The 57671-nt window shown below is 64.1% G+C and carries 44 protein-coding genes (2 of these 44 cut by a window edge); 22 read left to right on the top strand and 22 right to left on the bottom strand.

The features are described 5' to 3' along the window. The 3 genes from U0004_RS22255 to U0004_RS22245 form a co-directional block, all read left to right on the top strand. Positions 1-1788 carry the 3' portion of a S9 family peptidase gene (locus U0004_RS22255; protein ID WP_070260283.1) on the top strand. 225 nt of this gene lie to the left of the window's left edge, so the window shows 1788 of its 2013 coding nt (coding positions 226-2013); its start codon lies beyond the left edge, outside the window; the stop codon is at positions 1786-1788. A gap of 608 nt (positions 1789-2396) precedes the next feature. Further along, entirely contained in the window at positions 2397-10268 is a 7872-nt protein-coding gene (locus tag U0004_RS22250; protein ID WP_147284985.1) for a putative Ig domain-containing protein, read from the top strand. 166 nt (positions 10269-10434) lie between these two features. Continuing rightward, positions 10435-10728 (top strand): DUF6916 family protein, encoded by a 294-nt coding sequence (locus U0004_RS22245; RefSeq protein WP_230520887.1) that lies wholly within the window; start codon positions 10435-10437, stop codon positions 10726-10728. A gap of 65 nt (positions 10729-10793) precedes the next feature. Here the strand turns inward: U0004_RS22245 and U0004_RS22240 are convergent, their stop codons facing one another. Genes U0004_RS22240 through U0004_RS22230 form a run of 3 tightly spaced genes read right to left on the bottom strand, consistent with a single transcriptional unit; the run spans position 10794 to position 12536 of the window. Further along, positions 10794-11327, bottom strand: coding sequence for a phage tail protein (locus U0004_RS22240; protein WP_115057554.1), 534 nt, complete (start codon positions 11325-11327; stop codon positions 10794-10796). 48 nt (positions 11328-11375) lie between these two features. Then, positions 11376-11909 (bottom strand): phage tail protein, encoded by a 534-nt coding sequence (locus tag U0004_RS22235; RefSeq protein ID WP_070253778.1) that lies wholly within the window; start codon positions 11907-11909, stop codon positions 11376-11378. A gap of 30 nt (positions 11910-11939) precedes the next feature. Further along, on the bottom strand, positions 11940-12536 hold the full coding sequence (locus tag U0004_RS22230; RefSeq protein WP_231958696.1) for a phage tail protein: 597 nt from the start codon (positions 12534-12536) through the stop codon (positions 11940-11942). Positions 12537-12841: 305 nt separating this feature from the next. On the opposite strand from U0004_RS22230, the gene U0004_RS22225 reads away from it, so the two are divergent. Further along, a complete protein-coding gene (locus tag U0004_RS22225) occupies positions 12842-20542 on the top strand; it encodes a putative Ig domain-containing protein (RefSeq protein WP_167468688.1) in 7701 nt (2566 codons plus the stop codon). A gap of 67 nt (positions 20543-20609) precedes the next feature. Here U0004_RS22225 and U0004_RS22220 read toward each other — a convergent pair whose 3' ends face one another. The 9 genes from U0004_RS22220 to U0004_RS22180 form a co-directional block, all read right to left on the bottom strand. Next, entirely contained in the window at positions 20610-21326 is a 717-nt protein-coding gene (locus U0004_RS22220) for a glycosyltransferase family 2 protein (RefSeq protein WP_034789143.1), read from the bottom strand. Beyond that, on the bottom strand, positions 21323-21952 hold the full coding sequence (locus U0004_RS22215; protein ID WP_070254110.1) for a class I SAM-dependent DNA methyltransferase: 630 nt from the start codon (positions 21950-21952) through the stop codon (positions 21323-21325). Before U0004_RS22215 ends, U0004_RS22220 begins: the two co-directional genes overlap by 4 nt. Positions 21953-21963: 11 nt before the next feature. Then, the gene (locus U0004_RS22210; RefSeq protein WP_070254103.1) at positions 21964-22734 is read right to left on the bottom strand and encodes a PIG-L deacetylase family protein; all 771 of its coding nucleotides are present in this window, start codon (positions 22732-22734) and stop codon (positions 21964-21966) included. 1 nt (position 22735) lies between these two features. Continuing rightward, positions 22736-23764, bottom strand: a complete 1029-nt coding sequence (locus tag U0004_RS22205) for an acyl-CoA dehydrogenase family protein (protein ID WP_070254102.1) — start codon at positions 23762-23764, stop codon at positions 22736-22738. 130 nt (positions 23765-23894) lie between these two features. Continuing rightward, positions 23895-24587: a hypothetical protein gene (locus U0004_RS22200; RefSeq protein ID WP_139144071.1), complete on the bottom strand. Its 693-nt coding sequence runs from the start codon at positions 24585-24587 to the stop codon at positions 23895-23897. Between the two features lie 61 nt (positions 24588-24648). Then, the gene (locus tag U0004_RS22195) at positions 24649-26733 is read right to left on the bottom strand and encodes a methyl-accepting chemotaxis protein (protein WP_070254100.1); all 2085 of its coding nucleotides are present in this window, start codon (positions 26731-26733) and stop codon (positions 24649-24651) included. Between the two features lie 57 nt (positions 26734-26790). Then, a complete protein-coding gene (locus tag U0004_RS22190) occupies positions 26791-27582 on the bottom strand; it encodes a TorF family putative porin (protein ID WP_070254099.1) in 792 nt (263 codons plus the stop codon). Between the two features lie 228 nt (positions 27583-27810). Further along, a complete protein-coding gene (locus tag U0004_RS22185) occupies positions 27811-28293 on the bottom strand; it encodes a hypothetical protein (RefSeq protein ID WP_070254098.1) in 483 nt (160 codons plus the stop codon). A 21-nt stretch (positions 28294-28314) separates the two neighbouring features. Beyond that, positions 28315-29016: a FadR/GntR family transcriptional regulator gene (locus U0004_RS22180; protein WP_231958002.1), complete on the bottom strand. Its 702-nt coding sequence runs from the start codon at positions 29014-29016 to the stop codon at positions 28315-28317. 152 nt (positions 29017-29168) lie between these two features. Here U0004_RS22180 and U0004_RS22175 point away from each other — a divergent pair, with 152 nt between their 5' ends. The 4 genes from U0004_RS22175 (at position 29169) to U0004_RS22160 (ending at position 33924) form a co-directional block, all read left to right on the top strand. Continuing rightward, positions 29169-29978, top strand: coding sequence for a (Fe-S)-binding protein (locus tag U0004_RS22175; RefSeq protein ID WP_034789131.1), 810 nt, complete (start codon positions 29169-29171; stop codon positions 29976-29978). Beyond that, positions 29975-30691, top strand: coding sequence for a LutC/YkgG family protein (locus tag U0004_RS22170; protein WP_070254097.1), 717 nt, complete (start codon positions 29975-29977; stop codon positions 30689-30691). The genes U0004_RS22175 and U0004_RS22170 overlap by 4 nt, the downstream gene beginning before the upstream one ends. Then, positions 30688-32133, top strand: a complete 1446-nt coding sequence (locus U0004_RS22165; protein WP_070254096.1) for a LutB/LldF family L-lactate oxidation iron-sulfur protein — start codon at positions 30688-30690, stop codon at positions 32131-32133. The genes U0004_RS22170 and U0004_RS22165 overlap by 4 nt, the downstream gene beginning before the upstream one ends. 87 nt (positions 32134-32220) lie before the next feature. Then, complete coding sequence (locus U0004_RS22160; protein WP_115057552.1) at positions 32221-33924, top strand: lactate permease LctP family transporter; 1704 nt, start codon at positions 32221-32223, stop codon at positions 33922-33924. Positions 33925-33982: 58 nt separating this feature from the next. Here the strand turns inward: U0004_RS22160 and U0004_RS22155 are convergent, their stop codons facing one another. Then, entirely contained in the window at positions 33983-34510 is a 528-nt protein-coding gene (locus tag U0004_RS22155) for an NADPH-dependent FMN reductase (protein WP_081345456.1), read from the bottom strand. 99 nt (positions 34511-34609) lie between these two features. Further along, positions 34610-34843, bottom strand: a complete 234-nt coding sequence (locus U0004_RS22150) for a DUF3563 family protein (RefSeq protein ID WP_080698581.1) — start codon at positions 34841-34843, stop codon at positions 34610-34612. Between the two features lie 436 nt (positions 34844-35279). Here U0004_RS22150 and fucP point away from each other — a divergent pair, with 436 nt between their 5' ends. After that, positions 35280-36584 (top strand): L-fucose:H+ symporter permease, encoded by a 1305-nt coding sequence (gene fucP / locus U0004_RS22145; protein WP_034789196.1) that lies wholly within the window; start codon positions 35280-35282, stop codon positions 36582-36584. 51 nt (positions 36585-36635) lie between these two features. Here the strand turns inward: fucP and U0004_RS22140 are convergent, their stop codons facing one another. Beyond that, the gene (locus U0004_RS22140; protein ID WP_070254093.1) at positions 36636-37529 is read right to left on the bottom strand and encodes a LysR substrate-binding domain-containing protein; all 894 of its coding nucleotides are present in this window, start codon (positions 37527-37529) and stop codon (positions 36636-36638) included. A gap of 160 nt (positions 37530-37689) precedes the next feature. Here U0004_RS22140 and U0004_RS22135 point away from each other — a divergent pair, with 160 nt between their 5' ends. Then, entirely contained in the window at positions 37690-39186 is a 1497-nt protein-coding gene (locus U0004_RS22135) for an acetyl-CoA hydrolase/transferase family protein (protein ID WP_070254109.1), read from the top strand. An 87-nt stretch (positions 39187-39273) separates the two neighbouring features. Here the strand turns inward: U0004_RS22135 and U0004_RS22130 are convergent, their stop codons facing one another. Beyond that, on the bottom strand, positions 39274-39936 hold the full coding sequence (locus U0004_RS22130) for a TetR/AcrR family transcriptional regulator (protein WP_070254092.1): 663 nt from the start codon (positions 39934-39936) through the stop codon (positions 39274-39276). Positions 39937-40235: 299 nt separating this feature from the next. On the opposite strand from U0004_RS22130, the gene U0004_RS22125 reads away from it, so the two are divergent. Next, positions 40236-41357 (top strand): M14 family metallopeptidase, encoded by a 1122-nt coding sequence (locus U0004_RS22125; protein WP_034789119.1) that lies wholly within the window; start codon positions 40236-40238, stop codon positions 41355-41357. Positions 41358-41369: 12 nt separating this feature from the next. After that, positions 41370-41834, top strand: coding sequence for a CYTH domain-containing protein (locus U0004_RS22120; RefSeq protein ID WP_070254108.1), 465 nt, complete (start codon positions 41370-41372; stop codon positions 41832-41834). Positions 41835-42006: 172 nt separating this feature from the next. Here U0004_RS22120 and U0004_RS22115 read toward each other — a convergent pair whose 3' ends face one another. From U0004_RS22115 to U0004_RS22095, 5 genes are all read right to left on the bottom strand, one after another. Continuing rightward, positions 42007-43260 carry a DUF2863 family protein gene (locus U0004_RS22115; RefSeq protein WP_070254091.1) on the bottom strand — a complete coding sequence of 418 codons (1254 nt, stop codon included), beginning with the start codon at positions 43258-43260 and terminating at the stop codon, positions 42007-42009. A gap of 213 nt (positions 43261-43473) precedes the next feature. Further along, positions 43474-46194, bottom strand: coding sequence for an aconitate hydratase AcnA (acnA, locus tag U0004_RS22110; protein WP_070254090.1), 2721 nt, complete (start codon positions 46192-46194; stop codon positions 43474-43476). 88 nt (positions 46195-46282) lie between these two features. Then, a complete protein-coding gene (locus tag U0004_RS22105; RefSeq protein WP_070254089.1) occupies positions 46283-46843 on the bottom strand; it encodes a hypothetical protein in 561 nt (186 codons plus the stop codon). A gap of 13 nt (positions 46844-46856) precedes the next feature. After that, positions 46857-47855 (bottom strand): HpcH/HpaI aldolase/citrate lyase family protein, encoded by a 999-nt coding sequence (locus U0004_RS22100; RefSeq protein ID WP_034789112.1) that lies wholly within the window; start codon positions 47853-47855, stop codon positions 46857-46859. Positions 47856-47966: 111 nt separating this feature from the next. Further along, positions 47967-48956, bottom strand: coding sequence for a malate dehydrogenase (locus tag U0004_RS22095; protein ID WP_034789110.1), 990 nt, complete (start codon positions 48954-48956; stop codon positions 47967-47969). 305 nt (positions 48957-49261) lie between these two features. Between U0004_RS22095 and U0004_RS22090 the strand changes: the two genes are divergently transcribed. From U0004_RS22090 to U0004_RS22050, 9 genes are all read left to right on the top strand, one after another. Continuing rightward, on the top strand, positions 49262-50149 hold the full coding sequence (locus U0004_RS22090; protein WP_081345455.1) for a GntR family transcriptional regulator: 888 nt from the start codon (positions 49262-49264) through the stop codon (positions 50147-50149). Positions 50150-50455: 306 nt separating this feature from the next. Continuing rightward, positions 50456-50878, top strand: coding sequence for a succinate dehydrogenase, cytochrome b556 subunit (sdhC, locus tag U0004_RS22085; protein WP_034789105.1), 423 nt, complete (start codon positions 50456-50458; stop codon positions 50876-50878). After that, positions 50878-51243 (top strand): succinate dehydrogenase, hydrophobic membrane anchor protein, encoded by a 366-nt coding sequence (gene sdhD / locus U0004_RS22080; protein ID WP_034789102.1) that lies wholly within the window; start codon positions 50878-50880, stop codon positions 51241-51243. The genes sdhC and sdhD overlap by 1 nt, the downstream gene beginning before the upstream one ends. Positions 51244-51245: 2 nt before the next feature. Then, a complete protein-coding gene (gene sdhA / locus U0004_RS22075; protein WP_034789101.1) occupies positions 51246-53027 on the top strand; it encodes a succinate dehydrogenase flavoprotein subunit in 1782 nt (593 codons plus the stop codon). 10 nt (positions 53028-53037) lie between these two features. Beyond that, positions 53038-53748: a succinate dehydrogenase iron-sulfur subunit gene (locus tag U0004_RS22070; protein ID WP_034789099.1), complete on the top strand. Its 711-nt coding sequence runs from the start codon at positions 53038-53040 to the stop codon at positions 53746-53748. Between the two features lie 116 nt (positions 53749-53864). Beyond that, entirely contained in the window at positions 53865-54146 is a 282-nt protein-coding gene (locus U0004_RS22065) for an FAD assembly factor SdhE (protein WP_034752073.1), read from the top strand. Positions 54147-54268: 122 nt separating this feature from the next. After that, complete coding sequence (gltA, locus tag U0004_RS22060) at positions 54269-55570, top strand: citrate synthase (protein ID WP_070254088.1); 1302 nt, start codon at positions 54269-54271, stop codon at positions 55568-55570. 124 nt (positions 55571-55694) lie between these two features. After that, positions 55695-56036 carry a winged helix-turn-helix transcriptional regulator gene (locus tag U0004_RS22055; RefSeq protein WP_070254087.1) on the top strand — a complete coding sequence of 114 codons (342 nt, stop codon included), beginning with the start codon at positions 55695-55697 and terminating at the stop codon, positions 56034-56036. 224 nt (positions 56037-56260) lie between these two features. Then, positions 56261-56803 (top strand): NAD(P)H-dependent oxidoreductase, encoded by a 543-nt coding sequence (locus tag U0004_RS22050; protein ID WP_070254086.1) that lies wholly within the window; start codon positions 56261-56263, stop codon positions 56801-56803. A 17-nt stretch (positions 56804-56820) separates the two neighbouring features. On the opposite strand, the gene U0004_RS22045 is transcribed toward U0004_RS22050, so the two are convergent. After that, on the bottom strand, positions 56821-57276 hold the full coding sequence (locus U0004_RS22045; protein ID WP_070254085.1) for an MBL fold metallo-hydrolase: 456 nt from the start codon (positions 57274-57276) through the stop codon (positions 56821-56823). Between the two features lie 116 nt (positions 57277-57392). On the opposite strand from U0004_RS22045, the gene U0004_RS22040 reads away from it, so the two are divergent. Then, a protein-coding gene (locus U0004_RS22040) for a LysR family transcriptional regulator (RefSeq protein ID WP_070254084.1) crosses the window boundary here: on the top strand, positions 57393-57671 show its 5' end (the start). 696 nt of this gene lie beyond the right edge of the window; the window shows 279 of its 975 coding nt (coding positions 1-279); the start codon lies at positions 57393-57395; the stop codon falls past the right edge of the window.

The following is a 57671-nucleotide window of genomic DNA, read 5'->3' as shown; positions in this document are numbered from 1 at the left end:
CGCCCGCTGACGGAAGAAAAGGTGCGGCCCATCCGCAGCAGCTTCTGGTCGCCCGATTCGAAAACCCTGCTGTTCATCCAGGACAAGGGCGGCGATGAAAACTTCCTGCTGTACGGCGTGAACGTGGCGAGCGGCAAGCAGATCAACTACACGCCGTTCGAGAAGACCCGCGTGCGGATAGTCCAGATCAGCAGCAAGGTGAAGGACCGCATCCTCGTCGGCATCAATAACCGCGATGCGCGCTGGCACGACGTGTACAGCCTGGACCTGGCCAGCGGCAAGCTGACCCTGGTGCAGCAGAATGATGGCTATGGCGGCTATGTCGCCGATGAACTGCTCAACTTGCGCATTGCCAGCAAGGCGCGCGCCGATGGCGGCATGACGTATTTCCGCCTGGCCGATGGCAAGGTCGAGAGCACGCCGCTGGCCGAAGTGGGCCTGGAAGATGCGCAGACCACGTCGCCGCTGGCGTTCACGGTCGATGGCAAGACCCTGTACTGGAACGATTCGCGCGGCCGCAATACCTCGGCGCTGCTGGCGCAGGACGTGGCCAGCGGCAAGAGCACGGTGGTGGCGCAAGACCCGCGCACGGATATTGCCGATGCGCTGTACGACACGCGCACGGGCCGCGTGCAGGCCTACACGGTCAATTTTCTGCAGCAGGAATATCTGCCGCTGACGAACGACCTGAAAGCCGACCTGGCCTTCCTGAAAAAAAATACCCAGGGCCAGTTCACGGTAACGTCGCGCACGGATGCCGACGATAAATGGCTGGTGGCCGTCGATGCCGTCACGGCGCCGCCATCGAGCTGGCTGTACGAACGCAAGACCAGGAAGCTCACGCGGCTGTACGTGACGCGTCCGGAACTGGAAGGCGCACCGCTGGTGCCCATGTATCCGCAGCAAATCAAGGCGCGCGACGGCCTGAACCTGGTGTCGTATCTGACCCTGCCGCAAGCATCGAAGGCGAACGCCGGCGGCACGCCATCGCAGGCGGTGCCGATGGTGCTGCTGGTGCACGGCGGCCCGTGGGCGCGCGATACGTATGGCTACAACGGCTATCACCAGTGGCTGGCCAACCGCGGCTACGCCGTGCTGTCGGTGAACTTCCGCGGCTCGACGGGCTTCGGCAAGCAATTCATCTCGGCTGGCGACCTGCAGTGGGGCCGCAAGATGCATGACGACTTGCTCGACGCGGTGCAATGGGCGGTGAAAAGCGGTGTGACCACGGCCGACAAGGTGGCCATCATGGGCGGCTCGTATGGCGGTTATGCCACCCTGGCCGGCATGGCGTTCACGCCGACGACGTTTGCCTGCGGCGTCGACATCGTCGGCCCGTCGAACCTGTTTACCTTGCTGCAAACCATACCGCCGTATTGGGAAGCGGGCAAGCAGCAGTTCTACAAGCGCATGGGGGACCCGACCACGGAAGAGGGCAAGGCGCTGCTGAAGGAGCGTTCGCCGCTGAACTTTGCGCAGAATATCCAGCGCCCGCTGCTGATCGGCCAGGGCGCGAACGACCCGCGCGTCAACGTGGCTGAATCGGACCAGATCGTGGCGGCCATGGCGGCCAAGAACATCCCCGTCACGTATGTGCTGTTCCCCGACGAGGGTCATGGCTTTGCCCGGCCCGTGAACAACATCGCCTTCAATGCGGTGACGGAAAACTTCCTGGGGCAATGCCTGGCTGGGCGCGCCGAGCCCATCGGCGCCACCCTGAAGGCGTCCACCGCGCAGGTCAAGCATGGCGCGGAGTTTGCGCCGGGCTTGAAGCAAGCACTGCAGTAAAGCTGACGACAGGTGGCATGGCCTGCCGGGCAACATGCCGGGCAGGCCATGCTGCCCGCTGGCAAGAATTTCTGCGCGGGTGGCTTGCAAGGTGACAGCCTCGGGCGTGGCGTGCGTGCAACTGAGGGCAGGGTACGCGAGGCCGTATTCGATGCGGTCGCTGCTGCTGCAGCGGCAGGCATGCGCCGCCAGAATTTCCCCATGCAAAGCCGTCTTCCTGTTGGCGCACCGAGCGTACTCGACAGGGAAAATGGGCGGCAAGCCCTTGCTGTTGCCCATGCAGACTAGCCTGATGCCACGTCCGCATGGCTTACGGCGAGCAGGTCAATAGAGCCTCCCACGCGGGTTTCTTTTCCATAATTGTTGTTGAATAAATACACTATTTTAATAGCAATTGATTTTTATTAAAAAACTTCCCTATTTGATAATATTTTATAGTTGCTTTCTTTGTAAGCCGTAGTAGCATAGATTGACTTAAAGCAAGGTTTAATCATGCTGGGAAGCCACCTTGAGTCCTGTTGACGGTAGTTGTCATCGGCGTGCAGGTTTGCCTTGACCGTTATCTGCAATAGCTCCAGCGCCAAGATAAATGTATTGAGGGAAGACAAATGTTTCTAAATTTCACGAAATTTGGATGGCTATCCACGCCTGTCCGGAGTGTTGATGGCTTCATTGCCAGGGCCCATGGCGCGCCGCCTGTCCAAGGCTTGCTGCCATCGTGGCTGATGCGCCTGGCGGGAACCCTGCTGTTTGTCTTGCTATCCCTCTTTTCCAGCCAGGCTTCCGCCGCCAGTGCCTGCCCGAGTCCGCGCAACATCAGCGTGGTGGCGGGGCAAGAGTATTACGAGGATTATTCCAATTCGGCTTGTTCCCCCTTCGGCCTGACGGGCACCCTGGTGCCGCCGCAACACGGCACGCTGGAGGATTCGAACCAGACGAATGCCGTGCGCTACAGGAATACGAATCTCAGCGCGACCTCCGATACCTTCACCGTCAAGGACGATGTGGCGCAGCCCATCGTGTACAACGTCACGATCACTTCCGCCATCGTGCTGTCGCCTGCCACCGTGCCGACTGCGACGGTGGCCCAGGCTTATCCTGTGACGGCCTTGAGCGCGACGGGCGGCGCGGCGCCCTACACCTACGCGGTGACGGCTGGCAGCTTGCCTGCAGGCATGAGCCTGTCCGGCGCCGGTAGTCTGTCTGGCACGCCGACGGCGGGAGGCACGTTCAATTTCACCGTGCGGGCCACGGACTCGCTGGCTGCCAATGGCACGCGCGCTTATGCGCTGACGGTCAATGCGCCAACCATCACCGTCGCGCCGACGGTCATGCCGGCAATGACAGTCGGTCTTGCCTATAGCCAGGGCATCACTGCGGCGAACGGCACGGCCACCTATACCTATGCCATCACTGGCGGCAGCCTGCCCACGGGCTTGAGCCTGGCCGCGAACGGCACCCTGTCCGGCACGCCCACGGCAGCGGGGCCGTATAACTTCACCGTCACCGCGACCGACAGCAGCAGCGGCAGCGGCCCCTATACGGGGTCGCGCGCGTATTCCGTCACCGTCGCGGCCGGCGCCCCCGTGGCCGGTGCCGTCAGCGCCACCGTGGCCTATGGCAGCAGCGCCAACCCGATCACCCTGAACCTGAGCGGCGGCGCGGCGACGTCGGTGGCCGTGGCCTCCGCTGCCTCGCACGGCACGGCGACGGCCAGCGGCACCAGCATCACCTACACGCCGACGGCCGGTTACGGCGGACCGGATAGCTTCACCTACACGGCATCCAACGGCGTGGGCACCTCGGCGCCCGCCACCGTGACGATCACGGTCGGCGGCCCCACCATCACGATTGCGCCAAGCACCGTGCCTGCGGCAGCCGTGGGTAGCGCATACAGCCAGAGCGTGACGGCCGCGAACGGTGGCGCGCCATACACCTACGCCATCAGCGCCGGCGCCTTGCCGGCCGGCCTGACCTTGAATGCCTCCACTGGCGTGCTGTCGGGCACGCCGACGGCGGGCGGCGTCTTCAACTTTACCGTGCGCGCCACGGACAGTTCGACGGGCAGCGGCCCATACTCTGGCGCGCGCGCCTACTCGATGACGGTGGCAGCACCAACGATCAGCATCACGCCGACGGTCATGCCGGCCATGACGGCCGGCGTCGCCTACAGCCAGTCCATCAGCGCCGCCGGCGGCACGGCCACGTATAGCTATGCCATCACCGGCGGCAGCTTGCCGACGGGCCTGAGCCTGGCTCCGGATGGCACTCTGTCGGGCACGCCCACGGCAGCGGGGCCGTATAACTTCACCGTCACCGCGACCGACAGCAGCACCGGCAGCGGCCCCTACACGGGTTCGCGCGCGTATTCCGTCACCGTAGCGGCCGGCGCTCCCGTGGCCGGCAATGTCAGCACCAGCGTGGCCTATGGCAGCAGCGCCAACCCGATCACGCTGAACCTGAGCGGCGGCGCGGCGACGTCGGTGGCCGTGGCCTCCGCTGCCTCGCACGGCACGGCGACGGCCAGCGGCACCAGCATCACCTACACGCCGACGGCCGGTTACGGCGGACCGGATAGCTTCACCTACACGGCATCCAACGGCGTGGGCACCTCGGCGCCCGCCACCGTGACGATCACGGTCGGCGGCCCCACCATCACGATTGCGCCAAGCACCGTGCCTGCGGCAGCCGTGGGTAGCGCATACAGCCAGAGCGTGACGGCCGCGAACGGTGGCGCGCCATACACCTACGCCATCAGCGCCGGCGCCTTGCCGGCCGGCCTGACCTTGAATGCCTCCACTGGCGTGCTGTCGGGCACGCCGACGGCGGGCGGCGTCTTCAACTTTACCGTGCGCGCCACGGACAGTTCGACGGGCAGCGGCCCATACTCTGGCGCGCGCGCCTACTCGATGACGGTGGCAGCACCAACGATCAGCATCACGCCGACGGTCATGCCGGCCATGACGGCCGGCGTCGCCTACAGCCAGTCCATCAGCGCCGCCGGCGGCACGGCCACGTATAGCTATGCCATCACCGGCGGCAGCTTGCCGACGGGCCTGAGCCTGGCTCCGGATGGCACTCTGTCGGGCACACCAACGGCGGCGGGACCATTCAATTTCACCGTCACGGGCACCGACAGCAGCACCGGCAGCGGCCCCTACACGGGTTCGCGCGCGTATTCCGTCACCGTAGCGGCCGGCGCGCCCGTGGCCGGCGCCGTCAGCGCCAGCCTGGCCTATGGCAGCAGCGCCAACCCGATCACGCTGAACCTGAGCGGCGGCGCGGCGACGTCGGTGGCTGTGGCCTCCGCTGCCTCGCACGGCATGGCGACGGCCAGCGGTACCAGCATCACCTACACGCCGACGGCCGGCTACGGCGGGCCGGATAGCTTCACTTACACGGCTACGAACGGCATCGGCACCTCGGCGCCCGCCACCGTGACGATCACGGTCGGCGGTCCCACCATCACGATTGCGCCAAGCACCGTGCCTGCGGCAGCCGTGGGTAGCGCATACAGCCAGAGCGTGACGGCCGCGAACGGCACCGGGCCGTACACCTACGCCATCAGCGCCGGCACCTTGCCGGCCGGCCTGACCTTGAATGCTGCCACCGGCGTATTGTCGGGCACGCCGACGGCGGGCGGCGTCTTCAACTTTACCGTGCGGGCCACGGACAGTTCGACGGGCAGCGGCCCGTATTCCGGCGCGCGCGCCTACTCGATGACTGTCACTGCGCCGACGATCACGGTGGCACCAACGGTGATGCCGGCGATGACAGCCGGCGTCGCCTACAGCCAGGGCATTGCCGCCGGCGGCGGCACGGCCCCGTATAGCTATGCCATCACCGGCGGCAGCGTGCCGACGGGCCTGAGCCTGGCGGCGGACGGCACCTTGTCCGGCACGCCGACGGCAGCGGGGCCATATAACTTCACCGTCACCGCGACCGACAGCAGCAGTGGCAGCGGACCTTACACGGGGTCGCGCGCCTACTCCGTCACGGTGGTGGTGGCGCCCCCAGTGGCCGGCGCCGTCAGTGCGACGGTGGCGTATGGCAGCAGCGCCAATCCGATCACCCTGAACCTGAGCGGCGGCGCGGCGACGTCGGTGGCGGTGGCTTCCGCTGCCGGCCACGGCACGGCGACGGTCAGCGGCACCAGCATCACTTACACGCCGGCGGCAGGTTATTCCGGGCCGGACAGCTTCTCCTACACGGCCAGCAATGGTGGCGGCACGTCGGCGGAAGCCATCGTGACGATCACGGTAACGCCCAGCGTACCCGTTGCCGGCGCCGTCAGCGCGACGGTGGCGTATGGCAGCAGCGCCAATCCGATCACCCTGAACCTGAGCGGCGGCGCGGCGACATCGGTGGCCGTGGCCTCCGCCGCCGGCCACGGCACGGCGACGGTCAGCGGTACCAGCATCACTTACACGCCGGCGGCAGGTTATTCCGGGCCGGACAGCTTCTCTTACACGGCCAGCAATGGTGGCGGCACGTCGGCGGCTGCCGTCGTGACGATCACGGTGACGCCTAGCGTGCCCATTGCCGGCGCCGTCAGCGCGACGGTGGCGTATGGCAGCAGCGCCAATCCGATCACCCTGAACCTGAGCGGCGGTACGGCGACGTCGGTGGCGGTGGCCTCCGCCGCCGGCCACGGCACGGCGACGGTCAGCGGTACCAGCATCACTTACACGCCGACGGCAGGCTATGCCGGGCCAGACAGTTTTACCTATACGGCCAGCAATGCCGGCGGCACGTCTGCGTCAGCCACAGTGACGGTCACAGTAGGCAATCCTAGCGTCAGCCTGACCCCGGCCACCTTGCCCAATCCGACGGCGGAGGCAGCCTACACTGCAACCCTGGCGGCGACGGGCGGCACGGCGCCGTATACCTACAGCGTGACCAGCGGCACCTTGCCTGTCGGCCTGAGCCTGAATGCGGCCACCGGCGTGTTGTCCGGTACGACCAATGTGGCCGGCAGCTTCCCTGTCAGCATCAAGGTCGCGGACAGCAGCACCGGCGCGGGGGCACCGTTCAGCGCCAGCAACAGCTATACCTTGATAGTGGTTGCCCCCGTAATCTCGGTGACGCCAGGTTCGCTGGCGGCGCCGAAAGTGGCCACGGCGTATAGCCAGCAATTGTCGGCCAGCGGCGGCGTCGCTCCCTATGCCTACACGGTGTCGGCCGGCAGCCTGCCTGCGGGCCTGACGCTGAGCAGCAGTGGTCTGCTCAGCGGTACCCCAACGGCGGGCGGCAATTTCACCGCGACCGTGCAGGCGGCCGATGCGCACCAGTTCACAGGCACGCAAAGCTATACCCTGGTGGTGTCCTCGGCCACGGTCAGCCTGACGCCGACCACCTTGCCGAATCCAACGGCGGAAGCGGTCTACACTACGACGCTGACGGCAGCGGGCGGCACGGCGCCGTACACCTTCAGCGTCAGCAGCGGTACCTTGCCCGCTGGCCTGAGCCTGAATGCGGCCACGGGCGTACTGTCCGGCACGACGAATGTGGCGGGCAGTTTCCCGTTCAGTATCAAGGTCACGGACAGCAGCACGGGCACGGGTGCGCCGTTCAGCGCCACCAGTAGTTATACCGTGACCGTCGGCGCGCCGACGATCACGCTCACGCCAGCCACCTTGCCGGCGGCGACAGTGGCCACGGCGTACAGCCAGCCACTGTCGGCCAGCGGCGGCATCGCTCCCTATGCCTACACGGTGTCGGGCGGCAGCCTGCCAGCGGGCCTCGCCTTGAGCAGCAGCGGCTTGCTGAGCGGCACGCCAACGGCAGCCGGCAGTTTTACCGTGACCGTGCAGGCGGCCGATGCGCATCTGTTTACCGGCACGCAAAGCTATACGCTGGTGGTGTCTTCGGCGACGGTCAGCCTGACGCCAGCCACCTTGTCCAATCCAACGGCGGAAGCGGCCTACAGCGCGACCCTCTCGGCGACGGGCGGCACGGCGCCGTACACCTTCAGCGTCAGCAGCGGTACCTTGCCCGCTGGCCTGAGCCTGAACGGGGCCACGGGCGTACTGTCCGGCACGACGAATGTGGCGGGCAGTTTCCCGTTCAGCATCAAGGTCACCGATAGCAGCACAGGCGTGGGTGCGCCATTCAGCGCGAGCAACAGCTATACCCTGGCAGTGGCGGCACCGGTCCTGACACTGACGCCGGCCAGCCTGGCGCCAATCCGTGCCGGCGACGCGTACAGCCAGACATTCACGGCGGCCGGCGGCATCGCGCCGTATGCGTACTCCGTGAGCGGCGGCGCCTTGCCAACGGGCCTGGTGCTCAATGCGGCGACCGGCATCGTCAGCGGCACGCCGACGGTGGCGGGCAGCTACAACTTCACCTTGCAAGCGAAGGACGCGCACCAGTTCACGGTGCAGCAAGCGTTGACCCTGCAAGTGAACCAGGCGCCGCCGCCGGTGCCGAATGAAACGGCGACGACCTCGGCCAACCAGGAAGTGAGCCTGACCATCGCTTCCACGGATGGCAGCCCGATCACCGATGTGACCATCGTCACGCCGCCGCAGCATGGGCGCGTCACGGTGGTGACGAGCGGTGCGGCGGGCGGTGGCAGCGGCCGCTCCTTCAAGGTGACGTATGTGCCGAATGCGAACTACTTCGGTCCTGACGCCTTCAGCTACACGGCGACTGGGCCGGGCGGCACGTCCGCGCCCGCGACGGTCAGTGTTACGGTGGCGCCGCAGCCGGTGCCGGTACCTGTCGCCAAGACGGTCACGGTATTGGCCGGCACGCCGGTGACCCTGCCCGTGACGCAAGGCGCCACGGGCGGGCCGTTCACGGCAGTGGCGATTACCACGCAGCCGGCCAGCGGCACGGCAGCGGTGAATGGCATGGACATCGTCTATACGCCAGGCATCAATACCAGCGGCCAGATCAGCATCGGCTACACCGTGTCGAACGTGTTCGGCACCTCGGCGCCGGTGACGTCGACGATTTCCGTCAATCCGATGCCGCAGGTGGCCAGCCAGAGCGCCACGGTGGTGGCCGGCCTGACGGTCAATGTGGACCTGACGGCGGGCGCCACGGGCGGTCCGTTCACGGCGGCGAATGTGCTGAGCGTGGCGCCGGCGGAGGCGGGCAAGGCGGTGGTGCGCGACGTGGGCACGGCCGGCAAGCCGTCGTACCAGCTGAGCTTTGCGGCCTCGGGCAAGTTTGCCGGCGCAGCGGTGGTCAGCTATACCCTGAGCAATGCCTTTGCCACCTCGAAGCCGGGCGTGGTCAACGTGACCGTGACGGCGCGCCGCGACCCGTCGGTCGATCCGGAAGTGATCGGCCTGCAGGCGGCGCAAGCCGATGCGGCGCGGCGTTTCGCCAGCGCGCAGCTGTCGAACTTCACGCAGCGCCTGGAAAGCCTGCATGGCGACGGCTGGGGACGTTCCAGCTTTGGCCTGAGCCTGACGCCGCCGAACGACAGCGGCAACCCGACGGCGGCGCTGGCGCGCTGGCAGGAGCAGGAAGCGGACCGCGTGTTCGGCACGGCCGTGAAACCGTTCATGCGCAAGGCTTCCCTGCGCCAGCCCGATGCCGGTTTCAGCAGCGAGCGGCAACAGGTGGATGTCAGCGGCGCCACGAACGGCTTGCCGGACATGCCGCAGCGCCCGGACACGCAGAAGCAGGCCTTGGCATTGTGGCTGGGCGGTGCGGTGGACTTCGGCCAGCACGATGTGAATGGCCGCGACACGGGCTTCCGTTTCCGCACCAACGGCGTGAGCGTGGGTGGCGATTACCGCCTCAGCGACCTGGCGACCCTGGGCGTGGGCGCCGGCTTCAGCCATGACCGCAGCGACGTGGGCCAGAACGGCAGCCGCAGCACGGCCGACAGCGCCGTGGCGGCCGTGTATGGCAGCCTGCGTCCGAGCAAGGGCGTCTTCCTTGACGGCGTGCTCGGCTACGGTACCCTGCAATACGATGCGTCGCGCTACCTTACCGATGGCAGCGGTTTCGCCACGGGTGAACGCGACGGCAAGCAGGTGTTCGGCGCGCTGGTGGGCGGCATCGAGATGCGCCAGGAAATGTGGATGTGGTCGCCGTATGGCCGGGTGGAACTGATGTCGGCCAAGCTCGATCCGTACACGGAGAAAGCGGCGGGCATCAACGCGCTGAGCTACTTCAAGCAGACGGTGCGTTCGCGCATCGGCGCGCTGGGCGTGCGGGCCGAGGGCATCTATGTGGGCGGCCTGGGCACGTGGTTCCCGCGTGCGCGGCTCGAGTACCGGCACCAGTTCCAGGGCGCCGATGATGCGCGCCTGGCCTATGCCGACCTGGCGGCCGACGGCCCCGTGTACGTGATCCGCACGGTGCCGCAGCAGACGGGCAACTGGACGGCGGGACTGGGCGTCAAACTGCTGCTGTCGAACGGCATGACCATTACCCTGGACTACAACAGCAATCTGAACATGGATAGCGGACGTAGCCAGTCGGTGATGTTCGGTATTGCCATGCCGCTCAAGTAGCGCTACGGCTCAAGGAGGTGACGCCGCGGGGCGGGAGCAGCTTGCTCCCGCCCCGCGGTGCATATGACGTCTGGTTTTTCATGTCATTGCCGTGCCAGGGCGGCAATGATTCCATTAGAATCAGGCATCGTCTTTACCACACTGCTTACGGAATGGAATATCTGGAATGATGAATGTCCTGACCATCGAACATTTTGCCGCGCGCGTCAACGAGACGTTTATTGCGGCCGGTGACGGGAATGCCGCCTTTGTCCTGAAGGAAGTGCGCCCGCTGCCGTCAGCAACTCTGGAGGGCTTGATGCGCAAGCCGTTCAGCCTGCTGTTTCACAATAGCTCTCCCATCCTGTTCAGCCAGAAAATCTTCCAGATGCAGCATGATGCGTTTGGCGAAGTGGGTATCTTTTTGGTGCCGGTGGCGCGTGACAGCCACGGCTTCCTGTACCAGGCAGTGTTTAACTGAGGCCGGTACGGGGAGAGGGGCAAGGCGGGCGCCGCGATGGCGCCGCCTGCCTGGATGCATCAAACTTAATCAAACGACGGGAATTCCCCTTGCAGGGCGATGCAGAAATTGACCGCCAGCATCGGCTGGCGGTTTTCGTGCGGCTGGCCGCCACCGGCAGTACCGATCGCGGCCGGGGACAGCGTGACATTGGGTGGCGTCGTCGGCACGAATGCGGACGTGCCGCCCAGCGCAATCAAGCCATCGCCAGCGAGCGGGGTGTTGTGCTGCAGGGCGGCCGTGGGCTGGCGGTACACATTGAGTTGATGGGTGTGATTCGGGATCTCCGTGACGTTCAACGAGACACTGTTGCTGCCGAAGGTCTCGCCCATCACGCGCGGTGTCAGGCCCGGTCCTTGTCCCTGGCTGCAGGGCGCGCGTCCCGTGAAGTTGGGCAGCTGGAAGGTGGTGGTCCCGTTCCCCCCATACTGCGTGCCGATCAAGGAAAACAGGGCGCTATATTGCTGGATTTGCAGGGTGGCGCCATTGCAGCTGGCCCACCCGTAGGGTGTGAAATTGAAGCCGAAGACTTGTATCTCGCCAAGGTATGGTGTTGTCACGGTAGGTTCTCCTGATCGATTTTATGGGCTGCGCTGGCTTGCCGGCTGCTATTGCTGCGATGGGAAAATGCCTGCCCATGCGATGCAAAATGACGCTGTCAGGGTGGGCATGGTGTTCTCGTGCGGCAGGGTGCCGCCTGTCGCGCCCGTGGCGGTGGTTGCCAGTGCATAGGCGGTCAGGCCGGTCAGGTCGCTGGTGTACATCTTGTCGTTATTCGACGGGGCCGTCAGCAGCAGGTTGGCCGCTGGCACATTCGCCGTCGCCAGGGTGCTGTTCACATTGAACGGGTGCGTATGCGAAGGAAGCTGGGTTGCCAGCAAGGTCACCGATTCGCTGCCGCTTCGTTGCCCGATGGGCCGGTTGGTCAGGCCGGGACCGGTGCCCATATGCAGGGGAACCTGGCCGCGCAGGTCGGGCACGGCGAAAGTGTTGACGCCGTCGCCGCCGTAGGTGGTGCCCAGCAGGGTATACAGTACTTCATTATTGGCGATCGGTTTCAGGCTGCCGTCGCAGGCGAACCAGCCGCTGGGAATGCGGGGAAAGGCAAACAGGCGAATTTCGCCGACATAGGGTGTGGTCATGACTATGCTCCGTAAGAATTGGCTGATTCGTTAGTTGCGCGACGGGAAGATACCGCTCAAGGCGATATTGAAGTTGATGACCGAGAACGGCTGCATATTGTTATGCGCCTGGTTGCCGCCGGTCAACGCCAGGGTTTGGTTGGAGAGGGTAACTTGCGGCCCGGCCGAACCATAGATGGATTCCGCGCCGCTGCCGCCAAACAGGGTATTCGTGGGATTTTTCGACGTGCCGGGCGTCGTTACCGTATTGGCCGCATGCGTGTGCGGGGGCATCTGTGTCGATATCAAGGTGACAGCCTCGGTCCCCGCTCGGGTGCCGATCGGGTAGGGGGAAGGTTGCCAGGCGCCATCGACAGAACTACCCGCACCGACAGGGGTACTGCCTTGCAAGTTAGGCAAGGCAAAGGTCGTACTGCCATTGCCGCCGTAATAGGTACCCAGCAGTGCAAACAGCGCCTGATTTTGCGCAACGGGCAGCAATTGCCCGTTACATGCCGCAAATCCACGCGGCGCAAAATTGAAGCCGCCCATCATGATTTGTCCTAGATACACATCAGCCATCATCGTTCTCCCACGGTTGGAATGCAATTGAATTTCAAATTGGAAATATTTTCCATTTGCAACCAATATTGCGTTTTAAAAAACCCTTTTTGTTATAGTTACTTTATTGAAATCTCGGGTTAGCATACGTTGTCATATGGCAAGCGTCAACATCTGTTGGCACTGTAGAAGAGCCTGGATAGGCATCGCTTGCAGCCTGAATTCATGTGCATTTTTTATTTAAAAAACACTGTATTGGAGAAATTATGTTGCGTATTTGCAACGATATTGGCGCCCGTCCGGCACTTTCTTTCCTGCTTGCCTTTTTTGCCGGAAACAAGGGGCGAATGCCAAACAGTGCCGCTGAGAGGCTGCCAGTATCCGGCCGTTTCGTGCACTGGCTTGCTTCGTTGTGCCTGCTGATGCTGGCGTTCGGCGCCACGCCCGCGCAGGCGGCAGGCCCGAGCCTTATCTGCCCTCCGAATCAGAGTTTTACAGTTGCCTCGGGTGCCTCGTACATCATCGATCTGTCGAGCTGCAATACTTTTGGCCTGAACGATAATGCCGCCACGGCATTGCACGGCACGATTACCGGCCTCACCAACAATCAGGACAACAAGGCGACCTATACCAATAATGGAGATGGCGCGCTGTCCGATACGTTTGTGCTGCTCGATGAGTCGCAAGGAGAGATCACTTTCACGGTGACCGTCTTGCCCGCGGCGGCTGCCTTCACCGTGGCGCCCGGCAGTTTGACGGCACCCGTGATTGGCGTGCCCTACAGCCAGGGCATGTCGGCGAGCGGCGGCGTGGCCCCCTATGCCTACGCGTTTGATTCAGGCACCTTGCCACCTGGCATCACCGTGTCGTCGAGCGGCGTGATTTCCGGCACCGTGACGGCTACCGGCTCCTTTGCATTTGGCGTCAAGGTCACCGATTCGACGGCAGGCACGCCGCAGGTAGTCATCAAGAATTATTCCGTGACGGTCGCCATCCCTACCTTGTCCATCACGCCCACCACCCTGGCGGCCGGCGGGCTGTCGGCGCCCTACAGCCAGCAGATGTCCACTTTGAATGGCACTGCGCCCTTTACCTATGTGGTGGAGTCGGGCAGTTTGCCGCCTGGCCTGAGCCTGTCCTCCAGCGGCTTGTTATCGGGTACGCCGAGCGCCCTGGGCACCTATAACTTTGTGATCAAGTCGACGGATGTCACGGGCGGCAATGGACCGTACAACACGTCCAGAAGCTATTCCCTGGTGATCAACGCCCAGCCGCCGCCGACCATCACCGGCGTGTCGCCTGCATCCGGCCCTGCGACCGGCGGCACGGCCGTCACCATTACTGGTACCGGCTTTACGGGCGTTACGGCGCTGAAGTTTGGCGCCAATAATGGCGTCTCCGTCACCGTCGTCAATGCCACGACCATAACCGCCACGTCGCCTTCCGGTAGTGCTGGCACCGTGAACGTGACCGTCACCGCGACTGGCGGCACCAGCGCCACCGGCGCTGCCAACCAGTTCACGTATATTCCTGCGCCAACGGTCACCAGCATTTCGCCCACGGCAGGTCCTGCCGCTGGTGGCACGAGCGTCACCATTACGGGCACGGGGTTTACCGGCGCTACAGCGGTGACCTTCGGCGCCACGGCAGCCACCGGCTTCACGGTCAACAGCGCCACGCAGATCACGGCCACGGCGCCTGCCGGTACCGGTACGGTGGACGTGCGCGTCACCACGACGGGCGGTACCAGCGCCACCAGCGGGGCGGACCAGTACACCTTTGTGGCGGTACCGACGGTGACGAGCATTTCGCCCACGGCCGGCCCGGCCACCGGCGGCACCACCGTCACCATCACCGGCACGGGTTTTGGCAGCACCACGGCGGTGACCTTCGGCGCCACGGCGGCCACCGGCTACACGGTCAACAGCGCCACGCAGATCACGGCCACGGCGCCAGCCGGCAGCGCTGGCACGGTCGACGTGCGCGTCACTACGGCGGGCGGCACCAGCGCCACCAGCGCCGCCGATCAATTTACCTATGTGGCACGGCCGGTGGTGAGCAGCATTTCGCCCACTTCAGGACCTACGACCGGTGGCGCCACGGTCATCATCACCGGCTCGAATTTTAGCGGCACGACAGCCGTGACGTTCGGCGCCACGGCGGCCACCGGCTACACCGTCAACAGCGCCACGCAGATCACGGCCACGGCGCCGGCCGGCAGCGCTGGCACGGTGGACGTGCGCGTCACTTCGGTGGGCGGCACCAGCAACACCAGTGCCAACGATCAATTTACCTACGTGACGCTGCCTGCGGTCAGCAGCATTTCGCCGACAGCCGGTCCGGCCACCGGCGGCACGAGCGTCATCATCACGGGTACGGGCTTCAGCAGCACCACGGCGGTGACGTTTGGCGCCACGGCGGCGAGCGGCTTTACGGTCAACAGCGCCACGCAGATCACGGCGACGGCGCCAAGCGGCACGGGCACGGTGGACGTGCGCGTCACCACGACGGGCGGCACCAGCGCCACCAGCGCGGCCGATCAATATACCTATGTGGCGGCACCGGTGGTCAGCAGCATTTCGCCGACGGCCGGTCCGGCTACCGGCGGCACCACGGTCACCATCAGCGGTTCGAATTTCAGCGGCGCGACAGCCGTGACCTTCGGCGCCACGGCGGCCACCGGCTTTACCGTCAACAGCGCCACGCAGATCACGGCGACGGCGCCCGCAGGCACGGGTACCGTGGACGTGCGCATCACCACCGCTGGCGGCACCAGCGCCACCAGTGCAGCGGACCAGTTTACGTATGTGGCCGCACCGGCGGTGAGCGGTATTTCGCCTGCCACGGGCCCTGCTACCGGCGGCACCACGGTCACCATCACGGGCTCGAATTTGGGCGGTGCGACTGCCGTGACGTTCGGCGCCACGGCGGCCACTGGCTTCACCGTCAACGGCGCCACGCAGATCACGGCGACGGCGCCAAGCGGCACGGGCACGGTGGATGTGCGCGTGACCACGGCGGGTGGTACCAGCGCCACCGGCGCGGCGGACCAGTTCACCTATTTCGGTGCGCCAGTTGCGGGTGGTTCCAGCGCCACGGTGGTGTACGGCAGCAGCGCCACCCCGATCACCTTGTCACTTGGCGGCGGCACGGCGACCTCGGTGGCCATCGCCTCCGGCGCTTCGCACGGCACGGCGACGGCCAGCGGCACCAGCATCACCTACACGCCGACGGCCGGCTATGGCGGCCCTGACAGCTTCACCTACACGGCCACCAATATCGTCGGTACTTCGGCGCCGGCCACCGTGACCATTACGGTGGGCGTGGCAACGGTAACTGTCGTGGAAACCAGCGTGTCGGGCGCAACAGTCGGCACGGCATACAGCCAGACCCTGACGGCCGCGGGCGGCACGTCGCCTTACACCTACACGATCAGCGCAGGCGCCTTGCCGGCAGGCCTCAGCCTGTCCAGCGGCGGGATACTGTCAGGCACGCCGACGGCTGCCGGCACTTTCAATTTCACCGTGCGCGCCCAGGATAGTTCGACGGGCAGCGGCCCGTATGCCGGCACGCAGGCCTACTCGCTGACGGTGGCGGCGCCAACGATCTCGGTAGCGCCGCCTGCCTTGCCTGCAATGACGGCCGGCGTCGCTTTCAGCCAGGCCATTACCGCCACCGGCGGGACGGCAGCATATAACTATGCCGTCACGGCGGGCAGTTTGCCGACGGGTCTGAGCCTGGCGGCGGACGGCACCTTGTCCGGCACGCCGGCAGCAGCGGGCGCGTACAGCTTTACCGTCACCGCGACCGACAGCAGCACCGGCGCAGGCGCTCCCTTCTCGGGCTCACGCGCCTATTCCGGCAGCGTGGCACCGGGTGCGCCCATTGCCGGCAATGTCAGCGCCACGGTGGCCTACGGCAGCAGCGCCACCCCGATCGCCTTGAGCCTGAGCGGCGGTGTGGCGACCTCGGTAAGCGTGTCCTCCGGCGCCTCGCATGGCACGGCGACGGCCAGCGGCACCAGCATTGCATATACGCCGACGGCCGGTTATGGCGGGCCAGACAGCTTTACCTACACGGCCACCAACGGCATCGGCACCTCGGCGGTGGCCACCGTGAGCATCACGGTGGGCACGCCGACCGTGACGATTGTGCAAACCAGCGTAGCTGGTGCAACAGTCGGCACGGCCTACAGCCAGACCCTGACGGCCGCGAACGGCCTGGCACCGTACGCCTACGCGATCAGCGCCGGTGCCTTGCCGGCCGGCGTGAGCCTGTCGAATGCCGGTCTGCTGGCTGGCACGCCAACGGCGGGCGGCACCTTCAACTTCACCGTGCGGGCCACGGACAGTTCGACGGGCAGCGGTCCATATGCGGGCGTGCGCGCCTATTCGCTGACGGTGGCGGTACCGGCGATCAGCATCGCGCCGGCGGCCTTGCCAGCCATGACGGCCGGCGTCGCCTTCAGCCAGGGCGTCACCGCCACGGGCGGCACGGCGCCGTATGGCTATGCCGTGACGGCTGGCAGCCTGCCGACAGGCCTGAGCCTGGCGGCGGACGGTACCGTGTCCGGCACGCCGACGGTGGCGGGCGCCTACAGCTTCAGCATCACCGCCACGGACAGCAGCACCGGCAGCGGACCGTATACAGGCGTGCATGCCTATTCCGGCACGGTGGCGATCGCCGTGCCCGTGGCCGGCGCCGTCACCACGACGGTGGCCTACGGCAGCAGCGCCAACCCGGTTCCATTGAACCTGGGCGGCGGCGCGGCGGCCTCCGTGGCAGTGGCATCGCTACCCGCTCACGGCACGGCGACGGCCAGCGGTACCGGCATCACGTATACGCCGACGACCGGCTACGGCGGCAGCGACAGCTTTACCTATACGGCCACGAATGCCAGCGGCACCTCGGCGCCGGCCACCGTGACAGTCACCGTGGGCGCGCCGACGGTCAGCTTGACGCCGGCCACCTTGCCCAATCCCGTGGCGGAAACCCCCTACAGCGTCAGCGTCATGGCGACGGGCGGCATGGCGCCGTACACCTACAGCGTGACCAGCGGCAGCCTGCCTGCCGGCTTGAGCCTGAACACTGCCACGGGTGTGCTGTCCGGCACGACGAATGTGGCCGGCAGCTTTACTTTCAGCCTGCGCGCCAGCGACAGCAGCACGGGCGCGGGTGCGCCGTTCAGCGCGAGCAAGAGTTATACGGTGGCCGTTTCCGCGCCGACGATCACGCTCACGCCGGCCACCTTGCCGGCGGCGACAGTGGCCACGGCGTACAGCCAGCCACTGTCGGCCAGCGGCGGCGTCGCTCCCTATGCCTACACGGTGTCGGGCGGCAGCCTGCCAGCGGGCCTCGCCTTGAGCAGCAGCGGCTTGCTGAGCGGCACGCCAACGGCAGCCGGCAGTTTTACCTTGACCGTGCAGGCGGCCGATGCGCATCTGTTTACCGGCACGCAAAGCTATACCCTGGTGGTGTCTTCGGCGACGGTCAGCCTGACGCCAGCCACCTTGTCCAATCCAACGGCGGAAGAGGCCTACAGCGCGACCCTCTCGGCGACGGGCGGCACGGCGCCGTACACCTTCAGCGTCAGCAGCGGTACCTTGCCCGCTGGCCTGAGCCTGAACGGGGCCACGGGCGTACTGTCCGGCACGACGAATGTGGCGGGCAGCTTCCCGTTCAGCATCAAGGTCACCGATAGCAGCACAGGCGTGGGCGCGCCATTCAGCGCGAGCAACAGCTATACCCTGGCAGTGGCGGCACCGGTCCTGACACTGACGCCGGCCAGCCTGGCGCCAATCCGTGCCGGCGATGCCTACAGCCAGACATTCACGGCGGCCGGCGGCATCGCGCCGTATGCGTACTCCGTGAGCGGCGGCGCCTTGCCAACGGGCCTGGTGCTCAATGCGGCGACCGGCATCGTCAGCGGCACGCCGACGGTGGCGGGCAGCTACAACTTCACCTTGCAAGCGAAGGACGCGCACCAGTTCACGGTGCAGCAAGCGTTGACCCTGCAAGTGAACCAGGCGCCGCCGCCGGTGCCGAATGAAACGGCGACGACCTCGGCCAACCAGGAAGTGAGCCTGACCATCGCTTCCACGGATGGCAGCCCGATCACCGATGTGACCATCGTCACGCCGCCGCAGCATGGGCGCGTCACGGTGGTGGCGAGCGGCGCGGCAGGGGGCGGCAGCGGCCGCTCCTTCAAGGTGACGTATGTGCCGAATGCGAACTACTTCGGTCCTGACGCCTTCAGCTACACGGCGACTGGGCCGGGCGGCACGTCCGCGCCCGCGACGGTCAGTGTGACGGTGGCGCCGCAGCCGGTGCCGGTACCTGTCGCCAAGACGGTCACGGTATTGGCCGGCACGCCGGTGACCCTGCCCGTGACGCAAGGCGCCACGGGTGGCCCGTTCACGGCCGTGGCCATCACGACGCAGCCGGCCAGCGGCACGGCAGTGGTCAATGGCATGGACATCGTCTACACGCCAGGCATCAATACCAGCGGCCAGATCAGCATCGGCTACACCGTGTCGAACGTGTTCGGCACCTCGGCGCCGGTGACGTCGACGATTTCCGTCAATCCGATGCCGCAGGTGGCCAGCCAGAGCGCCACGGTGGTGGCCGGTCTGACGGTCAATGTGGACCTGACGGCGGGCGCCACGGGCGGTCCGTTCACGGCGGCGAATGTACTGAGCGTGGCGCCGGCGGAGGCGGGCAAGGCGGTGGTACGCGACGTGGGCACGGCCGGCAAGCCGTCGTACCAGCTGAGCTTTGCGGCCTCGGGCAAGTTTGCCGGCGCAGCGGTGGTCAGCTATACCCTGAGCAATGCCTTTGCCACCTCGAAGCCGGGCGTGGTCAACGTGACGGTGACGGCGCGCCGCGATCCGTCGGTCGATCCGGAAGTGATCGGCTTGCAGGCGGCGCAAGCCGATGCGGCGCGGCGTTTCGCCAGTGCGCAGCTGTCGAACTTCACGCAGCGCCTGGAAAGCCTGCATGGCGACGGCTGGGGACGTTCCAGCTTTGGCCTGAGCCTGACGCCGCCGAACGACAGCGGCAACCCGACGGCGGCGCTGGCGCGCTGGCAGGAGCAGGAAGCGGACCGCGTGTTCGGCACGGCCGTGAAACCGTTCATGCGCAAGGCTTCCCTGCGCCAGCCCGATGCCGGTTTCAGCAGCGAGCGGCAACAGGTGGATGTTAGCGGCGCCACGAACGGCTTGCCGGACATGCCGCAGCGTCCGGACACGCAGAAGCAGGCCTTGGCGCTGTGGCTGGGCGGCGCGGTGGACTTTGGCCAGCACTATGTGAATGGCCGCGACACGGGCTTCCGTTTCCGCACCAACGGCGTGAGCGTGGGTGGCGATTACCGCCTCAGCGACCTGGCGACCCTGGGCGTGGGCGCCGGCTTCAGCCATGACCGCAGCGACGTGGGCCAGAACGGCAGCCGCAGCACGGCCGACAGCGCCGTGGCGGCCGTGTATGGCAGCCTGCGTCCGAGCAAGGGCGTCTTCCTCGACGGCGTGCTCGGCTACGGTACCCTGCAATATGATGCATCGCGCTACCTTACCGATGGCAGCGGTTTCGCCACCGGTGAACGCGACGGCAAGCAAGTGTTCGGCGCGCTGGTGGGGGGCATCGAGATGCGCCAGGAAACGTGGATGTGGTCGCCGTATGGCCGGGTGGAACTGATGTCGGCCAAGCTCGATCCGTACACGGAGAAAGCGGCGGGCATCAACGCGCTGAGCTACTTCAAGCAGACGGTGCGTTCGCGCATCGGCGCGCTGGGCGTGCGGGCCGAGGGCATCTATGTGGGCGGCCTGGGCACGTGGTTCCCGCGTGCGCGGCTCGAGTACCGGCACCAGTTCCAGGGCGCCGATGATGCGCGCCTGGCCTATGCCGACCTGGCGGCCGACGGCCCCGTGTACGTGATCCGCACGGTGCCGCAGCAGACGGGCAACTGGACGGCGGGACTGGGCGTGAAGCTGCTGCTGTCGAACGGCATGACCATCACGCTGGACTACAACAGCAATCTGAACATGGATAGCGGGCGTAGCCAGTCGGTGATGTTCGGCATTGCCATGCCGCTCAAGTAATCAGTTAGCTTTCAGGCCAGCCCTGATCGCCGGCCCGGAGTCCATCCGGTCCGGCGATTTTTTTTGGCTATGTCAGCGTGAGGAGCGGGGACTGTTCCATCGCCGCCACCACCTGCAGCAAGGTGTCGCCAAAGCCGCCGCGTGCCCTGGCATGGCGGCGGGCACTGGTCGTGACGCGCGGCGCGGCGCTCCAGGCGATGTGCGCACCGGATTCTTGCAGGGCCGCCACCATGGCCACGTCTTCGCTGCAAGCCAATGGCGCGAAGCCGCCGGCGCGCAGGTAGGCACTGGCGCGTACGCCGAAGTTGGCACCATGGATGTGGCGGTGGCCGTCGGCATCGGTGTAGGTGCGGGCGTAGTGTTCACGCAGCGCATCGGCGTTTGCCCCGTGCGGCGACCAGTCGTCCACGGCCACCGTGCCGCAGACGGCATCGGCGTTCAAGCCCAGCTGGGTACTCAGCCAGGAGGGCGAGACGCGCGTGTCCGCATCCGTAAATGCCAGCCAGCGTGCGCCTTGCTGCAGCAGCAGCTGCGCGCCGGCGGCGCGTGCGGCGCCCACGTTATGGGCATTGACGGCGATGCAGTCGAGGCGCCAGCGCAGGTCTGCCTGCATGGCGTGCGCCAGCACGATGCGCTGCGACTGGTCGCTGCAGGCGTCGAGCACGATGACGATGCTGACGGCTTCGCCAGACAGCAGCGGGCAGGTGGCGGCAAAGCGCAGCGCCGCCAGGCAGTCGCCCAGGCACGCTTCCTCGTCATGTACGGGAACGACCACGCCTATCATGCGAAGCCCTCGCGTTGCGCCACCGAGCGCGCATCGTTCGACCAGATCTCCAGCAGGAAGTCGGTTTCTTCGTGGCGCAGCACCCGGTGCAGACCGTGCGCGTCCTGGAAGACCGCATGCACGCGCACGGTCGAGATGATGCGCTGCGCAAACGGCGCGCGCCAGTGGCAGGCGACGATGCTGCCGCCGGGCGCCAGGCTGGCGATGCTGTGTTCGACCACGCGCGCCAGTTCTTCCGGCGACAGGTAATAGGCGATCTCGCTGAAGACGATCAGGTCGAATTTCCCGGCACCGGGCGGGATGCGCGGCCAGTCCTGCGGCAGCCGGTGCTGTGCCAGGGTGACATGCGCATCCTGTTCCGCGTCCTGCAGGCGCTGGCGGGCCAGGCGCAACGCTTCGGCCGAGAGATCGGCCGCCAGCAGGCGCTCGCAGCGCCGTGCCAGTTCGACCGTCAATTCGCCGTTGCCGCAGCCCGGTTCATACGCGTGGCGGTAGCGCTGCTGCGGCAGGCTGGCCAGCAGCAGGGCCCGCTTGCGCTCCTCGTACCAGCGCTGGCGCACCAGCCACGGGTCGGCATCCTGGCGGTACAGCTGCTCGAAATAGCTGCCGCGCTGGTCGTCTGGCATGGACGAGGCATTCATAGAAAATACACTTCGCAGGCGTGCAGCAGGCGCTGCAAGGCATCGCCAGCCACGATGGCGGGACGGCCGGTAGACGGATCGGCATCCATCTGGCTGGCGAAGCAGCGCAGGGCGGCGCGCTTGCGCTGCAGGATCGGGTCCGGCAATGGCAGGCGATGCGCGCGGTGCCATGGTACGCGCGCATCGCCGGGCGCGGCCCAGTGCCAGCCCCAGACGGGCATTTCCACCAGGGTGGCGCCGCTGGCCGAGCATGCCGCAGCGCAGGACCAGCCACAGGCTTCATGGTCCGGGTGGCCATCCAGGCGCCAGGTGGTAAACACCGTGTCGCCGGGACGCAGCTGCGTGGCCAGGGTCGTGCTCAGCTGCGGCATCATGGCTTCTCCACTGCCATCGGGCAGGTGCAGGCGCAGCCACGCGGGCGACGCCAGCCCCAGTACCTGCAGCGCCTGCGCGGATTCCTGCGGACGCACGCGGCGCAGGCGTTCCTGCGGCCAGAGTGGGGAGCCCGGGTGGCTGGCGTCGCCATCGGTGACGGCGACGAACAGCAGTTCGCTGCCCTGCGCCGCCAGCAGCTGCAGCAAGCCGCCGCAGGCGAGGATTTCATCGTCGGGATGGGGTGCGACGATGACGGCGCGCGATCCCGGCGGCACCAGTGTGTGGGCGCCGATGGCGGGGATGTCGCTCAGCCCCGGCCAGGATAGCCAGACGTCGTCCGGCGTGCCGCGGCCTTCGATGCGGCGCGCATGCGTATCGGGATGGGCGGGCATGTCAGAGCGCCCAGGGATGGTCTTCGGCACCGGCGACGATGCCGCCCAGCACGGCCTGATCGCGTTCCGCATGGCTTTGGCGCAGGAAGACGGGCAAGTCGGCCACCAGGCGGGCGAAGCGGGCATCGCGGCACAGGGGGCCGGCGCCGAGGGCGCGCGTGGCCAGGTGCAGGACCAGGGTGGCGGCATCTTCCACCGCCAGGCGCAGGCGCAGCGCCAGGCCCATGACGTCGCGCTGCGGCTGTGCGTCGATTTCGGCGGCGCCTTCGCGCAGCAGGGCGCCGGCGGCGCGCAGCGCGCAATCGATTTTCCCTAGTTGCGCCAGGCGGACGGGATCGGGGGCGGCGTGCTGCGCGCGCGCATGCAGGTGGCTGGCGACGGCGCAGGCCGCGCCATACCAGGCGGCCGCGATGCCGGCGCCGCCATGCCAGAAACCGGGGCGCTGCAGATACGCGCCCGGCGCACCCACGGGAAAGGCGCGCGCGGCGGAAAAGGTCACGTCGACGCTGGCGCAGGCGAGCATGCCGACGGCTTGCCAGCCTTCGTCCGTGACGTGCACACCCGGCTGCGACAGGGCCACGGAGGCCAGGCAAGCCTGGCCGTCCTCATTCCAGCAGCTGATCAAGGCATGGCTGAGGCCATTCGCGCCGGAACACCATGCCTTGCGTCCATCGAGCACATAGCGGCCATCGGCTGCCTGCTGCAAGCGGACGCGCGCGCCCGGCATTTCCGCACACCAGACACCCCAGCAGCTGCCGGCCGGCACGCCGGGGCCATCGATTTCCGCCAGGATGGCGAGCGCATCGGTATGGCCTTCATACAGCTTGAGCAGGGAGAGGTCGATGGCGGCGATGGCGGCCAGCATTTGCCAGCGCTGCAGAGTGGCGCCGTGGCCGGGCAGGGGCAGCTGGTCCAGTCCCGCCTCGCGCAAGCGGCGCAAGCCTTCGACGGGGGAGAAAGTGCTATCGTGTGGCCGCAGCAAGGCGGTCAGCTCGGCGTGGGATGGCAGCGTAAAGGCGGTGGGCGACATGGCAAGCTCCTGTTTTTCAACAGAATAGCTTTCTATTTTCGCAATGTATGTTCGGTTCTACACATATGTTCGCTAACGGCCCCGAGGCGCTGAAGCTGCGGGGCCACGGGCTCCGCAGCAAGTTACGCGCTTATTTTTTTACATATAGCATGTCGGGTTCATAAGCGGTGCCGTTATGCGAGAAGGTGTAGAGGTTGTTGTCGCGCAAGACGATGCCACCTTTGATGGTTTGCGCCGGGCGCATGCCTTCGTCGAGCAGGCAGGTGGAGCCGCCTTCATATTCGATGCACCATTGCTGTTTGCCATCTTTCTTCACGTATTGCACGCCAGGGCCCGTGACGTTGAATGCATAGGCGGGAATGGACAGGTTCAGCTTGTCGATGCGCACGTTGCTCGCGGCACCATTTTCCGTCAGTTTGACCAAAACGTCGACCACGCCATCCGGTGTCGCGCTGATCTTTGCCGTCATGGTTTCCGTCCCCAGCAAGGTGCCGCCGCAGCCGGTCTTGAGATAGATTTCGGTGGTGGAACTGAGTTCCATGGCGCCGCTGCCATCGGCTTTGGCTGCGACGACCATGATCTCGCGCTCGTGTCCATCGCATGGCGCTTGCCAGGTACCGACATAGGGAGTCAGCGCCGATCCAGCATTGGAATTGCCTGCATCGCCGCTGCCGCCGCCACCGCCGCAACCTGCCAGCAATGCGGTGCTTGATGCCAATAAGACTGCCACTATTTTTTTCATGCCCCATCCTTTTATTCCGGCAAGCATGCGTGCCGTGAGCGCGGCAACAGTATAAAAGGATGGATGAGGGGCAATTCTCACCGAATGTATTCGTGACTTGATTTAAATCAAGAGTAACTCGCTGCCGGCAGGAAAGGCCGGTTTAAAACCCTTCCCAGTCATCGCCTGCCGGGGTCTTGGCTTGCGTTCTTTCCGCTGGCGCCGGCTTGATCGAGGCGAGGCGCTTGCCTGGCGGCGGCGCCTTGACGGCTGGCGGCGTGCGCGGCGCAGCCACTGTCTTCACTGCCGGCAGCGCCGCCTGTTGCTGCGCGCCCAGCTTGAACACGCTGACCACCTCGGCCAGATGGCTGGCCTGGTCTTGCAGGCTTTCGGCGGCCGCTGCCGCTTCCTCGACGAGGGCCGCGTTTTGCTGCGTCACGCCATCCATCTGCGCCAGCGCCTGGTTCACTTGCGCGATACCGTCGCTTTGCTCGGTGGTGGCGACGCTGATGTCGGCCATGATGGCGGTCACCTTGCGTACGCTGTCGACCACCTGTTCCATGGTGGCGCCCGCCTCATCGACAAGCTTGCTGCCGACGGCCACCTTGCCCACGGAATCGTCGATCAGCAGCTTGATTTCCTTCGCTGCCGCCGCGGAGCGCTGCGCCAGGTTGCGCACTTCCGTGGCGACGACGGCGAAACCGCGCCCCTGTTCGCCCGCGCGCGCCGCTTCCACGGCCGCGTTCAGGGCCAGGATATTCGTCTGGAAGGCGATGCCGTCGATGACGCTGATGATATCGACGATCTTGTTCGACGAATCATTGATCGAGGTCATCGTTTCGATCACCTTGCCGACCACTTCGCCGCTCTTTTGCGCCACGTCCGACGCCGAGGCGGCCAGCTGATTCGCCTGGCGCGCATGGTCGGCGTTTTCCTTGACGGTGCCCGTCAGCTCTTCCACCGAGGCGGCCGTCTCTTCCAGCGAACTGGCTTGCTGTTCCGTGCGGGCCGACAGGTCGTTATTGCCTTGCGCAATTTCAGCGCTGGCACGGGCCACGTTGTCGGCGCTGGCTTGCACTTGCAGCAACACGGCATGGATCTTTTCCACGAAGGCGTTGAAACCCTTGCCGATGACGGCCAGCTCGTCGGTGCCCTTGACTTCCAGCTTGACGCGCAGGTCGGCGTCTCCGCTCGACAAATCCGTCATGGTGCGGCCCAGGGTGCGCAATGGACGCGTCAGCTGGTTGACGACGAGGATCAAAATGCCGGCCGTGGCCGCCGCGCACAGCAGGGCGACGATCAGGGTATAGATCATCAGGTCGCGCGCCGAGGCCGTGGCCACGCTTTTCGGGAAGTTCAGTTCCACGCTCCACGGGGCGATATCGGGGTGGATCTGCAGCGGCTGCAGCAAGTGGATGTAGCCCTTGTCGTCCTCGTATTCATACGGCTGGCCCTGGCGCACTTTCTCCAGGCCGGCAGCCGGCACGTCGTCCGCCTTCTTGCCCAGCCGCTCAGGCACGGGGTGGCTCGCGTACAGGCCGCCGTTCGAGATCAGGGCCAGCTTGCCGCCCTCGATCACTTTCAGGTCGGCAAGGATTTTCGCCAGGCGCGTGAGCATGAAGTCGGCACTGGCCACGCCCTTGAAGCTGCCGTCGATCATGATGGGCGCCACCAGCGAAGCCATCAGCACATTCTTGCCATCGACGGGGTAGATATACGGTTCCGTGAAAAACGTCTTGCCGGTGCGCTTGGGCACGTCGTACCAGTCGTTGGCGCCCGGTTTCGGGTCGAAGACGATGGGTTCGACTTGCAGCTTGCCGCCGGCACCGCGCGTCCAGTAGGGCATGAAGCGGCCGCTGGCGTCGTAGTACGGTTTCTGGTTGGCGAAATCCGCATCCTTGCCGTCGAGCGCGTTCGGCTCCCACGTCACGGCCGAACCCAGCAAGTCTTCCGAGCTGGTCAGCGTCGCCTTGGTCAATTCATTGATCTGTTCGCGCTGCAGGGGCAGATTTGCGCTTTTGGTGCCGCGCATGGCGCCGGCCAGGCTGGATACGCTGGACAGGTTGCTGGCGATGCGCGCCTGCAGCGCGCCGGCCACTTCGCGCGCCGACGTGCGCGCCAGGTCCAGCGCGGCCGCTTCGGCGCTGGCGCTGCTCTTGTAGCCGATCACGGCCGCCGTGACGCCCAGGCTGAGGACGGCGAGCGCAGTGGCGGCGACGCAGATTTTACTGTTCAGTGAGAGTTGCATGAGGCTGTTCCTTGATGGGGAGGGATATCGGTGTCATGGGCGTCGCGGGTAGCGTGCCTAGAAGGTCTTGCTGACGGCCAGCACGACGGTGGCCGCGGCGGGATTCGACGTGTCGAACTGGCCCGCCGCATTCGGGATGCCCAGGGTGTAATGGTCGTAGGCATCGGTGGCGCCCCAGGCGCGCGTGATGGCGGCGCTGGCGTTCCAGCCGCCGTCGAAGGCCCTGGTGGCGCCGATCTTGGCGTCGCGCCAGTTCCAGATGGCATTGCCCGTGCCCGCCACCCGGCCATTGCCGGCGTGCAGGTTCAAGGTCCAGGCATTGCCCAGGTCGACATTCGCGCCCACGTCGAGATACCCCGTGCCGCGCGCATGCGTGATGCCAAAGAAGTCGCGCGTGACGGTATGGTTGTATTTGGCATACAGCATCTTGTAGCTGAGGCCCAGCGACAGTTCGCCATAGTCATACCTGACACCCGTGGCGCGGTAGACGGCGCCCGGATACTTGTAGTAATACGCGAGCAGGCTGTAGCCCAGTTCTCCCACCGTGCCGCTGTAGCCGCCGTACAGGTCCCATTCGATGGTCGCATCCTCGATATAGCGGTCGCTGACGGTGGAAGCCCAGGTGCCCAGCGACCAGCCGCTCGGGTGCGCGTAGTCGGCGCCCGCCTGCAGTGCCGGCTTGCCCCAGGTCTGGCGAAAGCCGCGCGAAATGTACTGCGAAGTGAGGCTGGCATTGGCGCTGAAGGTGGCGGCAGGATTGTCCGTCGTCTGCGCCTGCACGGGCAGGGCGGCCAGCAGGAGAAGGCAGCCGAGCAAGGGTGTTGCAGGAAAATGGTGGTGCGATGGCATGGCAGTCAGCTCCGTATTTGCTGGCAGCGGCCGTCCAGGCGCGTTGCCCTGATGGTTGCAATAAAAATGCGGAATGGACTTTTGTGGGGGCAAGGCGGCTTGCGGGCATGCTCGCATGAACATGCACACATTCTCACCAAACGTAACTGAAAGGATAGGGGCTGGGGCTAGTGGAAGTCAACAAAGTTGCGCTGCGGAAAGCGTAAGTTGTTGTTTCCTGGCACTTTTTCACGCGCTTGTCACACTCGGCCCGCCACGGCTGGCTGCCTGTCGCAGGCTGGCCAGCAGGCCGGGCAGGGCCGCATGCAAGGCTGGCATGTCGCCGGCCTGCAGTTCGGCCTGCATTTCCACCAGGCCCGATGGCTGGCCCCAGACAACCTGTGCGCCCAGCCGGGCGCCGGCGCCGAGGCCCGTGACGCTGACCAGCAGGGCGACTTCCTCGGGGGCATCGTCGGGCATGTCCTCGAGCAGGCAGGAAATGCCGAAGTGATAATCCTGGAAAGCGCTGGCCGTACCGCTGGAAAAGGCGAAGACGGAGGCGAGCGCCCGGGGCACGGCGGCCGCGAGTGGCGGCAGGGCGGCGCGGAACAGGGGCAGCAAGTCGTTTTCCAGCTGGAGCACCAGCGGGTGGGTGTGGACGAGGACGGTCATGGCAGGATGGATCAGGTGGCGGCGCGCGATAGTAGCAGTTTTTGCGGCCACTGTGCTCATCTACTGGTCCTACCAGTGGCCTCAATCGTCGTCGCTGGTGACGCGCGTGCGCACGAAATCGATGTGGCTTTGCATGGCCGTGCGCGCTTCCTCGGGCTGGCTGGCGCAGATGGCCTCGCACAGGGTGCGGTGCTGCGACAGCAGGTGCAGCGACGTGGCGTCATCCTGCTGGCGCAAGCCCGTGCCATTGATGGTGATGTGTTCGCGCAGCATGCCGATGATGCTGGTGTGCAGGTGCAAAAACATGGTGTTGTGCGACGCTTGCGCGATGACTTCATGCAGCCGTGCATCGGCCTGCGCCTCGCCGTGCTTGTCGTCGCTGGCGCGCGCCTGTTCCAGCTCGGCCAGCAGCGCCATGATCTGCGCGCGCTCGTCCCCGCTGGCCCGCTGCGCCGCAAAGTAGGCCGTCGCCCCTTCCAGCACGCGGCGAAATTCCAGGATGTCGTCGCGCAGGGCAGGGTGGTCGGCCACCAGCTGGCTCCACGGCGAAGCCATGCCCGTGCGCAATTGATCCGTCACGAACACGCCCGCGCCGCGCCGGCTGCGCACCAGTCCCCGCGCCGCCAGCCGCTGCACCGCTTCGCGCACGGTATTGCGCGAGACCCCATATTGCAGCGCCAGCAGGCGTTCTGCCGGCAACTGTGCACCCGCCGGCAAGCTGCCGTCCAGCAGGGCCGTCTCCAGCCTGCGCATCACCATCTCGACCCTGCCCCGCGTTTGCATGCCTGTCGCCATCGCTGTCTTCCGGTGTTGTTTTAAAGTGGTCCGAGCAATTTGAAGTGGCTTGCGGAAGCTGGAATTATGCGTGAACCGGTCATTCTTAACAACACACAGCGGCGCCGCAGCAACACACAGAGCGCCGGGGAGACACACTCATGCAGCCAGACCCGCGCCAGCCGCGCCACGCTCCACGCCACTACCCACATGCGCCGCTCCAGGTGTACCTGTTCGCCACCTGCCTGGTCGACCTGTTCGTGCCGCAGGCGGGCCTCGACGCGGTGCGCCTGCTGGAGCGGGAGGGCTTGCTGGTGCATTATCCGCGCGGCCAGAGCTGCTGTGGCCAGCCCGCCTACAGCAGCGGCAATCCGGAGCAGGCGCGCGCCGTGGCCCGCGCCCAGCTGGACCTGTTTGCGCAGCCATGGCCCGTGATCGTGCCATCCGGCTCCTGCGCCGGCATGATGCGCCACCACTGGCCGCAGCTGTTCCAGGACGACCCGGTGGCCGGTCCCAAGGCTGCCGAACTGGCCGAGCGCGTGTATGAACTGAGCGAATTTCTCGTCTGCGTGCTGCAGCTCGACCTGGCCGGCCTGGCCCTGGCCGCCCCCGGGCAAGCGGAGGAAAACGTGGTGCTGCATACCTCGTGCGGGGCGCGCCGCGAAATGGGCACGCGGGTGCACGGCGTGGCCTTGCTTGACGCCTTGCCCGGCGTGACGCGCATCGAACACCAGCGTGAATCGGAATGCTGCGGCTTCGGCGGCACGTTTTCATTGAAACACCCGGATATTTCCGGCGCCATGGTCAGCGACAAGATCGCCTCGGCCTGCGCCACGGGCTGCGACCGGCTCGTCTCGGCCGACTGCGGCTGCCTGCTCAACATCGGCCACGCCGCGCAGCATCAGGGCGCGCCGCTGCCCGTCGAACACCTGGCCAGCTTCTTGTGGCGCCGCACGGGAGGCGCGGCATGAGCGCGATCTTGACCGCCCGCGAGCGCATGCTGGGACGCCTGCGCGCCGCCGCGCCTTCCGCGCCCGAATCGATGGAGGCAATCGATGCCGCCATCGACAGGCACTATCTGGCGCGCCGCGCGCAAGCGCCGCTGTCGCCACGGGGCCGGATCGCCGCCATGCAGGCAGCCTTGCGCGCCGCGCATGCGGAAGTCGACTGCGTGAGCAGCGATGCCTGGCCAGCCCTGCTGACACAGCGCCTGGAAGCGCACGGCGTATGCCGTTTGCTGCTCGATGCCGGCAGCGCCGAAGGGCGGGCCTTACGCGCCGCCTTGCCAGCTGGCGTGGAAGCACTGTCTTTCGAGCGTCCGCTGGCGCAATGGAAGGGCGAATTGTTCGATACCGTCGATGCCGGTTTTACCGTCGCCCGTTCCGGCATTGCCGCCACGGGTACCCTGGTCATCGCGCCCGACGCGGCCACGCCGCGCACGGTATCGCTGGCGCCGCCCCTGCATGTCTGCCTCGTGTATGCCAGCACCCTGCACGTGGACTTGCATGCGGCGGCGCGCGCCGAGCGCTGGGCCGACGGCATGCCGGCCAACCTGGTGCTCGTGTCGGGTCCCTCGAAAACGTCCGACATCCAGCAAACCCTCGCCTATGGCGCGCACGGTCCGCGCTGGCTGTGGGTGCTGATCATCGATGACTTGCCAGCCCAGGAAGGAGGCCAGCCATGAACGCCAAGCCACTGCAATTCGTCAAGCCGGCCGACTTCCATGCGCGCGCCCGCGCCGCGCTGGACGACCCGAAGCTGCGCCAGAGCTTTCGCGGCGCCATGGATTTTTTACAGGACAAGCGCAGCGCCCAGTTCCCCGACGGCGACGAACTGGAACGCCTGCGCGACATCGGCGAAGCCGTGCGCCAGCACGCGCTGGCGCGCCTGCCCGATTTGCTGGTGCAGCTGGAAGACAAGCTGACGGCGGCCGGCGTCCAGGTGCACTGGGCCGAGGATGGCGAACAGGCCAATGCCATCATCCACGCCATCGCGGAAAGGAACCGGGCGACGCGCTTCATCAAGGGCAAGTCGATGGCCAGCGAGGAAATCGAGCTCAATCACTACCTGGAAGCGCGCGGCATGACGTGCCTGGAGTCGGACATGGGCGAGTATATCGTGCAGCTGGCCGGCGAAAAGCCGTCGCACATCGTCATGCCGGCGATTCACAAGACGAAAGCCGATATCGCCGGCCTGTTCGCCGAGCATATTCCCGACGCGCCCTACACGGAAGACGTCGACAGCCTGATCCAGACGGGGCGGCGCGCCCTGCGCCAGGCGTTTGTCGAGGCGGACATCGGCCTGTCCGGCGTGAACTTCGCGGCAGCCGACACGGGCACCCTGTGGCTGGTGGAAAACGAGGGCAATGGCCGGCTGACGACGTCCGTGCCGGAGATCCACATCGCCATCATGGGCATGGAAAAAGTGGTGGCCAAGCTGGAACATATCGTGCCGCTGGCCAGCTTGCTGACGCGTTCGGCCACGGGCCAGGCCGTCACCACGTATTTCAACCTGATTTCCGGCCCGCGCCGCGCCGGTGAACAGGATGGGCCGCGCGAAGTGCACCTGGTCTTGCTCGATAACGGCCGCAGCCAGGCTTACGCGGACGAGCAACTGCGCGCCACCCTGCAATGCATCCGCTGCGGCGCCTGCATGAACCACTGTCCCGTCTACACGCGCATCGGCGGCCATGCCTACGGCACCACGTATCCGGGGCCGATCGGCAAGATCATTTCGCCCCACTTGCTGGGCCTAGCTGCGACGGCCGACCTGGCCACCGCATCGAGCCTGTGCGGCGCCTGCGGCGAAGTGTGCCCCGTGCGCATCCCGATCCCGCAGCTGCTGGTGCGCCTGCGCACGGAGGCCAATCGCAATCCCGGCGAGCAGGTGGCGCATCCGCTGCGCGGGCAGGGCGCCAAGTTCAGCCGCGGCGAAAGCCTGATCTGGCGCTTCTGGAGCGGCGCCTTTGCGCGCCCAATCAGTTATCGCCTGTTCCGCTGGGCCGCCACGCGCCTGCGCGCACTGACGCCGCGCGCGCAACTGGGCTGGACGCAGCACCGCAAGCCCTTGACGCCGGCGCCGCGCAGCCTGGCCGACCTGCTCAATGCGCGGGGCCAGGAAGAGTAGCGCCGGCTTCCACAGAAAAATACGCCGCAAAAAAATACAGCAAAGCCGTTTTTTCACTTAACCCGCATCCACCGGAGGAGACCCGACATGCAAACCTGGACCCAACTTTATACACCGCTCGGCAGCCTGTGGCTGTCGTCGCTGGCGGCAGCCGTTCCCATCATTTTCTTCTTCATCGCCCTGGCGGCGCTGCGCATCAAGGGACACGTGGCGGCCGCCGTCACCCTGGCGCTGGCGCTGGCCGTCGCCATCTTCGCGTATGGCATGCCCGTGCCGCAGGCGCTGGCGGCGGCCGGCTACGGCTTCGCGTATGGCTTGTGGCCCATCGCCTGGATCATCGTCACGGCCGTCTTCCTGTACAAGATCGTCGTCAAGACGGGGCAGATCGAGATCATCCGCGCCTCCGTGCTGTCGGTGACGGATGACCAGCGCTTGCAGGTGCTGCTGATCGGCTTTGCCTTCGGCGCCTTCCTGGAAGGGGCGGCCGGTTTCGGCGCGCCCGTGGCCATCACCTCGGCGTTGCTGGTGGGCCTGGGCTTCAACCCGCTGTATGCGGCGGGCCTGTGCCTGATCGCCAATACGGCGCCCGTGGCCTTTGGCGCCATGGGCATCCCCATCATCGTGGCGGGCCAGGTGACGGGCATCGACCCCTTCCTGATCGGAGCCATGGCGGGCCGCCAGTTGCCGCTGCTGTCGCTGGCCGTGCCCTTCTGGCTGGTGTTCATGATGGATGGTGCGCGCGGCGTGCGCGAGGTGTGGCCGGCCGCCCTGGTGACGGGCGCCAGCTTTGCCATCACCCAGTATTTCACGTCCAACCATATCGGGCCGGAGCTGCCGGACATCACTTCGGCCCTCGTCAGCCTGGTGTCGCTGACCCTGTTCCTGAAAGTGTGGCAGCCGAAGAATGCCAAGGTGGTCAACGCCGTCGGCGGCGGCGCCGCTGCGCTGTCCGGTTTTGGCGGCGCAGGCAGTGCGGACTTGCGCGGCAGCGGCAGCCGCGCCGCCTCGCCCTATACCTTGGCGCAAACGGCGCGCGCCTGGGCGCCGTTCGGCCTGCTGACGGCCATCGTCACCGTCTGGAGCCTGCCCGGCTTCAAGTCCCTGTTCGCCGCCGGCGGCGCGTTATCCAGCCTGGTCGTCAAGATCCACGTGCCTTACCTGGACCAGCTGGTGATCAAGACGATGCCCATCGTCGCCGCGCCGAAAGCGTATGACGCCGTCTTCAAGCTCGACCTGCTGTCGGCCGTGGGCACGGCGATCTTGCTGACGGCCGTGCTGTCGATGTGGATGCTGCGCATGAAACCGCGCGATGGCATCAAGGCCTTCGTGGAAACGCTCGTGGAATTGCGCCGTCCCGTGCTGTCGATCGGCCTGGTGCTGGCGTTTGCCTTCGTTGCCAACTATTCGGGCATGTCGTCCACCCTGGCTTTGCTGCTGGCTGGCAGCGGCGCCGCGTTTCCGTTCTTCTCGCCGTTCCTGGGCTGGCTGGGCGTGTTCCTGACGGGGTCCGATACGTCGTCGAATGCCTTGTTCTGCTCCCTGCAAAACACGACGGCGCACCAGATCGGCGTGTCCGATACCTTGCTGGTGGCGGCCAATACGACGGGTGGCGTGACGGGCAAGATGATTTCGCCCCAGTCGATCGCCGTCGCCTGCGCCGCCACTGGCCTGGTGGGCAAGGAATCGGACCTGTTCCGCTTTACCTTGAAGCACAGCCTGCTGTTTGCCGTGATCATCGGCATCATCACCATGCTGCAGGCGTACGTGTTCACCGGGATGATCCCGCACTGAGCGATCCGTAGAAGTACGTAGTAAAACTAGATGAAATGATAGTAAAACGTGCAGAAGATCATGAAAATGACCTGATGCACTGCAGCATATCGAGGATGGCCCGGCGCAATGCCGGGTCCGCGGCGATACCCTCCGCATCGAGACCCGACCCCAGCAGGGGCAGGCTGATGCAGGCTTCGTCGATCAGCCGCGCCGACATGGTGCATACCGTTTCGCGCAAGGCCGCCTGCGCATGCGTGGCGCGCGGCGAGGCGTTCAGCAGCACCAGCGGCTTGTCGATGAACGATTCATTTCCCACCATCCAGTCCAGCGCATTTTTCATGGGACCGCTCACGCCGTGCGCATATTCGGGGCTGGCCAGCATCAGCACGTCGGCCGCCAGGATGGCGTCGCGCAGGCCCGTCACGGCCGGCAGGCTGTCGGCGTCGAGGTCGGGATTGAACAGGGGTAATTCACCGAGTCCGGGATAGATGCGGATCTCGAATGGCGCTGGGGCAAGCCTTGCGATGGCGCGCAGCAGGGCGGTGTTCAGCGAGGCGGCGCGCAGGCTGCCGGCGATGGCGAGGATGGTAATGGGCGTTTGCATCCCGCCTGTATAGCCCATCCTGTGCTCAAGCGCAAGGCGAGCAGGATGGCGCTATCGTTGTTGCTACAGCCGGTGATGGGCTGCGTGCTGCAGTACCGATTAACGGCTCAGGCCGCTCATCCAGCTTGGCTGCGGGTTGGCGCGGGCCAGTTCGCGCATGCGGTATTCCAGGTCGTAGCGGTCGGTCGATTCGGCCAGGTAGGCTTCTTCGTAAGCGCGCTCGCGGCGGTCGCTGCTTTGGTTCAGCCAGGCGCCCACGCGCTTGGCGGCGTGAACGAGGGTGGCGACGATATTGCTGTTTTGCGTGGTGTGGTAAGTAAATGCGGTAGACATGGCAGACTCCTTGTGTGGCGTGCCGCGTTGTGCTGCACTGCAATATAAGTATAGCGATTCCAAGTTATAAGGCTACTTTTGATTTCAAATGTCAGCTATTCATTTTTTAAATAACAGGCGGGAAAGCTGCGCAATACAGGGCTTTAAGGCATAATGCCGGCGCAGTATCGTAGTTTTACTACAAGACGTTTTTGTTCTGGATGTTGTTTTCAGACGCAGCCCGCAGGCGTGCCGCGCCCACAAGACATCGTTCTGACGAGAAACGGTCGGCCGTGCGCCTGCCGCGCGCGCGACGTGCCATGCCTGCCCCTCTATCGTTGATGGCAGTCATGGCCCACGCTGATATCTGCGTGGCGCTTGCGCGTCCTGGCGCTGCCCGGGTGGAAACGCTTCCATGCCTGGCGCGATCAACTTGGAATTGAAAAATGGAGAAGGTATGGAATACGTAAAGCAAGGCCAGGGCGTACCGTCCGCACGGGCCGGCACGCAAAACAATACAGGCGCCCTGATCATTGTCACGGTGCTGTTTTTCATGTGGGGATTGTTGACATCGCTCAATGATGTGCTGATTCCCCATCTGCGCTCGATCTACACCTTGACCTATGTCCAGGCGATGCTGGTGCAGTTCTGCTTCTTTGGCGCCTACGCCATCGTCTCGCTGCCGGCTGGCATGCTGATCAAGAAGATCGGCTACCAGCGCGGCGTCGTCGCCGGCCTGCTGATCGCGGCCGCCGGCTGCGCCATGTTCTACCCGGCGTCCACCGGCAGCTACGCGCTGTTCCTCTTGTCCTTCTTCATCCTGGCGGCCGGCATCACCGTGCTGCAGGTGGCGGCCAATCCGTATGTGACGGAACTGGGCGACCCGCAGACGGCGTCGAGCCGCCTGACCCTGACGCAGGCGTTCAACGCGCTGGGCACCACCGTGGCGCCGGCCCTGGGCGGCATGCTGATTTTGTCGGGCACCGTGCTGACGGTGCAGCAGTTCGACCTGCTGCCTGCAGCCGAGCAACTGGCTTACCGCGCCAAGGAAGCGGCCTCCGTGCAAGGCCCGTACCTGGTGCTGGCCGCCACCCTGGTGATACTGGCCGTGCTGTTCGCGCTGGCCAAATTGCCGAAGATTTCGCATGCCGATGATGCGGCTGCCGTGGCGCAGGATGGCCACAAGGTTTCGATCTGGTCGCACCGCCACCTGGTGCTGGGCGCGCTGGCCATCTTCCTGTATGTGGGCGGTGAGGTCAGCATCGGCAGCTTCCTGATCAACTTCCTCGGCGAGAGCCATATCGCTGGCCTCAGCCACGCCGATGCCGCCTATTTCGTCAGCTATTACTGGGGTGGCGCCATGCTGGGCCGTTTCGTCGGCTTTGCCGTGATGCGCTATGTCAGCCCGGGCAAGACCCTGGCCTTCAACGCCGCCGTCGTCATCGGGCTGATCCTCGTCGCCGTGTTCTCCAGCGGTCACACGGCCATGTGGGCACTGATCGCCGTCGGCCTGTTCAACTCCATCATGTTCCCGACCATCTTCAGCATGGCCCTGAACAAGCTGGGCGCGCAAACGGGTCAAGGTTCGGGCATCCTGTGCATGGCCATCGTCGGCGGCGCCATCGTGCCGTTCATCCAGGGCTTCCTGGCCGACCACATCAACCTGCAGCTGTCCTTCCTCGTGCCGGCCCTGTGCTACACCTTCATCCTGTACTTCGGCTGGAAGTACGCCAGCATGTACAAGGACGACGCCGCCAAATAAGCAGGGTGGCGCGATCAATCAAAAGGGTGGCCTCGGCCACCCTTTTTTACGTCAGTGCGCGAATGGCGTGCCCAGCACGTCCTGGCATACCTCGAGCCAGGCGCGCGCCGCATGTGACAGGTAGCGCCCGCTCCAGACATGCGCCACCTGCCATGCCACTTCCGGTTCGACGATGCGCACCGCCTCCAGCCGTTCGCCGGCCAGGCGGTGGATGAACGGCTCGGGCAGCAGGGCCACGCCCAGGCCCGCCGAGGCCATCGCCACCAGCCAGTCCCACTGGCCGCTCTGCGCGGCGATGGTCGGCGTGAATCCCGCTTGCGCGAAATGCTGGCGCAGGCTGCGCGTGAGGGCGAAATCCTCCTTCAATAACACCAGCGGCAGCTCGGCCAGTGCCTTGAAGGGCAGTGTCGTGCGGTTTTTCTGGAACGTGCCCGGCTCGGCCAGGGCCCAGATCGGGTAGTTGGCCACTTCCACCGCCACGAGGTCGAGTTCCGGGTCGGCCGGCAGCACCGTCATGCCGATTTCCAGCTCGCCTCCCGCCACCTTGCGCTCGATCTGCTGGCCCGTGTCTTCCTGCAGGGTCAGGCTGATGTTCGGATGGCGCGCCCGAAAGGCTTTTAATACGGGCGTAAACAGCACGTTGATCATGGGCGGGATGCCGACCGCCAGGCTGCCGCGCTGCAAGGCCTGGGTATCGCGCACTTCCAGGGTCAGCTGGCGCATATTGGCCAGCATCTCCTGGCCGTGCTGGTAGACGATGCGGCCCGTGTCCGTCAGGGTCAGCTTGCGTCCGTCGCGCACCAGCAGCTGGGCGCCCACCTCGTCTTCCAGCTGGCGCACCATCTTGCTGATGGTCGACTGGGTCAGGTGCAGCGACTCGGCCGCCTGCGTAAAGCTCGACAGGCGCACGGTTTCGACGAAATAGCGCAGGGAACGGATATCCAAGGGAGTGCTCAGCGTTGGCAGGACATGAAAATATCGACTGGATGTGACGAAATTAATTCATGCCATGCATGTGGACGGGATTTTATACTGAAACCACTTATGGGGCTGGTGTATGACAGCCATCCAGTTTGAGAATATTAAGAATATCAGGAGCATCACGATGTACGAGGACCGTATCCGCCACCCAGGCTTGCTCAGCAAAATCATGAGCGCTGATGAGGCAGCCAAATTGTTCCACAACGGCATGCGTGTCGGCATGAGCGGCTTTACCCGTGCCGGCGACGCCAAGGCCTTGCCGCGCGCGCTGGCTGAACGCGCCCTGCAAGATCCATTGAGCCTGACCCTGATCACGGGCGCTTCGCTGGGCAATGGCAGCGACGGCCTGATGGCCGAGGCGGGCGTGCTGGCGCGCCGCATGCCGTTCCAGGTCGACCCCGTCTTGCGCGGCAAGATCAACAACGGTGAAGTCATGTTCATCGACCAGCACCTGTCGGAAACGGCCGAGCAGCTGCGTTCGGGCAACCTGGCCGCCGTCGACATCGCCGTCATCGAAGCGACGGCCATCACGGCCGCCGGCGCCATCATCCCGACCATGTCGGTGGGCAACTCCGCCGCGTTTGCCCAGCAGGCCACGCAAGTGATCATCGAAATCAACCTGTCCACGCCGCTGGCGCTGGAAGGCTTGCATGACATTTATATACCGCAAACCTTGCCGGGCCGCGAGCCGATACCGCTCACGCGCGTCGACCAGCGCCTGGGCAGCACGGCCATCGCCATCGACCCGGCCCGCATCGCCGCCATCGTCATCACGGACAGCCCCGACAGCCCGTCGAACGCCTTGCCGCCCGACGCGGAAACGCAGGCCATCGCCGGCCACGTGATCGCTTTTCTCGAAGGCGAAGTGGCGGCCGGGCGCATGGGCCCGGAACTGCTGCCCCTGCAGGCGGGCATCGGCACCATCGCCAACGCCGTGCTGCATGGCCTGATCGGCTCGCCCTTCCAGAACATGACGATGTATTCGGAAGTGCTGCAGGACAGCGCCATCGAGCTGCTCGATTCGGGCCAGCTGGCGTTTGCCTCGGCCTCGTCGATCACCCTGTCGGCCGCCGTGCACCAGAAGCTGATGGACAATATCGACCATTACCGTTCGAAAATCGTGCTGCGCCCGCAAGAGATCAGCAACCACCCCGAGATCGTGCGCCGCCTGGGCATCATCGCCCTGAACACGGCGCTCGAGTTCGATATCTACGGCAACGTCAATTCCACGCACGTGTGCGGCACGCACATGATGAACGGTATCGGCGGCTCGGGCGACTTTGCGCGCAATGGGCAAGTGTCGATGTTCGTGTCGAAATCGGCGGCCAAGGGCGGGCGCATTTCCAGCGTCGTGCCGATGGTCTCGCATGTGGACCATACGGAGCATGACGTCGACGTGCTGGTGACGGAGTGGGGTTTTGCGGACTTGCGCGGACTGGCGCCGCGCGAACGGGCGCCGCTGATCATCGAGCGCTGCACGCATCCCGATTACCGCGCGCAACTGCGTGCTTATTATGACGCGGCATGCCAGCGCGGCGGCCATACGCCGCACATCCTGGAGCAGGCGCTGTCGTGGCATGTGCGCTACCAGGAAACGCAGAGCATGCTCGAAGCGCCGTAAGCTGCGCTAACATCAAGAAAGGGCAGGGCGGATCATCACCGCGCCTGCCCATTTTTTCGTCTGGCGCAGCTTGCGCCGGAACAAGGGTCAGGCCGCGGGCGCAAAGCGCAGTCGGATGCCTGCCGTGACGACGGCCAGCAAGTCGTCGATATGCGCGTTCATTTCCGGGTGCGGCGTCCATGGGTCGCCCGCATCCATGACGATGCGCAGCGAGACGAGGCCGTGCAGCGATTGCCAGAAGATTTGCGTCATCGTGTGCAGCGCCGGCTCGTCCTGGCGCACCAGGCCCGCCTGCGCCAGTTCGCCGAACAGGTGCAGCGCATAGGCGTACGGATCCTGCTCGATATTGCCGTGTTCGACTTCGACGGCGTCGAGCTCTGCATGCGGACGCAGCTCCATGAAGATCAGCGAATATTCGTCGGGATGCTGGAAGCCGTACTCGATGTAGGCGCGGCCGACCAGGCGGATGCGTTCCCACGGCTCAGTGCTGGCGGCGCAGGCCGTGCGCATGGCGCGCACCAGTTCCAGCAAGTCCTTGTCCATGGCCTGTGCGATCAGGGTGGCCTTGTCGCGGAACAGGGCGTACACGACGGTGGTGGAAAAGCCGGCCGCCTCGGCTACCTTGCGGATGGAGACGGCGCGCGCGCCTCCTTTCTTGATGAGATCTTTGACGACGTCGATGATGTGCTCGCGCCGCGCCTGAGCCTCGCGTAACTTTCTTTCCTGGATATTAGTTAACTTCTTGTCCACGACTCTTTCCTGGCGACTCTATGAAAGCAAGAATTATAGGGGGGCGATTGAGCGCCAATGTGTCAGCGGCTGTTACAAATCAGTTTTTTGTCCGGTAGATGCAACAGCTGACCGATTTTTCGCGCTTTTGCCCGTCACTTTTCCATCGATGCCCCGGATTGGTGCACAAATCGCCTGGGCAGGCTTTGCGAACGGGCCCAAAGGGCGGAAAATAGCGGGATAGCTTACACTGCGTTTAGCGCAACGGCGCCAGCCCACGAGGCAACGCCGGAACACTTACATTCGGACGGGATCATTACATGACCATTAAAATCAGCCAGAACTTCGACTCGGGCGCCATCGACGTGGTGAGCGCCACCAGTGCCGGCGCCATCGACCTGAACTTGCGCAAGGATAGTCACGCGGACATCCACCAGTGGTTCCACTTCCGCCTGCAGGGCGCGCGTGGCCAGGCATGCACGATGCGTTTCCTGAACGCGGGCCAGGCCACCTATCCGGCCGGCTACGAAGACTACCAGGCCGTGGCCAGCTACGACAGCGAAAACTGGTTCCGCGTGCCGACCTCGTTCGACGGCCAGGTCATGACGATCTCTCACACGCCGGAACTCGACAGCGTGTATTACGCCTATTTCGAGCCGTATTCGTGGGAACGCCATCTGCGCCTGCTGGGCGAAGTGGCCGAGCATCCGCTGGCGCGCGTGTCCGACCTGGGCAGCACGGTCGACGGCCGCGACATGAACATGGTGACCATCGGCAACCCGCAGGCGGAAAAGAAGATCTGGGTCATCGCGCGCCAGCATCCGGGCGAATCGATGGCCGAATGGTTCGTCGAAGGCTTGATCGACTCGCTGCTGGACGACGCCAACCCGATCGCGCGCAAACTGCTGCAGCGCGCCGTGTTCCACATCGTGCCGAACATGAACCCGGACGGTTCCATCCGCGGCAACCTGCGCACGAATGCGGCAGGCGCCAACCTGAACCGCGAATGGATGACGCCTTCCCTGGAATCGAGCCCGGAAGTGCTGTGCGTGAAAAACAAGATACATGAAACGGGCGTCGACATGTTTTTCGACATCCACGGCGACGAAGCGCTGCCGTACAACTTTGTGGCCGGCAATGAAATGCTGGAAAACTTCACGCCGGCGCAAGCGGCGCACCAGAAGGCCTTCATCGAGCGCTACAAGCAGGCCAGCCCCGACTTCCAGGACAAGTTCGGCTATGCGGCCAGCAAGTACAAATCGGACATGCTGACCCTGGCGTCGAAATACATCGGCCACCACTTCGGTTGCCTGGCGCTGACGCTGGAAATGCCATTCAAGGAAAACGCCGACTTGCCGGATCCGGCCGTCGGCTGGAACGGCGCGCGCAGCGCGGCCCTGGGCGCGGCCATGCTGCAGCCTATCCTGCTGTCGCTGGATTGAACGGCGTTGTTCATGGGTATCGAGATCGAGCGTAAATTTTTGCTTGCCGGCGACGCCTGGCGCGGCTTGGGCCAGGCGGTCCTGTTGCGCCAGGGCTATCTGTCGTCCGCGCGCGAGCGCGTGGTGCGCGTGCGCATCGAAGGCGAGCAGGCGATGCTGACCATCAAGGGCGCGAACGTGGGCGCGACGCGCGGCGAGTGGGAGTATCCGATTCCGCTGGCCGACGCGGCCGAACTGCTCGACGGCCTGTGCGAACAGCCGCTGATCGAAAAATACCGCCACCGCATCGAACACGCGGGCATGGTGTGGGAAATCGACGAGTTCCTGGGCGCGAATGCGGGCCTGGTGGTGGCCGAGATCGAACTGGCCTCGGAAGACCAGCCGTTCGAGAAGCCCGACTGGGTCGGCGCGGAAGTGTCGGGCGACGCGCGCTACTACAACGCGAATCTGATCCGCCACCCGTTTTCGCAGTGGTGACGAGGCGTCAAAAAGCTTGTTGAAATGAAAAAGGCGGAACCTCGGTTCCGCCTTTTTTTGCATCAGGGGTATGGTCGGATTACGCCGTACCGGCTAATCCGACCTACGGCCTATGCCAGCAGCGTAGGTCGGATTAGCGCGCAGCGCGTAATCCGACAACACCGTTACAGCATCAATGGAAGTGTTCCGTGCCTTGCGGCGTATCTTCCGGCATTTCCGCATGCGCCAGTTCGCCCACGGGATCGGCAAACAGGGGCGCGCCGCAATCGTCGCAGTATTCACCGACAAAACGTTCCGCGTGGCGCTTGATCTGCGTCACGCCGGCGGCGTTCAGGTGTTCGATGATTTCATCGACGGGCGTCTTTTGCTTGTCCAGCGCGGCGATGCCCACCTGGATCAGGCCTTCGATCGGCGTGCCATCCTCGTCTTCCTGGCCATATAAAGGCCAGACGATGCCGTAGATCACGTCCGGCGCCTGGCGCAGGGTGAAGGCGATGCGGTACTCGTCCACCTGGCCATCGGCCGCTTCCTCGCCGAAACCGGCGATCACGGCGCGCAGTTCCGACGGCTCGATGGCCAGCGTGTGCGTCAGGTAGTGCACGGCGGCGCGCACGGAGACGGGACGGATCAGCTTGTCAGCTTCGCGGCAGGCCACGTAATACGCTTCCGGCAGCAGCAATTCCAGGCCGCAGCCGGGCAGCAGGCGGGCAATCGTCGGCGTGGCCTGCGTGCGCCATTGTTCCAGGGCGGCGCTGCGCTCGGCGATGAAGTCGAGCTGGCTGGCCGGCGTCTGCCAGCGGAACAGCGGTGCGCCAGCAGGGGCCACCACGGCCACCAGCAGGTAGCGCGTGTCGGCCAGGAAGGGCGCCGTTTCCGCCTCTTTGGCCGACGGCTTGACGGCCGTGCCTTTCAGGGCGGCCAGTGCCAGCTTCTGCGTCTTGGCATAGGTCTCGACGTGGCTGCGCGGCAGCTGGTCGATCGAATACAGGGTGGGCGCCATGGCCATCTTCGTGCCGTCGGCCAGCAGGTGGGCGGCGAAATGCGCCGACAGCACGCCGTGCGCGTCGCCAGCCATGGGACCGGAGGCGATGGAAAAGCGCGTCCACGCGAGGATGGGTACGGCGACCAGCAGGGCGTCGTAGCGCACGTCGTCATGTACGACGACGGTCGATTCGCTGACGGCTTCAACGCAGTCCATCAGCACGTCGTAGGCGTTCAAGTCTTCCTTGAACAGGCTGCCCAGGGTGTTGTCGATGGTGTCCTGGTGGCCGGTTTTGAGTAATTTCTGGAGCTGCGTATCCAGGCTGTGTTCCCAGGACCGCTCTTCGAGACGGCTGGCTGCCTGTACGATCGCCTGGGCAAAGGTGACCAGGCGCTGGCTGTCGGCAGTCAGTTTATGGGATGAATCTTTGGAAGGACGACGCATGGCGGGATAAGAGTCTCGGAAAGTGAAAAAAATGGATCAGTCAAACAATGATAAACCCTTATAACCGTATTGTAGAGGATTCAGCCGCACGCAATACGTAAGCTATCCTCAGATCATGCCAATAGTCGGAATTTCAAGTCGGAACGGGGCGCAGGGACGAAAAAAAGCGCCGGTCGGAACCGGCGCTTTTATCTTACCTCACAGCTGGGCTGATTACTCGGCCAGCAGTTGACGCAACACGAATGGCAGGATACCGCCATGCTTGTAGTAATCGACTTCGATCGGCGTATCGATGCGCAGCAGCACTTTTACGTCGACGCTGGTGCCGTCGGCGCGGTGGATCACCAGGGTGGCCAGTTGCTGTGGCTTGATTTCGCCTTCGAGGCCTTTCAGGTCGAAGGTTTCATTGCCGGTGATGCCCAGGGTTTGCACGCTGTCGTCGCCGATGAATTGCAGCGGCAGCACGCCCATGCCCACCAGGTTCGAGCGGTGAATACGCTCGAACGAACGGGTGATCACGGCTTTCACGCCCAGCAGTTGCGTACCTTTTGCCGCCCAGTCGCGCGACGAGCCCGTACCGTACTCTTCGCCGCCGAAGACCATGGTTGGCGTGCCTTCAGCAACATATTTCATCGCTGCGTCGTAGATCGACATCTGTTCGCCGGAAGGCTGGTGAATCGTGATGCCGCCTTCGACCGCCGAACCGTCCGCCTTGGCAGGGATCATGCGGTTTTTGATACGCACGTTGGCGAACGTGCCGCGCATCATGATTTCATGGTTGCCGCGACGCGAGCCGTAGGAGTTGAAGTCCGCTTTCAGGACGCCGTTTTCCTTCAGCCACTTGCCTGCAGGACCGTTTTCCTGGATCGAGCCGGCTGGCGAGATGTGGTCGGTGGTGATGGAATCGCCGAACACGCCCAGTGCGCGCGCGCCTTCGATGCCGGTGGCCACTGCCGCTGGCGTCATCGAGAAGTTGTCGAAGAACGGTGGTTCCGCGATGTAGGTCGATTTCGGCCAGTTGTAGACTTGACCGGACACGGTCGTGACTTTTTCCCACAGCTTGCCTGGTGCGCCCTTGACGTCGGCGTAGTTGTCCTTGAACACCTTGGCGTTCATGGCGAATTTCATCATGGCCGAGACTTCAGCCGAGGTCGGCCAGATGTCGCCCAGGTAGATATCCTTGCCGCCCTTGCCCTTGCCGACAGGTTCCGTCATCAGGTCGCGCGTCATGTTGCCGGCGATGGCGTAAGCGACGACCAGCGGTGGCGAAGCCAGGAAGTTCGAGCGGATGTTCGGGTGAATACGCGCTTCGAAGTTGCGGTTGCCCGACAGTACGGCCGACGCGACGATGTCGTGCGTGGCGATGGCGGCGTTCAGCTCAGGCGTCAGGTCGCCCGCATTGCCGATACAGGTGGTGCAGCCGTAGGCGGTCACGCCGAAGCCCAGTTTTTCCAGGTATGGCAGCAGGCCGGCAGCCGTCAGGTACTCGGTCACGACGCGCGAGCCGGGGGCCAGCGAGGTCTTGATGTGCGGAGCGACTTTCAGGCCGGCTTCCACGGCTTTCTTGGCCAGCAGGCCGGCAGCCAGCATCACGCTCGGGTTCGAGGTGTTGGTGCACGAGGTGATCGCGGCGATCAGCACGTCGCCGTTCGACACTTTCACGCCGTTCGTCGTTTCGTACACGGCAGCCAGGTCGGCCGGGTTCTTGTTGAAGCCGTTTTCCGTGGTTGGCTTGGCGAACAGTTCGGCGAAGTTCGCCTTGACGTTGCCGATTTCGATACGGTCTTGCGGGCGCTTCGGGCCGGCCAGCGACGGAGCGACCGTGGCCAGGTTCAGTTCCACCACGCGGGTGTAGTCGATCTCGCCGGCTTTTGGCACGCCGAACAGGTTTTGCGCCTTGAAGTAGCCTTCGAACGCGGCGATTTCAGCCTTGCTGCGGCCGGTGCCCTTGAAGTAATCGATGGTGGCTTCGTCGACCGGGAAGAATCCCATGGTGGCGCCGTATTCCGGTGCCATGTTGGCGATCGTCGCGCGGTCGGTCAGGGTCAGCGACTCGGTGCCTTCGCCGAAGAATTCGACGAACTTGCCGACGACTTTTTCTTTGCGCAGCAATTCGGTGATGGTCAGTACCAGGTCGGTTGCGGTGCAGCCTTCGCGCAGCGCGCCCGACAGGTTCACGCCGATGACGTCAGGCGTCAGGAAGTAGACCGGTTGGCCCAGCATGCCGGCTTCCGCCTCGATGCCGCCCACGCCCCAGCCGACCACGCCGATGCCGTTGATCATGGTGGTGTGCGAGTCGGTGCCGACCAGGGTGTCAGGGTAGTACACGTCGCCGGCTTTCTTGCCTGCGTGGTGCACGCCGCGCGCCAGGTATTCCAGGTTGACCTGGTGGACGATGCCGAAGCCTGGTGGCACGACGCCGAAGGTGTCGAATGCCTGCATGCCCCATTTCATGAACTGGTAGCGCTCGTTGTTACGCGAGAATTCCAGTTTCATGTTCAGGTCCAGCGCTTTCTTTTCGCGGTAGTGATCGATGGTCACCGAGTGGTCGACCACCAGGTCGACTGGTACCAGCGGTTCGATCTTCTTGGCATTGATGCCCATCTTGGCGGCCACGTTGCGCATGGCTGCCAGGTCGGCCAGCAGCGGTACGCCGGTGAAGTCTTGCAGCACGACGCGCGCCACTACGAACGGGATCTCGTCGGTGCGCTCGGCGGTCGGGCCCCAGCTCGCCAATTGCTTGACGTGTTCTTCGGTGACTTTTTTGCCGTCGCAGTTGCGCAATACCGATTCGAGCACGATGCGAATCGACACTGGCAGGCGGGAGACATTGATGCCCAGGCTTTTTTCCAGTGCAGGCAGGGAGTACAGCTTGCCCTTCTTGCTATCCGAAATATTAAAGTCCTTGAGCGTGTTCAGAGTGTTGCGGGACATGACCTCTCCTTGTTGGGTATCGTCTATTTATTGATTATTCAAATTACAAAACATGACTGAGCCCCCGAAGAGGCCCTTGCTACGCACATCAGCCGCCGGTGGCCGGCAGCACGCCCAGCGATGGCGCGGCTTCCACCACTGTCGCCGGCTTGGCTTGCTCTGCATCCTTGCATTCATTGGCCAGTTGGCGGCCCTGCTTGGAATCGAGCAGCATGCCTTTGGCCGGGATGCCGATCCAGACGAGACCGTATAAACGGTTCTCGAAGCGGTTGGCGCCGGTGGTGGTGCCAACGCGGCTCAGGCGGTGCAGGCGCTTCTTCCAGCGCAGGGCGATGTGTTTGTCGTCAGTAGCATTGGTGTAGATGGTAATTTTATTACCAAGTTCACAATTGAAATCGGTGGAGGCCGAACCCGCGGTGTCCGGCTCGTCGGACTCTTCCTTGTCGACCATGGACATGGCCAGCGGATGCGCTTCCTTGGCGGCAGCCTTTGCCTTGGTGGCCTTGGCTTTCGGCTTGGCCTTGGCTTTGACCGCCTTGGCGTTTGCCGCTTCCTTGGTATCCGTGGCGGCGAAGCTGGCTGGCGCCAGCGTGAGGGTCATGGCGCCCAGCGCGACGCTGCAGGCAATTGCTAATTTGGAGAGGGACATCGTGTAATTCCTGTCAGTTTTCAGTGGTGCTGGAAGAGGGGGCGTTGAGTAATGCAGCGGCCGCCTCGGGCAGGCCGAGGCCTGCCAGTTTGGCGCGTTGCAAAACGGTCCAATAATATCGGTAGCTGGCGCGGTCGTGCAAGCGGCCATTTTGCGCAATCGGTCCCCAATTGGCGCGCAGCGCTTCATTCAGGATGTTGCTGGCCTCGTTGACTTCGGACAGGCGCGGCGTGAAGGCCTTGATGATGGGCTTGATCTGGTCCGGGTGGATGCTCCACATGCGCGTGTAGCCGAACTCGGCTGTTGCGCGCTGGGCATCGTTGGCCACCACGGCCGAATCGCGCACGTCCGTCGTCACGTTGTGCGACGGCACCTTGCCATGCGCATGGCAGGCGGCCGCCACTTCCAGCTTGGCGCGCACCACCAGCGGGTGCGTGAACTGGCCCGGCGTGCGCATGGCGGCGGCGGGAATGGCGCCGTAATGGGCCGAAACGAAATCCATGATGCCGAAGGACAGGCATTCGACCTGGGGCAGGGCGGCGATCGCATAGGCGTCGCGCAGCGCGCCATGCGTCTCGATCAGGATGTGCACGGGCAGGTTGTCGCGGCCGGCGCGGCGCGCGTGCAGGTTGATCAGGTCGATGGCCAGCATGGCATCCTGCACGCCGCCCACCTTGGGCACGGCGATGTAGGCCAGACGCGAGGCGGCGGTGCAGATGATTTCCACGTCGCGCGCGAAAAACGGGCTGTCGACGTCGTGCACGCGCACGCCGATGCGGTTGAACTGGTTCTCGTCGCTGGCCAGCAGGCCCGCGATCATCAGAGCGTGGGATTCTTCATTGCCGGCGCTGGCGCCGTCTTCGCAGTCGAACGTGATGTCGAACAGGGGGCCAAGCTCTTGTTGCAAAGCAATCGATTTACGCATCAGCTTTTCAGAGCCGGCGTAGTGGTCGCAAGCGGCGAGCAACAGCGGCTGGCGTTTGCCTTGGAATAAAACCTCGGAAGGGTGCATGCTTAAGGCATTTCTGCAGGTAAAAACTACTTGATAAAACAGCCGCGCCGCGAATCTCGCAGGGCGGCCTTCTTTGGCGGGCGGCGCATTGCCGCGCCGCCAAAACTGGACTTAGGCCAGCAGGTGTTTCACGCCTTCGCGCTCTTCGGTCAGTTCTTTCAGGGTCAGGTTGATGCGCTCTTGCGAGAATGCATCGATTTCCAGACCTTGAACGATGGTGTACTCACCGTTGTCGGTGGTGACCGGGAAGCCGAATACGGTGCCTTCAGGAATGCCATACGAGCCATCCGAAGGAACGCCCATGGTGGTCCACTTGCCGGCGGTGCCCAGCATCCAGTCATGGATGTGGTCGATGGCGGCGTTCGCTGCCGACGCTGCCGACGACAGGCCGCGCGCTTCGATGATGGCGGCGCCGCGCTTGCCGACGGTTGGCAGGAAGGTGTTGGCGTTCCATTCCTGGTCGTTGATCAGGTCTTTCACAGCCTTGCCGTTCACGGTGGCGAAGCGGTAGTCGGCGTACATCGTTGGCGAGTGGTTGCCCCAGACGGTCAGCTTCTCGATGTCTTTCACGGCGGTGCCGGTCTTGGCAGCGACTTGCGACAGCGCGCGGTTGTGGTCCAGGCGCAGCATGGCGGTGAAGTTTTTCGCTGGCAGCGATGGCGCCGATTTCATGGCGATGTAGGCGTTGGTGTTGGCAGGGTTGCCGACCACCAGCACTTTGACATTGCGCGAAGCGACGGCGTCGAGCGCCTTGCCTTGCACCGTGAAGATCTGGGCGTTCGCTTCCAGCAGGTCCTTGCGTTCCATGCCTGGGCCGCGCGGACGCGCGCCAACCAGTACGGCCACGTCGACATCCTTGAATGCGGTCAGCGGATCGGAGTGGGCGGTCATTTCCGTCAGCAGCGGGAATGCGCAGTCGTCGATTTCCATCATCACGCCCTTGAGCGCCTTCTGGGCTTTTTCGTCCGGGATTTCAAGCAGTTGCAAGATGACAGGCTGGTCTTTGCCGAGCATGTCGCCATTGGCGATGCGGAACAACAGGGCGTAGCCGATCTGGCCGGCGGCGCCGGTCACTGCAACACGCATTGGGGTTTTAGCCATGATGAATCTCCAAAAATGGGAAAGAAAACGGGCTTGAAGCTGGGCTTACGCTTATCCGGAAAAACTATAATGATACCAAAACCGGCCCGCGCCACCGAATTGCTGGTGTACGCTGCCGTCACGCTTGTGCTGCACGAGGCCAGAGTGGCTGGCCGACAACATAAAACGCTGGCTCACAAGTTTTATCGAGGGCAGTTTAGGCCCCTGATCTGCATCTGTCAATCATATCTTATGTCTTATATAAGACAGATAACTACGAGTCTTTTACTGGACGCGGGCAGTGATTTGTGTTGAAATGTCGGACTATGAATTCCGCCTCGTCCAATCTGACCAACAATGCCACTGCTGCAAGCGGGGCGGTCAGTCCGACCGCGGGCACCCCGGCCACGCCCGTTGCCGCAGCGGCCGGCACTGCCGCCACCCCTGTTGCCAGCGTGAATACCACTGCTGCCGTGGCCGCGCCTGCCGCGACTGCATCGCCCACCTTCAGTCCCCTGTACCAGCAGATCAAGGCGCTCATCACGCAAAGCCTGCAATCGGGCGAATGGAAGCCCGGCGAACTGATTCCCAGCGAAGTCGAGCTGGCGGGGCGCTTCAAGGTCAGCCAGGGCACGGTGCGCAAGGCCATCGATGAACTGGCCGCCGAGAATCTCGTCATGCGGCGCCAGGGCAAGGGCACCTTCGTTTCCACCCACCATGAGGCGCGCGCGCATTTCCGCTTCCTGCGCCTGGTGCCGGACGAAGGCGTACCGCATTATCCTGAAAGCAAGTTTATCGAAGTCAAGCGCGTGCGCGCGCCAGCCGACGTGGCGCGCCTGATGGACCTGAAGTCCGGCGACGCCGTCATCTTCATCAAGCGCGTGCAGTATTTCGACGGCGTGCCGACCATCGTCGAAGAGCTGTGGCTGCCCGGCCTGATCTTCAAGGGTCTGACGGCCGAACGCCTGGTGGAATACAAGGGCCCCATGTACGGCCTGTTTGAAACGGAATTTGGCACGCGCATGATACGCGCGTCCGAACAGATCCGCGCCGTGTGCGCCGACGCAGGCGCCGCGCAATTGTTAAATATCGACCTCGGCACGCCCCTGCTCAGTTCCGAGCGCGTGTCGTTTACCTACGGCGACAAGCCGGTCGAACTGCGCCGGGGCCTGTACCTGACCAGTCGCCATCATTATCAGAATGAACTCAGCTGAAGCGGCGGGGCGCCCGTGGGCGTCCGAACAAGCAGCAAGGCTGAAGTGCATCGCTTGCAAGATGCCTGCCGCAAGGCGGGCAACGGAGACAACGGAAAGCGCAGCGACAGCATGGCCCGCCCCGGCGGGCCGTGTTTTGCCGGCGATTCTGTAATTAAATTACGTGAACTACGGAAAGTAGCGCGGTATTTTGTAGTAAAAAACCATTTTGGTTATATGTAACAATAGATATTGGTATGGGTTGCGAAAATCGGCGAAAATCGCGGCTTCAATATTTAGTTGAAATTCAAAGGGGAGGTTTTTGTTATGTCTGAAGCCGTAAGAGAAGTACCAAAAAAAGAACGGCCGCAATTCCGTAACATCCATGTTACCGAATTGTCGAACTACCGCATGGCGATCGGCGCCATCGTCTCGATCCTGCATCGTATCAGCGGCATCATCATTTTCGCCCTGCTGCCGTGCATCCTGTACATGCTGGAACTGAGCCTGCGTTCCGAAATGTCCTACGCCTACTTCCAGGGCATCGCCTCGCACTGGTTCGTCAAGCTGATCACGCTGGGTCTGGTCTGGGCCTTCCTGCATCACTTCTGCGCCGGCATCCGCCACTTGCTCATGGACGTGCACGTCGCCGCCGAGAAAGAGCCCGCGCGCAATACCGCCAAGTTCGTTCTGGTGATCAGCCTGGTACTGACCGCTCTGGTCGCTTTGAAACTGTTTGGAGTATTTTAATGGCAAACAATAACATCGGACCGAAACGCCTTGTCGTCGGCGCCCATTACGGCTTGCGCGACTGGCTGGCGCAACGCGTCACCGCCCTCGTCATGGTGGCCTACGTCGCCATCCTGCTGATCGCCTTCCTGACCGGCAGCAACTTCAGCTATGAAGGCTGGGCAGGATTGTTTGCACAGCAATGGTTCAAATTATTCAGCCTGGTGACGTTTGTCGCCCTGTTCTACCACGCATGGGTCGGCGTACGCAATATCTGGATGGACTACGTGAAAAGCGTTGGCCTCCGCATGACCCTGCAAATTGCCACCATGCTGTGGTTGATCGCTTGTGCCGGCTGGACGGTACAGATACTCTGGAGTGTGTAATCGTGGCAGCATATAAATCTGCAATTCCTACCCGCCGCTTTGATGCGGTAATCGTTGGCGCCGGCGGTTCCGGCATGCGCGCGTCGTTGCAGCTGGCTGAAGCCGGTCTGAACGTCGCTGTCCTGTCGAAAGTTTTCCCGACCCGCTCGCACACCGTTGCGGCGCAGGGCGGTATCGGCGCGTCGCTCGGCAACATGGCCGAAGACAACTGGTTCTGGCATATGTTCGACACCGTCAAGGGCGGCGACTATCTGGGCGACCAGGATGCCATCGAATTCATGTGCCGCGAAGCACCGAAGGTCGTGTACGAGCTGGAACACTTCGGCATGCCATTCGACCGCAACCCTGACGGCACCATCTATCAGCGTCCTTTCGGCGGCCACACGGCCCACTTCGGCGAAAAGCCGGTGCAGCGCGCTTGCGCGGCAGCCGACCGTACCGGTCACGCCCTGTTGCACACCCTGTACCAGCGCAACGTGCGCGCCCGTACGCACTTCTTCGTCGAATGGATGGCACTCGATCTGATCCGTGACGCCGACGGCGACGTGATCGGTGTTGTTGCGCTGGAAATGGAAACCGGCGAATGCATGATCCTGGAAGCAAAAACGACGGTCATGGCAACGGGCGGCGCAGGCCGTATCTTCGCCGCGTCGACCAATGCCTTCATCAACACCGGCGACGGCATGGGCATGGCGGCACGCGCCGGCCTGCCGCTGCAAGACATGGAATTCTGGCAGTTCCACCCGACCGGCGTGGCCGGCGCGGGCGTATTGATCACCGAAGGCGTGCGCGGCGAAGGCGGCATCCTGATCAATAGCGAAGGCGAACGCTTCATGGAGCGCTATGCGCCAACCTTGAAGGATCTGGCGCCGCGCGACTTCGTTTCGCGTTCGATGGACCAGGAAATCAAGGAAGGCCGCGGCTGCGGTCCGAACAAGGACCACGTGATGCTGGACCTGCGCCATATCGGCGCCGATACCATCGCCAAGCGCCTGCCGTCGATCCTGGAAATCGGCCACAAGTTCGCCAACGTCGACGCCACCAAGGAACCGATTCCTGTCGTGCCGACGATTCACTACCAGATGGGCGGCATTCCGACGAACATCCACGGCCAGGTCGTCACCCCGACCGGTCCGGACAATTCGGCGAAAGTCGTCAACGGCCTGTACGCGATCGGCGAATGCGCCTGCGTCTCCGTGCACGGCGCCAACCGCCTGGGCACGAACTCGCTGCTCGACCTGGTGGTCTTCGGCCGCGCGGCCGGTAACCACATCGTCAACAGCGGCCTGAAAGCCAAGGAAAACAAGCCTTTGCCAGCCGACGCTGCCGATTTCGCCATGGGCCGCCTGGCGCGCCTGGAAAACTCGACCGGCACGGAAACCGTGCAGGGCGTGGCGAACGAGATTCGCGCCACCATGCAGAAGTACTGTGGCGTGTTCCGTACCGACGCGATGCTGGACCAGGGTGTGATCGAAATCATGAAGCTTGACGAGCGCCGCAAGCACGTCTCGTTCAAGGACAAATCGATGGTGTTCAACACGGCCCGCGTGGAAGCGCTGGAGCTGGACAACCTGATCGAAACGGCGAAAGCGACCATCGTCTCGGCAGCAGCCCGCAAGGAATCGCGCGGCGCCCACGCCCAGGATGATCACCCGACCCGCGACGACGACAACTGGATGAAGCACACGCTGTGGTACTCGGAAGGCAACCGCCTGGAATACAAGCCAGTCGTGACCAAACCGCTGACGGTCGATACCTTCAAGCCAAAACCACGTACTTTCTAAAGGTCAGAACATGGCACGCACTCTCAAATTCAAAATCTACCGCTACGATCCTGACCAGGATGCCAAGCCTTACATGCAAGACCTGACGGTCGAACTGAAAGACACCGACAAGATGCTGCTCGACGCACTGCAGCGCATCAAGTCGGACGTCGATGACTCGCTGGCCCTGCGCCGCTCGTGCCGCGAAGGCGTGTGCGGTTCGGACGCGATGAACATCAACGGCAAGAACGGCCTGGCATGCACCACCAACCTGAACGAACTGTCGGAGCCTATCGTGCTGCGTCCGTTGCCAGGTTTGCCAGTCATCCGCGACCTGATCGTCGACATGACGCAATTTTTCAAGCAGTACGATTCGATCAAGCCTTTCCTGATCAACGACTCGATCCCGCCTGAAAAGGAACGCCTGCAGTCGCCGGAACAGCGCGAAGAACTCGATGGCCTGTACGAGTGCATCCTGTGCGCATGCTGCTCCACGTCGTGCCCGTCGTTCTGGTGGAATCCGGACAAGTTCGTCGGCCCGGCCGGCCTGCTGCAAGCCTACCGCTTCATCGCCGATTCGCGCGACGAAGCCACCGGTGCGCGTCTGGACAACCTGGAAGACCCGTACCGCCTGTTCCGCTGCCATTCGATCATGAACTGCGTCGACGTCTGCCCGAAAGGGTTGAACCCGAACAAGGCGATTGGCAAGATCAAGGAGTTGATGGTCCGCCGCGCGATCTGATCCCCTGATCGCGTCCGCCGGGCGCCGTTTGCGGGAAGAGGGTATCCTCTCTTGCCTGCAGGCGGCGCCTGCAAAGCAGCACCGTGCCGCAAGGCACACGTAAAGTGGTAAACCAAATGACAGAATCAATTTTGTCCTCGCATCAGGCCGACCCGGCCAACCGCGCCCGCCTGCGCTGGCGTTCACGCCGTGGCCTGCTGGAAAACGACATTATCCTGACCCGTTTTCTCGATGCGTATGAAACCGAATTGACCGATGAAGAAGTTGACGCGCTGACGCGTTTGCTGGATTTATCGGACAATGCGTTAATGGATCTGGTACTGGCCCGTAAAGAGCCGGAAGGCGAAGTCGATCTGCCGCATGTGCGCGCACTGCTGCAACGACTGCGCATTGCCTAGACGCCTGGGCGATATATTGCAAACGGTGCGAGTGGCGCGCTGTAGCACTGCCGAATTGCGGTGCGAATTGCAGCCAGAATTTTTGATTTTAATTTCGACTCACTCCCGAGAAGGAAGAGCCCATGAATATCTCTGACACAAAAGCTACCCTGTCGTTCTCCGATGGCAGCCCATCGCTTGAATTTCCAATCTACAAAGGCACGGTTGGCCCGGACGTCATCGACATCCGCAAACTGTACGCCGGTAGCGGCAAGTTCACCTACGACCCAGGCTTTATGTCGACGGCCGCCTGCAACTCGTCGATCACCTACATCGACGGCGACAAGGGCGAGCTGCTGTACCGCGGTTACCCGATCGAACAGTTGGCCGTCAACGCCGACTTCATGGAATCGTGCTACCTGCTGCTGAACGGCGAATTGCCGAACGCGGCGCAAAAAGCCAAGTTCGTCGACACCGTCACCAAGCACACGATGGTGCACGAACAGATGCAATTCTTCTTCCGTGGCTTCCGCCGCGACGCGCATCCGATGTCGGTCCTGGTGGGCACCGTCGGCGCGCTGGCATCGTTCTACCATGACTCGCTGGACATCAACGACCCGCGTCACCGCGAAGTGTCGGCCATCCGCCTGATCGCCAAGATGCCAACCCTGGTCGCCATGACCTACAAGTACTCGGTCGGCCAGCCGTTCGTGTACCCACGCAACGACCTGTCGTACAGCGCCAACTTCATGCACATGATGTTCGCCAACCCGTGCGAAGAGTACAAGGTCAACGACGTGCTGGTGCGCGCCCTGGACCGCATCCTGATCCTGCACGCGGACCACGAGCAAAACGCATCGACATCGACCGTCCGTCTGGCCGGTTCGTCGGGCGCCAACCCGTTCGCCTGTATCGCTGCCGGTATCGCCTGCCTGTGGGGTCCTGCCCACGGCGGCGCCAACGAAGCGGCACTGAACATGCTGAAGGAAATCGGCGCCGTCGAGAACATCCCTGCCTTCATCGAGCAAGTCAAGGACAAGAACTCCGGCGTAAAGCTGATGGGCTTTGGCCACCGCGTGTACAAGAACTTCGATCCACGCGCCAAGCTGATGCGTGAAACCTGCTACGAAGTGCTGCAAGAACTGGGTCTGCAAGACGATCCGCTGTTCAAGCTGGCGATGGAACTGGAAAAGATTGCACTGAACGACGAATACTTCGTGTCGCGCAAACTGTACCCGAACGTCGACTTCTACTCGGGCATCGTGCAATCGGCGCTGGGCATCCCTGTGTCGCTGTTCACCGGTATCTTCGCTATGGCCCGTACGATCGGCTGGATCGCCCAGTGGAACGAAATGATCGCCGACCCAGAGCAAAAAATCGGCCGTCCGCGCCAGCTGTTCGTCGGTTCGACCACGCGCGAAGTACCGCCACTGGACAAGCGTTAATCCAGAGCGGTATCAAGCAAACAAAAAACGGGCTTCGGCCCGTTTTTTTATGTGCGTGTTCGATGCAAGCCAGGGCCGCCGGGCTGTTATGCTCGGATCCTGGTTCAACAGGAAGTACAACGCGATGAATGAAGAAATCTGCGCGCCCAGCGGCGTGGCCCTGGGCGATACGGCATTTGGTTATACCTTGTCGCTGATCGGCGGCAAATACAAGATGCTGATCCTGTATGCGCTGGCGGAAAACACCGTGCTGCGGCATAACGAACTCAAGCGCCATCTCGGCGGCATCGCCTTCAAGACCCTCAGCGTCGTGCTGAAGGAGCTGGAGGCCGATGGGCTGATCGTCCGCAAGGAATATCCGCAAGTGCCGCCCAAGGTGGAATATTCGCTTTCCAGCAAGGGCGCCTCGCTGATTCCCGTGCTGCATACCTTGTGCGCGTGGGGCGAACGGCACCAGCCAGCCTGATCCGGATGCGCATGGCCAAACGTCTTTTCACGGCCTTGCAGCTTACTTTTCTTACTGTATGAGTGGTAAATGTGCGTACTTGTGAAAAGTACTCGCCATGGTTATGCTGTTTTTGCCCCTGCAGGCGCGCGGCCACATGCCGCGTGCCACGGGGCAGGGTATCGGCTTGCCTGCTTTCCTGTGCAGGCGGGCTGGTGCGTCCATCCCATTTTCAGGAAATCAGCATGATGAAAACCCTCGTTATCGTCTTCCATCCCGCCATCGACACGTCGGTCGCCAACAAGCGCTGGCTGCAGGAACTGGCGCAGTATCCGGACCGCTATACCATCCACGACGTGCACCAGGCTTATCCGGATGGAAACATCGACGTGGCGCGCGAGCAGGCGCTGGTGGAGGCGCACGCCAATGTCGTCCTGCAATTCCCCGTCTACTGGTTCAACTGCCCGCCCTTGCTGAAGCGGTGGCTCGACGAGGTGCTGGCATATGGCTGGGCTTACGGCACGGGCGGCGATGCCTTCAGGGGCCGTAAAGTGGCGCTGGCCGTCACGGCCGGCATCCGCGAGGAGGATTTCACGCCGGAAGGCAGGTGGAACGTCACCCTGGCGCAGCTGCTGGCACCGTTCGATGTCACCCTCGCGTATATCGGCGCCGACAACCGCCGCTTCTTTGCCTTCTATGGGGCGGAAGACGGGCCGAAGGAAACGGGCTATGCCGAGCGGCTGGCGCGCAGCGCGCAAGAATACGAGCGCTTCCTGGGGGCGTTGTAGGGCAGGCCTGCGTCGTGTCAGTTGAAGGCCGCTTCCAGGTGGCGCAGGGCGACGTGCCGGCCTTCCAGTTGCAGGCTGTCGCCCTCATAGGGCTGGGGCATGACGATGCGGTGCGGGGCATTGTGCTTGAGGATGCCGCCCCAGTGGGCGACCCTGGCGCCGGCCTGGCGGCGGATCGCCTCGACCGTGGCGCCGCTGGCGAGGATGCGCGCTTGCGGAAAGGCTTGCTGCAGCACGCCCAGGCCGAAATAGGCTTGCGGTTCGGCCGCGCTGATATAGATGGTTGTCAGGCGCTTGCCGCTGGCGGCGATGGTGTGCGCTAACTGCGCCGCATCGCCGCGCAGGAACTGGGTGTTGACGAGGATGGCGTCCGCCATGCCGCTCAGGAGCAGCGAAGTGGACGGTGCGCGGCCCAGCACATCCAGGCGGAAGGTCTCCAGCGTGCGGGAGGGGCGGGCGGCGCGTGCAAACATATTATTCTTTCTGCATTGGATGCTCTTGTCGCATATTATCCTTTCGACCAGGCGTGAGAAATAGGGTAGATTGCAATACTTAGTTGCATGGATCGGACGAATCAAGGGAGTACCGCATGGACCGCATCACCGCCGCACAAGTATTCGTCGCCATCGCCGAGCGTGGCAGCATGGTGGCCGCCAGCGAAGCGCTCGACATGTCGCGCGCCATGGTGACGCGCTACCTGGCCGAAATGGAGCAATGGGCGGGGGCGCGGCTGTTGCATCGCACCACGCGCCGGCTGAGCCTGACGGATGCGGGCGATGCCACCCTGGCGCGCTGCAGGCAGATGCTGGAAGTGGCTGGCGCCATGGCCGTCACTTCGCCCGAGGGCCTCGATACGCCGCACGGCTTG

The organism is Janthinobacterium lividum (genome assembly GCF_034424625.1).
Taxonomy (GTDB): Bacteria; Pseudomonadota; Gammaproteobacteria; order Burkholderiales; family Burkholderiaceae_D; genus Janthinobacterium; species Janthinobacterium lividum.
Note: the sequence above shows the minus strand (reverse complement) of the source record. Positions and strands in the feature narration are given on the sequence as shown.

Coding starts and splice junctions, on each gene's coding strand:
- U0004_RS22250 (WP_147284985.1), top strand. CDS start 2,397: ATGTTTCTAAATTTCACGAAATTTGGATGGCTATCCACGCCTGTCCGG.
- U0004_RS22245 (WP_230520887.1), top strand. CDS start 10,435: ATGATGAATGTCCTGACCATCGAACATTTTGCCGCGCGCGTCAACGAG.
- U0004_RS22235 (WP_070253778.1), bottom strand. CDS start 11,909: ATGACCACACCCTATGTCGGCGAAATTCGCCTGTTTGCCTTTCCCCGC.
- U0004_RS22220 (WP_034789143.1), bottom strand. CDS start 21,326: ATGATAGGCGTGGTCGTTCCCGTACATGACGAGGAAGCGTGCCTGGGC.
- U0004_RS22215 (WP_070254110.1), bottom strand. CDS start 21,952: ATGCCAGACGACCAGCGCGGCAGCTATTTCGAGCAGCTGTACCGCCAG.
- U0004_RS22210 (WP_070254103.1), bottom strand. CDS start 22,734: ATGCCCGCCCATCCCGATACGCATGCGCGCCGCATCGAAGGCCGCGGC.
- U0004_RS22205 (WP_070254102.1), bottom strand. CDS start 23,764: ATGTCGCCCACCGCCTTTACGCTGCCATCCCACGCCGAGCTGACCGCC.
- U0004_RS22195 (WP_070254100.1), bottom strand. CDS start 26,733: ATGCAACTCTCACTGAACAGTAAAATCTGCGTCGCCGCCACTGCGCTC.
- U0004_RS22190 (WP_070254099.1), bottom strand. CDS start 27,582: ATGCCATCGCACCACCATTTTCCTGCAACACCCTTGCTCGGCTGCCTT.
- U0004_RS22185 (WP_070254098.1), bottom strand. CDS start 28,293: ATGAGCACAGTGGCCGCAAAAACTGCTACTATCGCGCGCCGCCACCTG.
- U0004_RS22180 (WP_231958002.1), bottom strand. CDS start 29,016: ATGCAAACGCGGGGCAGGGTCGAGATGGTGATGCGCAGGCTGGAGACG.
- U0004_RS22175 (WP_034789131.1), top strand. CDS start 29,169: ATGCAGCCAGACCCGCGCCAGCCGCGCCACGCTCCACGCCACTACCCA.
- U0004_RS22170 (WP_070254097.1), top strand. CDS start 29,975: ATGAGCGCGATCTTGACCGCCCGCGAGCGCATGCTGGGACGCCTGCGC.
- U0004_RS22165 (WP_070254096.1), top strand. CDS start 30,688: ATGAACGCCAAGCCACTGCAATTCGTCAAGCCGGCCGACTTCCATGCG.
- U0004_RS22160 (WP_115057552.1), top strand. CDS start 32,221: ATGCAAACCTGGACCCAACTTTATACACCGCTCGGCAGCCTGTGGCTG.
- U0004_RS22155 (WP_081345456.1), bottom strand. CDS start 34,510: ATGCAAACGCCCATTACCATCCTCGCCATCGCCGGCAGCCTGCGCGCC.
- U0004_RS22150 (WP_080698581.1), bottom strand. CDS start 34,843: ATGTCTACCGCATTTACTTACCACACCACGCAAAACAGCAATATCGTC.
- fucP (WP_034789196.1), top strand. CDS start 35,280: ATGGAATACGTAAAGCAAGGCCAGGGCGTACCGTCCGCACGGGCCGGC.
- U0004_RS22135 (WP_070254109.1), top strand. CDS start 37,690: ATGTACGAGGACCGTATCCGCCACCCAGGCTTGCTCAGCAAAATCATG.
- U0004_RS22125 (WP_034789119.1), top strand. CDS start 40,236: ATGACCATTAAAATCAGCCAGAACTTCGACTCGGGCGCCATCGACGTG.
- U0004_RS22120 (WP_070254108.1), top strand. CDS start 41,370: ATGGGTATCGAGATCGAGCGTAAATTTTTGCTTGCCGGCGACGCCTGG.
- U0004_RS22115 (WP_070254091.1), bottom strand. CDS start 43,260: ATGCGTCGTCCTTCCAAAGATTCATCCCATAAACTGACTGCCGACAGC.
- acnA (WP_070254090.1), bottom strand. CDS start 46,194: ATGTCCCGCAACACTCTGAACACGCTCAAGGACTTTAATATTTCGGAT.
- U0004_RS22105 (WP_070254089.1), bottom strand. CDS start 46,843: ATGTCCCTCTCCAAATTAGCAATTGCCTGCAGCGTCGCGCTGGGCGCC.
- U0004_RS22100 (WP_034789112.1), bottom strand. CDS start 47,855: ATGCACCCTTCCGAGGTTTTATTCCAAGGCAAACGCCAGCCGCTGTTG.
- U0004_RS22095 (WP_034789110.1), bottom strand. CDS start 48,956: ATGGCTAAAACCCCAATGCGTGTTGCAGTGACCGGCGCCGCCGGCCAG.
- U0004_RS22090 (WP_081345455.1), top strand. CDS start 49,262: ATGAATTCCGCCTCGTCCAATCTGACCAACAATGCCACTGCTGCAAGC.
- sdhC (WP_034789105.1), top strand. CDS start 50,456: ATGTCTGAAGCCGTAAGAGAAGTACCAAAAAAAGAACGGCCGCAATTC.
- sdhD (WP_034789102.1), top strand. CDS start 50,878: ATGGCAAACAATAACATCGGACCGAAACGCCTTGTCGTCGGCGCCCAT.
- U0004_RS22070 (WP_034789099.1), top strand. CDS start 53,038: ATGGCACGCACTCTCAAATTCAAAATCTACCGCTACGATCCTGACCAG.
- U0004_RS22065 (WP_034752073.1), top strand. CDS start 53,865: ATGACAGAATCAATTTTGTCCTCGCATCAGGCCGACCCGGCCAACCGC.
- gltA (WP_070254088.1), top strand. CDS start 54,269: ATGAATATCTCTGACACAAAAGCTACCCTGTCGTTCTCCGATGGCAGC.
- U0004_RS22055 (WP_070254087.1), top strand. CDS start 55,695: ATGAATGAAGAAATCTGCGCGCCCAGCGGCGTGGCCCTGGGCGATACG.
- U0004_RS22050 (WP_070254086.1), top strand. CDS start 56,261: ATGATGAAAACCCTCGTTATCGTCTTCCATCCCGCCATCGACACGTCG.
- U0004_RS22045 (WP_070254085.1), bottom strand. CDS start 57,276: ATGTTTGCACGCGCCGCCCGCCCCTCCCGCACGCTGGAGACCTTCCGC.